The sequence below is a fragment of the Cupriavidus sp. 96C5-1 genome, assembly GCF_057798855.1.
This window is the reverse complement of record NZ_JBYOJU010000037.1, coordinates 1-53,265: the sequence shown is the minus strand read 5'-3', so window position 1 is coordinate 53,265 and position 53,265 is coordinate 1. Positions and strand designations below refer to the sequence as shown.

The 53,265-nt window shown below is 67.5% G+C and carries 56 protein-coding genes, 2 pseudogenes and 1 riboswitch (1 of these 59 only partly in view); of the genes and pseudogenes, 36 read left to right on the top strand and 22 right to left on the bottom strand.

What is annotated here, in order from left to right; genetic code table 11:
* Nucleotides 1-56: the final stretch of a TetR/AcrR family transcriptional regulator gene (locus tag AC3FOF_RS31810; protein WP_488728837.1), read on the top strand. It extends 508 nt beyond the left edge of the window; only the last 56 of its 564 coding nucleotides appear in the window; its start codon lies beyond the left edge, outside the window; it ends in the stop codon at nt 54-56.
* A 231-nt stretch (nt 57-287) separates the two neighbouring features.
* Entirely contained in the window at nt 288-542 is a 255-nt protein-coding gene (locus AC3FOF_RS31805; protein ID WP_488728836.1) for a hypothetical protein, read from the top strand.
* 33 nt (nt 543-575) lie between these two features.
* On the opposite strand, the pseudogene AC3FOF_RS31800 reads toward AC3FOF_RS31805, so the two are convergent.
* Nucleotides 576-885: pseudogene (locus tag AC3FOF_RS31800) on the bottom strand (hypothetical protein); the annotation flags it as partial.
* A 375-nt stretch (nt 886-1,260) separates the two neighbouring features.
* Between AC3FOF_RS31800 and AC3FOF_RS31795 the strand changes: the two are divergent.
* The 8 genes from AC3FOF_RS31795 to AC3FOF_RS31760 all read left to right on the top strand — a co-directional run bounded on the left by AC3FOF_RS31795 (nt 1,261) and on the right by AC3FOF_RS31760 (nt 8,434).
* On the top strand, nt 1,261-1,926 hold the full coding sequence (locus AC3FOF_RS31795; RefSeq protein WP_488728867.1) for a fumarylacetoacetate hydrolase family protein: 666 nt from the start codon (nt 1,261-1,263) through the stop codon (nt 1,924-1,926).
* A complete protein-coding gene (locus AC3FOF_RS31790) occupies nt 1,923-2,687 on the top strand; it encodes a fumarylacetoacetate hydrolase family protein (RefSeq protein ID WP_017226969.1) in 765 nt (254 codons plus the stop codon). The genes AC3FOF_RS31795 and AC3FOF_RS31790 overlap by 4 nt, the downstream gene beginning before the upstream one ends.
* A 44-nt stretch (nt 2,688-2,731) precedes the next feature.
* Nucleotides 2,732-4,192 carry a 5-carboxymethyl-2-hydroxymuconate semialdehyde dehydrogenase gene (gene hpaE / locus AC3FOF_RS31785; protein WP_276266207.1) on the top strand — a complete coding sequence of 487 codons (1,461 nt, stop codon included), beginning with the start codon at nt 2,732-2,734 and terminating at the stop codon, nt 4,190-4,192.
* A gap of 60 nt (nt 4,193-4,252) precedes the next feature.
* Nucleotides 4,253-5,101, top strand: a complete 849-nt coding sequence (gene hpaD / locus AC3FOF_RS31780; protein WP_017226971.1) for a 3,4-dihydroxyphenylacetate 2,3-dioxygenase — start codon at nt 4,253-4,255, stop codon at nt 5,099-5,101.
* Nucleotides 5,102-5,135: 34 nt separating this feature from the next.
* Complete coding sequence (locus AC3FOF_RS31775) at nt 5,136-5,528, top strand: 5-carboxymethyl-2-hydroxymuconate Delta-isomerase (protein ID WP_276266205.1); 393 nt, start codon at nt 5,136-5,138, stop codon at nt 5,526-5,528.
* A 44-nt stretch (nt 5,529-5,572) separates the two neighbouring features.
* Nucleotides 5,573-6,385 carry a 2-oxo-hept-4-ene-1,7-dioate hydratase gene (hpaH, locus tag AC3FOF_RS31770; RefSeq protein ID WP_488728835.1) on the top strand — a complete coding sequence of 271 codons (813 nt, stop codon included), beginning with the start codon at nt 5,573-5,575 and terminating at the stop codon, nt 6,383-6,385.
* A gap of 27 nt (nt 6,386-6,412) precedes the next feature.
* Nucleotides 6,413-7,219 (top strand): 4-hydroxy-2-oxoheptanedioate aldolase, encoded by an 807-nt coding sequence (gene hpaI, locus AC3FOF_RS31765; RefSeq protein WP_488728834.1) that lies wholly within the window; start codon nt 6,413-6,415, stop codon nt 7,217-7,219.
* 207 nt (nt 7,220-7,426) lie between these two features.
* Complete coding sequence (locus AC3FOF_RS31760) at nt 7,427-8,434, top strand: Bug family tripartite tricarboxylate transporter substrate binding protein (RefSeq protein WP_276266202.1); 1,008 nt, start codon at nt 7,427-7,429, stop codon at nt 8,432-8,434.
* Between the two features lie 214 nt (nt 8,435-8,648).
* Here AC3FOF_RS31760 and AC3FOF_RS31755 read toward each other — a convergent pair whose 3' ends face one another.
* Entirely contained in the window at nt 8,649-9,524 is an 876-nt protein-coding gene (locus AC3FOF_RS31755; protein WP_488728833.1) for a DNA-binding transcriptional regulator, read from the bottom strand.
* 123 nt (nt 9,525-9,647) lie between these two features.
* Here AC3FOF_RS31755 and AC3FOF_RS31750 point away from each other — a divergent pair, with 123 nt between their 5' ends.
* From AC3FOF_RS31750 to AC3FOF_RS31730, 5 genes are all read left to right on the top strand, one after another.
* Complete coding sequence (locus AC3FOF_RS31750; RefSeq protein ID WP_488728832.1) at nt 9,648-10,583, top strand: alpha/beta fold hydrolase; 936 nt, start codon at nt 9,648-9,650, stop codon at nt 10,581-10,583.
* A 34-nt stretch (nt 10,584-10,617) separates the two neighbouring features.
* Nucleotides 10,618-12,468 carry a bifunctional 3-(3-hydroxy-phenyl)propionate/3-hydroxycinnamic acid hydroxylase gene (locus tag AC3FOF_RS31745; RefSeq protein WP_276266199.1) on the top strand — a complete coding sequence of 617 codons (1,851 nt, stop codon included), beginning with the start codon at nt 10,618-10,620 and terminating at the stop codon, nt 12,466-12,468.
* 1 nt (nt 12,469) lies between these two features.
* Complete coding sequence (locus tag AC3FOF_RS31740) at nt 12,470-13,420, top strand: 3-carboxyethylcatechol 2,3-dioxygenase (RefSeq protein WP_488728831.1); 951 nt, start codon at nt 12,470-12,472, stop codon at nt 13,418-13,420.
* Between the two features lie 17 nt (nt 13,421-13,437).
* Nucleotides 13,438-14,229, top strand: coding sequence for a 2-keto-4-pentenoate hydratase (gene mhpD, locus AC3FOF_RS31735; protein WP_488728830.1), 792 nt, complete (start codon nt 13,438-13,440; stop codon nt 14,227-14,229).
* Nucleotides 14,230-14,290: 61 nt separating this feature from the next.
* Nucleotides 14,291-15,277 carry a Bug family tripartite tricarboxylate transporter substrate binding protein gene (locus tag AC3FOF_RS31730; protein ID WP_276266196.1) on the top strand — a complete coding sequence of 329 codons (987 nt, stop codon included), beginning with the start codon at nt 14,291-14,293 and terminating at the stop codon, nt 15,275-15,277.
* 85 nt (nt 15,278-15,362) lie between these two features.
* Here the strand turns inward: AC3FOF_RS31730 and AC3FOF_RS31725 are convergent, their stop codons facing one another.
* Nucleotides 15,363-16,010, bottom strand: coding sequence for an AraC family transcriptional regulator (locus tag AC3FOF_RS31725; RefSeq protein ID WP_276266195.1), 648 nt, complete (start codon nt 16,008-16,010; stop codon nt 15,363-15,365).
* Nucleotides 16,011-16,137: 127 nt separating this feature from the next.
* The gene (locus tag AC3FOF_RS31720; RefSeq protein ID WP_488728829.1) at nt 16,138-16,914 is read right to left on the bottom strand and encodes a Crp/Fnr family transcriptional regulator; all 777 of its coding nucleotides are present in this window, start codon (nt 16,912-16,914) and stop codon (nt 16,138-16,140) included.
* Between the two features lie 134 nt (nt 16,915-17,048).
* Between AC3FOF_RS31720 and AC3FOF_RS31715 the strand changes: the two genes are divergently transcribed.
* Entirely contained in the window at nt 17,049-18,686 is a 1,638-nt protein-coding gene (locus tag AC3FOF_RS31715) for an acyl-CoA synthetase (RefSeq protein ID WP_276266194.1), read from the top strand.
* A 63-nt stretch (nt 18,687-18,749) separates the two neighbouring features.
* Here the strand turns inward: AC3FOF_RS31715 and AC3FOF_RS31710 are convergent, their stop codons facing one another.
* The gene (locus tag AC3FOF_RS31710) at nt 18,750-19,136 is read right to left on the bottom strand and encodes a hypothetical protein (RefSeq protein WP_017229265.1); all 387 of its coding nucleotides are present in this window, start codon (nt 19,134-19,136) and stop codon (nt 18,750-18,752) included.
* A gap of 76 nt (nt 19,137-19,212) precedes the next feature.
* Here AC3FOF_RS31710 and AC3FOF_RS31705 point away from each other — a divergent pair, with 76 nt between their 5' ends.
* Entirely contained in the window at nt 19,213-19,572 is a 360-nt protein-coding gene (locus tag AC3FOF_RS31705; RefSeq protein ID WP_488728828.1) for a winged helix-turn-helix transcriptional regulator, read from the top strand.
* Nucleotides 19,573-19,657: 85 nt separating this feature from the next.
* Here the strand turns inward: AC3FOF_RS31705 and AC3FOF_RS31700 are convergent, their stop codons facing one another.
* The 4 genes from AC3FOF_RS31700 to AC3FOF_RS31685 form a co-directional block, all read right to left on the bottom strand.
* Nucleotides 19,658-20,851: a M20 aminoacylase family protein gene (locus tag AC3FOF_RS31700; RefSeq protein ID WP_488728827.1), complete on the bottom strand. Its 1,194-nt coding sequence runs from the start codon at nt 20,849-20,851 to the stop codon at nt 19,658-19,660.
* 62 nt (nt 20,852-20,913) lie between these two features.
* Nucleotides 20,914-22,221 (bottom strand): MFS transporter, encoded by a 1,308-nt coding sequence (locus tag AC3FOF_RS31695; protein ID WP_276268067.1) that lies wholly within the window; start codon nt 22,219-22,221, stop codon nt 20,914-20,916.
* 409 nt (nt 22,222-22,630) lie between these two features.
* Entirely contained in the window at nt 22,631-23,554 is a 924-nt protein-coding gene (locus tag AC3FOF_RS31690; RefSeq protein WP_276268066.1) for a LysR substrate-binding domain-containing protein, read from the bottom strand.
* A 97-nt stretch (nt 23,555-23,651) separates the two neighbouring features.
* Nucleotides 23,652-24,974 carry a D-amino acid dehydrogenase gene (locus tag AC3FOF_RS31685; RefSeq protein WP_035814936.1) on the bottom strand — a complete coding sequence of 441 codons (1,323 nt, stop codon included), beginning with the start codon at nt 24,972-24,974 and terminating at the stop codon, nt 23,652-23,654.
* A 48-nt stretch (nt 24,975-25,022) separates the two neighbouring features.
* Nucleotides 25,023-25,147, bottom strand: a riboswitch (glycine riboswitch).
* A gap of 364 nt (nt 25,148-25,511) precedes the next feature.
* On the opposite strand from AC3FOF_RS31685, the pseudogene hfq reads away from it, so the two are divergent.
* Nucleotides 25,512-25,734, top strand: a pseudogene (gene hfq / locus AC3FOF_RS31680) (RNA chaperone Hfq); the annotation flags it as partial.
* A gap of 284 nt (nt 25,735-26,018) precedes the next feature.
* On the opposite strand, the gene AC3FOF_RS31675 reads toward hfq, so the two are convergent.
* Nucleotides 26,019-26,423, bottom strand: coding sequence for an FKBP-type peptidyl-prolyl cis-trans isomerase (locus AC3FOF_RS31675; RefSeq protein WP_017229261.1), 405 nt, complete (start codon nt 26,421-26,423; stop codon nt 26,019-26,021).
* A gap of 426 nt (nt 26,424-26,849) precedes the next feature.
* On the opposite strand from AC3FOF_RS31675, the gene AC3FOF_RS31670 reads away from it, so the two are divergent.
* Nucleotides 26,850-28,082 (top strand): bifunctional alpha/beta hydrolase/OsmC family protein, encoded by a 1,233-nt coding sequence (locus AC3FOF_RS31670; protein ID WP_488728826.1) that lies wholly within the window; start codon nt 26,850-26,852, stop codon nt 28,080-28,082.
* An 86-nt stretch (nt 28,083-28,168) separates the two neighbouring features.
* Here the strand turns inward: AC3FOF_RS31670 and AC3FOF_RS31665 are convergent, their stop codons facing one another.
* On the bottom strand, nt 28,169-28,570 hold the full coding sequence (locus AC3FOF_RS31665) for an OsmC family protein (RefSeq protein WP_017229259.1): 402 nt from the start codon (nt 28,568-28,570) through the stop codon (nt 28,169-28,171).
* 236 nt (nt 28,571-28,806) lie between these two features.
* Between AC3FOF_RS31665 and AC3FOF_RS31660 the strand changes: the two genes are divergently transcribed.
* The 6 genes from AC3FOF_RS31660 (at nt 28,807) to AC3FOF_RS31635 (ending at nt 33,843) form a co-directional block, all read left to right on the top strand.
* Entirely contained in the window at nt 28,807-29,457 is a 651-nt protein-coding gene (locus tag AC3FOF_RS31660; protein ID WP_035814934.1) for a VTT domain-containing protein, read from the top strand.
* Between the two features lie 374 nt (nt 29,458-29,831).
* Nucleotides 29,832-30,671, top strand: a complete 840-nt coding sequence (phnC, locus tag AC3FOF_RS31655; RefSeq protein WP_017229257.1) for a phosphonate ABC transporter ATP-binding protein — start codon at nt 29,832-29,834, stop codon at nt 30,669-30,671.
* Between the two features lie 77 nt (nt 30,672-30,748).
* Complete coding sequence (phnD, locus tag AC3FOF_RS31650; RefSeq protein WP_017229256.1) at nt 30,749-31,741, top strand: phosphonate ABC transporter substrate-binding protein; 993 nt, start codon at nt 30,749-30,751, stop codon at nt 31,739-31,741.
* A gap of 195 nt (nt 31,742-31,936) precedes the next feature.
* Complete coding sequence (phnE, locus tag AC3FOF_RS31645) at nt 31,937-32,728, top strand: phosphonate ABC transporter, permease protein PhnE (RefSeq protein WP_035814932.1); 792 nt, start codon at nt 31,937-31,939, stop codon at nt 32,726-32,728.
* 34 nt (nt 32,729-32,762) lie between these two features.
* Nucleotides 32,763-33,299, top strand: coding sequence for a phosphonate degradation HD-domain oxygenase (locus AC3FOF_RS31640; RefSeq protein ID WP_017229254.1), 537 nt, complete (start codon nt 32,763-32,765; stop codon nt 33,297-33,299).
* Nucleotides 33,300-33,348: 49 nt separating this feature from the next.
* Nucleotides 33,349-33,843: a GNAT family N-acetyltransferase gene (locus AC3FOF_RS31635; protein ID WP_276267480.1), complete on the top strand. Its 495-nt coding sequence runs from the start codon at nt 33,349-33,351 to the stop codon at nt 33,841-33,843.
* Nucleotides 33,844-33,927: 84 nt separating this feature from the next.
* Here AC3FOF_RS31635 and AC3FOF_RS31630 read toward each other — a convergent pair whose 3' ends face one another.
* The 5 genes from AC3FOF_RS31630 to phnF all read right to left on the bottom strand — a co-directional run bounded on the left by AC3FOF_RS31630 (nt 33,928) and on the right by phnF (nt 38,066).
* A complete protein-coding gene (locus AC3FOF_RS31630) occupies nt 33,928-34,305 on the bottom strand; it encodes a DUF427 domain-containing protein (RefSeq protein WP_488728825.1) in 378 nt (125 codons plus the stop codon).
* A gap of 194 nt (nt 34,306-34,499) precedes the next feature.
* A complete protein-coding gene (gene phnN / locus AC3FOF_RS31625) occupies nt 34,500-35,108 on the bottom strand; it encodes a phosphonate metabolism protein/1,5-bisphosphokinase (PRPP-forming) PhnN (protein ID WP_488728824.1) in 609 nt (202 codons plus the stop codon).
* Entirely contained in the window at nt 35,105-35,860 is a 756-nt protein-coding gene (locus AC3FOF_RS31620) for a DUF1045 domain-containing protein (protein ID WP_276267483.1), read from the bottom strand. Before AC3FOF_RS31620 ends, phnN begins: the two co-directional genes overlap by 4 nt.
* Before the next feature lie 96 nt (nt 35,861-35,956).
* Complete coding sequence (locus AC3FOF_RS31615) at nt 35,957-37,153, bottom strand: alpha-D-ribose 1-methylphosphonate 5-triphosphate diphosphatase (RefSeq protein ID WP_276267477.1); 1,197 nt, start codon at nt 37,151-37,153, stop codon at nt 35,957-35,959.
* Between the two features lie 178 nt (nt 37,154-37,331).
* Complete coding sequence (gene phnF / locus AC3FOF_RS31610) at nt 37,332-38,066, bottom strand: phosphonate metabolism transcriptional regulator PhnF (protein ID WP_017225742.1); 735 nt, start codon at nt 38,064-38,066, stop codon at nt 37,332-37,334.
* A 236-nt stretch (nt 38,067-38,302) separates the two neighbouring features.
* On the opposite strand from phnF, the gene phnG reads away from it, so the two are divergent.
* The 9 genes from phnG to AC3FOF_RS31565 all read left to right on the top strand — a co-directional run bounded on the left by phnG (nt 38,303) and on the right by AC3FOF_RS31565 (nt 46,885).
* Nucleotides 38,303-38,776, top strand: coding sequence for a phosphonate C-P lyase system protein PhnG (gene phnG / locus AC3FOF_RS31605; RefSeq protein WP_035809195.1), 474 nt, complete (start codon nt 38,303-38,305; stop codon nt 38,774-38,776).
* Between the two features lie 79 nt (nt 38,777-38,855).
* Entirely contained in the window at nt 38,856-39,434 is a 579-nt protein-coding gene (gene phnH, locus AC3FOF_RS31600; protein ID WP_488728866.1) for a phosphonate C-P lyase system protein PhnH, read from the top strand.
* A gap of 1 nt (nt 39,435) precedes the next feature.
* Nucleotides 39,436-40,581, top strand: a complete 1,146-nt coding sequence (locus AC3FOF_RS31595) for a carbon-phosphorus lyase complex subunit (RefSeq protein ID WP_488728823.1) — start codon at nt 39,436-39,438, stop codon at nt 40,579-40,581.
* Nucleotides 40,578-41,504 (top strand): alpha-D-ribose 1-methylphosphonate 5-phosphate C-P-lyase PhnJ, encoded by a 927-nt coding sequence (locus tag AC3FOF_RS31590; protein ID WP_017224478.1) that lies wholly within the window; start codon nt 40,578-40,580, stop codon nt 41,502-41,504. The genes AC3FOF_RS31595 and AC3FOF_RS31590 overlap by 4 nt, the downstream gene beginning before the upstream one ends.
* Nucleotides 41,501-42,283 (top strand): phosphonate C-P lyase system protein PhnK, encoded by a 783-nt coding sequence (gene phnK / locus AC3FOF_RS31585; RefSeq protein WP_488728822.1) that lies wholly within the window; start codon nt 41,501-41,503, stop codon nt 42,281-42,283. The genes AC3FOF_RS31590 and phnK overlap by 4 nt, the downstream gene beginning before the upstream one ends.
* A gap of 2 nt (nt 42,284-42,285) precedes the next feature.
* Complete coding sequence (gene phnL, locus AC3FOF_RS31580; protein ID WP_488728821.1) at nt 42,286-43,074, top strand: phosphonate C-P lyase system protein PhnL; 789 nt, start codon at nt 42,286-42,288, stop codon at nt 43,072-43,074.
* A 41-nt stretch (nt 43,075-43,115) separates the two neighbouring features.
* Nucleotides 43,116-44,348, top strand: a complete 1,233-nt coding sequence (locus tag AC3FOF_RS31575; RefSeq protein ID WP_488728820.1) for an alpha-D-ribose 1-methylphosphonate 5-triphosphate diphosphatase — start codon at nt 43,116-43,118, stop codon at nt 44,346-44,348.
* A complete protein-coding gene (locus tag AC3FOF_RS31570; RefSeq protein ID WP_488728819.1) occupies nt 44,345-44,926 on the top strand; it encodes an MOSC domain-containing protein in 582 nt (193 codons plus the stop codon). The genes AC3FOF_RS31575 and AC3FOF_RS31570 overlap by 4 nt, the downstream gene beginning before the upstream one ends.
* Nucleotides 44,927-45,751: 825 nt before the next feature.
* On the top strand, nt 45,752-46,885 hold the full coding sequence (locus tag AC3FOF_RS31565) for an AGE family epimerase/isomerase (protein ID WP_488728818.1): 1,134 nt from the start codon (nt 45,752-45,754) through the stop codon (nt 46,883-46,885).
* Here the strand turns inward: AC3FOF_RS31565 and AC3FOF_RS31560 are convergent.
* Nucleotides 46,882-47,601 (bottom strand): Crp/Fnr family transcriptional regulator, encoded by a 720-nt coding sequence (locus tag AC3FOF_RS31560; protein ID WP_017227011.1) that lies wholly within the window; start codon nt 47,599-47,601, stop codon nt 46,882-46,884. The two genes, AC3FOF_RS31565 and AC3FOF_RS31560, sit on opposite strands and share 4 nt — an antisense overlap.
* 397 nt (nt 47,602-47,998) lie before the next feature.
* On the opposite strand from AC3FOF_RS31560, the gene AC3FOF_RS31555 reads away from it, so the two are divergent.
* On the top strand, nt 47,999-48,397 hold the full coding sequence (locus AC3FOF_RS31555; RefSeq protein WP_035811859.1) for a hypothetical protein: 399 nt from the start codon (nt 47,999-48,001) through the stop codon (nt 48,395-48,397).
* A 27-nt stretch (nt 48,398-48,424) separates the two neighbouring features.
* Here the strand turns inward: AC3FOF_RS31555 and AC3FOF_RS31550 are convergent, their stop codons facing one another.
* A complete protein-coding gene (locus tag AC3FOF_RS31550) occupies nt 48,425-49,285 on the bottom strand; it encodes a LysR family transcriptional regulator (protein ID WP_488728817.1) in 861 nt (286 codons plus the stop codon).
* A gap of 177 nt (nt 49,286-49,462) precedes the next feature.
* Between AC3FOF_RS31550 and mdtD the strand changes: the two genes are divergently transcribed.
* The gene (gene mdtD, locus AC3FOF_RS31545) at nt 49,463-50,857 is read left to right on the top strand and encodes a multidrug transporter subunit MdtD (protein ID WP_488728816.1); all 1,395 of its coding nucleotides are present in this window, start codon (nt 49,463-49,465) and stop codon (nt 50,855-50,857) included.
* Nucleotides 50,858-50,874: 17 nt separating this feature from the next.
* Here the strand turns inward: mdtD and AC3FOF_RS31540 are convergent, their stop codons facing one another.
* From AC3FOF_RS31540 to AC3FOF_RS31525, 4 genes are all read right to left on the bottom strand, one after another.
* Nucleotides 50,875-51,270, bottom strand: coding sequence for a hypothetical protein (locus AC3FOF_RS31540; protein WP_017227007.1), 396 nt, complete (start codon nt 51,268-51,270; stop codon nt 50,875-50,877).
* 96 nt (nt 51,271-51,366) lie between these two features.
* Nucleotides 51,367-52,053, bottom strand: a complete 687-nt coding sequence (locus AC3FOF_RS31535; protein ID WP_488728815.1) for an alpha/beta hydrolase — start codon at nt 52,051-52,053, stop codon at nt 51,367-51,369.
* Between the two features lie 359 nt (nt 52,054-52,412).
* Nucleotides 52,413-52,700 (bottom strand): hypothetical protein, encoded by a 288-nt coding sequence (locus AC3FOF_RS31530; RefSeq protein ID WP_035811853.1) that lies wholly within the window; start codon nt 52,698-52,700, stop codon nt 52,413-52,415.
* A gap of 303 nt (nt 52,701-53,003) precedes the next feature.
* The gene (locus AC3FOF_RS31525) at nt 53,004-53,207 is read right to left on the bottom strand and encodes a hypothetical protein (protein ID WP_488728814.1); all 204 of its coding nucleotides are present in this window, start codon (nt 53,205-53,207) and stop codon (nt 53,004-53,006) included.
* Nucleotides 53,208-53,265 lie beyond the last annotated feature (58 nt).

The window sequence follows — 53,265 nt, the reverse complement described above, 5'->3', positions numbered from 1 at the left end:
CCCCGGTGGATCTGGCGGGGTGCGTCGAGCCGTTGCTGCGGCTGTACGGGGAATAGCGGGCTGTTCCTATAGCGTTTTGCCGGATTGTCCTTGTTCATCGCAAATCCTCCCCCGGCTCACGGCGCGCGCCGGTGTACGGGATCGCCCCTAGTCTGCTTGGACGAGGAAATTCTTCGCGCCAATGGCTACGCTACCTTCAAGTCCATGAGACCGTGCCGGCGCCAGCGCAGCGCCACCCGAGCACGGCGGCGGGAGAAAAAAGGGATACGAGCAGAGAGGAGACAGTCGTGAAGGCTCGATATCGCATCACATGTCTGTTGGGCGCTGGCGCGGTGCTGGCGCTGGGTTTCGCCGCCGGCCTGATGACGGCCTGGCCGCCCGCGCGGGAGGACGGCGCGGGCGAGCGCGCTTCAGCCGCCGCGGCGACCGCGACGGAGATCCGGGCGGCAGTGGACGCCGCGCTGAGCTATTGCGACGATGCCTGCCGGCAGAGCCGGGGCATCGCGGCCGTGACGGCCATGGGTCATCGCCCGCCGCCGTGATGCCCAGGGCGCTCCGGGGCGCCGCCGGCTGCCTCAAGCCACTTCCGCTACCCGGATCTCCGCCAGCAGCTTCTTCAACTCCGGTACGCACGCGATCCGCAGTTGCCGCTCGCCTTCACGCCTCTGGACCAGGTTGAAGTCCCAGGGGCCGTCCTGCACGTCACCGCCCCGACCAGCCGCCCGCCCTGCAGCACCAGCCGTTTGTACATGCCGCGGCGCGGATCGTGCATCACCAGGTCCTCGCTATCCTTGCCGCCAATGAAGTCGCCGGCGCATTAAAGATCCACGCCGGTCACCTTGAGCTGGTCGCGGTGGCCTGCTGCACATAACGGTGATGGCCGGCCTCGACACCGGTGGCCAGCAGCAGGCGGTCATAGCCGACTTCGCGCCCGGATTGCGAGCGCACCACGCGGCGCACGCGGTCGGTTCGCGCCAGACGCTGGTGCGTTGCAGCAGCGTCTGGCGCAACAAAGGACTTGAAACTGTCTCCCGAAGTTATTAACATGTTAAGTACAGGCGGCGACATCGCGCGACCCGCCGCAGCCGATCCGCCAGCCGGGCAAAGCAAGCGCCAGGGGAATAGCGGACGCAACCAGAGAGGAGCTCGATGCGACAAGCCAGAATCGCCGCCGGCGGCCGGCCGGTGCAGGCCATGCGGGTGGACGAAGCCACCTTGCTGCCATGGGACGGGGGGCGGCCCCTGCGCGAAGGCGAATTCATGTGGCAGCCCGCCATCACCGGTACGGTCTATGGCACGCTGCTGAACTTCAAGGGCGCGCTGGCAGCCCTGGGCGACAGCGTCAACGCTGCCCCCTACCAGGCGCCGCCCGCCGGACCCATCCTCTACATCAAGCCCGCCAATACGCTGGCCGCCCACGGCGGCGAGGTGACCCTGGCGCCGGGCCAGGACACCGTGGAGATCGGTGCCGCGCTGGGCATCGTGATCGGCAGGCGCGCCACCCGTATCGATGCGGCGCGGGCGGCGGACTATATCGCCGGCTACACGGTGGTGTCGGACGTGAGCGTGCCGCATGCCAGCTACTACCGCCCGGCGGTGCGCCACAAGTGCCGCGATGGCTATTGCCCGGTTGGCCCGTGGGTCACCGCGCGCGAGCAGGCCGGCAATCCCGACGCGCTCACCATGGTGGTGCGCATCAACGGCGAGGAGCGGCAGCGCAACCACACCGGCAATCTGCTGCGCCCGGTGGCGCAACTGCTGGCGGATGTCACCGCCTTCATGTCGCTGGAAGCCGGCGACGTATTGCTGGCCGGCGTGCCCGAAGGCGCGCCGCTGGCACGCGCCGGAGACAGCGTGGAGATCGAGATCGAAAACGTGGGCCGGCTGCGGCACCGGGTCGTGGCAGCGTTCGGGGAGCCGGCATGAGAACCGCACGCGTAGCCTTTGACGGACTGATCCACGGCGCGCAGCCGGCGGACGAGGGCCTGCTGCGCCTCGACGACGGGCGTGTGGTCAGCGAGAGCGCCGTGATGTGGCTGCCGCCGCTGGCGCCCCGCACCACCTTCGCGCTCGGCTTGAACTACGCCGACCATGCGCGCGAACTGGCCTTCAAGGCGCCCGAGGAACCGCTGGTCTTCCTCAAGGGGCCGGGCACGTTCATCGGCCACCGGGGCCATACGATCCGCCCGGAAGGCGTCAAGTACATGCACTACGAGTGCGAGCTGGCGGTGGTGATCGGCAGCACCGCGCGCGGCGTCAAGGCGGCGCAGGCATACGACTACGTACGCGGCTATACCGTAGCCAACGACTATGCCATCCGCGATTACCTGGAAAACTACTACCGCCCCAACCTGCGGGTGAAGAACCGCGATACCTGCACCCCGCTCGGGCCATGGCTGGTGGACCGCGACGACGTGCCGGATCCCATGGACCTGGCACTGCGCACCACCGTCAACGGCAAGCTGACCCAGCAGGGCAGTACCCGCGACATGATCTTCGGCATCCCCTGGCTGATCGAATACCTCAGCAGCTTCATGACGCTGGAGGCGGGCGATGTGATCCTCACCGGCACGCCGGAAGGGCTGGCGGATACGCAGCCGGGCGACGAGGTGGTCACGGAGATCGAGGGGGTGGGGCGGCTGGTCAATACCATCGCATCGGCCAGCGGATACGGCAGCGTGCGCTGAGATGCGGCGCGCCAGCGCGCCAGAGTGCCAACAAGGAGGAAGACATGATCAAGCATTGGATCGACGGCAAGCAGGTCGACAGCAAGGACACCTTCGTCACCTGGAACCCGGCCACCGGCGAAGAGATCGCCACCGTGGCGGCCGGCGGCGAGGCCGAGGTCAACGCCGCCGTGGCAGCGGCCAAGGCAGCGTTTCCCAAGTGGGCCAATACGCCCGCCAAGGAGCGCGCCCGCATCATGCGGCGCCTGGCGGACCTGATCACCCAGCACGTCCCGCAGCTGGCCGCGCTGGAGACCCAGGACACCGGCCTGCCGATCGCGCAAACCGGCAAGCAGCTGATTCCGCGCGCCGCCGAGAACTTCAATTTCTTTGCCGAAGTGTGCGTGCAGATGAATGGCCGCACCTACCCGGTGGACGACCAGATGCTCAATTACACGCTCTACCAGCCGGTGGGCGTGTGCGCGCTGATCTCGCCGTGGAACGTACCGTTCATGACCGCCACCTGGAAGGTCGCACCCTGCCTGGCGCTGGGCAATACCGCGGTGCTCAAGATGTCGGAGCTGTCGCCGCTGACCGCCGACCAGCTGGGCATGCTGGCGCTGGAAGCCGGCGTGCCGGCGGGCGTGCTCAACGTGGTGCAGGGTTATGGCGCCAGCGCCGGCGATGCGCTGGTGCGCCACCCGGATGTGCGCGCGGTATCGTTCACGGGCGGCACGGCTACGGGCAAGCGCATCATCGAACGCGCCGGCCTGAAGAAGTTCTCGATGGAGCTGGGCGGCAAGTCGCCGGTGCTGGTGTTCGACGACGCCGACCTGGAACGTGCGCTGGACGCCGCCCTGTTCACCATCTTCTCGATCAACGGCGAGCGCTGCACCGCGGGCTCGCGCATCTTCGTGCAGGACACGGTCTACGACGACTTCGCGGGGAAGTTCGCGGAGCGCGCCAGGCACCTGCGCGTGGGCGACCCGACCAGCGAGCAGACCCATGTGGGCGCCATGATCACCCAGCAGCACTGGGAGAAGGTCACGGGCTATATCCACCTGGGCGAGCAGGAGGGCGCGACTATCCTGGCGGGCGGCGCCGAGCGCCCGTCGGACCTGCCGGCGCACCTGCGCAACGGCAATTTCGTGCAGCCCACCGTGCTGGCCAATGTGGAGAACCACATGCGGGTGGCGCAGGAGGAGATCTTCGGGCCGGTGGCCTGCCTGATTCCCTTCAAGGGCGAGGACGACGGCCTGGCCATGGCCAACGACACCGCCTACGGGCTGGCCTCGTATATCTGGACGCAGGACGTGGGCAAGGTGCACCGGCTCGCGCGCGGCATCGAGGCCGGCATGGTTTTCGTCAACAGCCAGAATGTGCGCGACCTGCGCCAGCCTTTTGGCGGTACCAAGGCGTCCGGCACGGGGCGCGAGGGCGGCGAATTCAGTTTCGAGGTGTTTGCCGAGGTGAAGAACGTCTGCATCTCGATGGGCGGGCATCATATTCCGCGCTGGGGTGTTTGAGCGCAGTGAGCGTGCCGGGCGGCCCCATACTGCCGCCACAACAAGACAGGAGACACCGCAATGGGCAAGCTATCACTCGCCGCCAAGATCACGCATGTGCCGTCGATGTACCTCTCGGAACTGCCCGGCAAGCACCAAGGCTGCCGCGAGGCGGCCATTGCCGGCCACCGCGAGATCGGCCGGCGCTGCCGCGAGCTCGGGGTGGACACCATCGTGGTGGCCGATGTGCACTGGCTGGTGAACGCCGGCTACCACGTCAACTGCAACGCGCATTTCGAGGGCATCTACACCAGCAACGAGCTGCCGCACTTCATCAAGGACATGGCCTATGCCTATGACGGCAATCCGGCACTGGGCCGGCTGATCGCCAGCACCGCGAGTGAGCAGGGCGTGATGACGCGCGCCCACGAGATCGCCAGCCTGGAGCTGGAATACGGCACCCTGGTGCCGATGCGCTACATGAACGCCGACCGGCACTTCAAGGTGGTGTCGGTCGCGGCCTGGTGCGCCTGGCACCAGCTGGACGAGAGCCGGCGCTTTGGCGCCGCGCTGCGCGAGGCGATCGAGGCCAGCGATGCCAATGTGGCCTTTCTTGCCAGCGGCTCGCTGTCGCACCGCTTCAACGACAACAACAGCCCCGAGGAAAGCATGCACCAGATCAGCCGCGAGTTCTTCAGGCAGGTGGACCTGCGCGTGGTGGAGCTGTGGAAGCAGGGCGACTGGGCCGCCTTCTGCCGCATGCTGCCGGAGTACAACGAGCACTGCATCGGCGAAGGCGGCATGCACGATACGGCCATGCTGCTCGGGCTGCTGGGCTGGGACAGGTACGACCAGTCCGTCGAGATCGTGACCGACTATTTCACCAGTTCCGGCACCGGCCAGATCAACGCGATCTTTCCGGTGCGGTGATCCGCGCGCCGACCCCTAATTTCCGAGGCTGCCCATGCCCCATATCATCGTCGAATACACCGACAATATCCGCGCCGAGGCGCGCGTGCCGGCCTTGCTGAAGACCATCAACGAGGTGCTGATCGCGCAGGACGGCGTGTTTCCCATCGGCGGCATCCGCTCGCGCGCGCTGGCGCTCACCGACTACCGCATGGCTGACGGCGAGGAGGACTATGCCTTCGTCCACATCACGCTGAAGATCGGCGCGGGACGCGATGAAGCCGTCAAGAAGCGGGCGTGCGATGCGCTCTTCGATGCCATCAAGGCCCACTTCGCCGAGCTGTATGCGCGGCGCTACCTGGCGCTTTCGATGGAGCTTGCCGAGTTCAACGAAGGTGGCAGCTACAAGCACAACAACGTTCACGCCCGCTTCAAGAAGGCCGGCTGAACGGCGCAGATCAACGATATTCCAACGCTACCCACGGAGACCCCATGCTCAGCCCAGAGCTGGTTCGCCAGATTGCCCATCGCCTGCACGACGCCGAACAATCGCGCAAGCAGATCCGCCAGATATCGCTGGACCACCCCGGCATCACCATCGACGACGCCTACGCCATCCAGCGCGAATGGGTCGCGCACAAGCTGGCCGGGGGGCGCACCGTCAAAGGCCACAAGATCGGACTGACCTCGCGCGCGATGCAGATGTCCTCGCAGATCGACGAGCCTGACTACGGCACCCTGCTCGACGATATGTTCTTCCAGGACGGCGCCACCATTCCCGCCGGGCGCTTCATCGTGCCGCGCGTCGAGGTGGAGCTGGCGTTCGTGCTGGGCAAGCCGCTCAAGGGGCCGCATTGCACGCTCTTCGATGTCTATGACGCCACCGCGTACGTGATTCCCGCGCTGGAGATCATCGATGCGCGCAGCCATTCCATCGACCCCGACAGCAAGCGCCCGCGCAAGGTGTTCGACACCATTGCCGACAACGCTGCCAATGCCGGCGTGGTGATGGGCGGCCGCCCGGTGCGGCCGTTCGACGTGGACCTGCGCTGGGTCTCGGCCATCATGTCGCGCAATGGCGTGATCGAGGAAACCGGCGTGGCCGCCGGCGTGCTCAATCATCCGGCCAATGGCGTGGCGTGGCTGGCCAACAAGCTGCATCCCTTCGGCGTGGGCCTGGAAGCCGGCGAGGTGATCCTCGGCGGCTCCTTCACCCGGCCGGTGGCGGCCAATCCGGGTGATACATTCCAGGTGGACTACGGCGCGCTGGGCGCCGTGGCTTGCCATTTCGCCCCTCCCGCATAAACCGGCGCGCAGGTGCCAGGAGCCATCATGGAATTTCCTCTCAACAGCTTCAAGCGCGCGCTGGCCGCGGGCGAGCAGCAGATCGGGCTGTGGCTTGGCCTGGCGAGCCCCTACACCGCCGAGGTACTGGCCGGCGCCGGCTTTGACTGGCTGCTGGTCGACGGCGAGCACGCGCCCAACACCGTGCCGTCCATCCTGGCGCAGTTGCAGGCGATTGCGCCGTACCCGGTGCGGCCGGTGGTGCGCGCGGCCTGGAACGATGCCGTGCAGATCAAGCAGTTGCTCGACATCGGCGTGCAGACCCTGCTGGTGCCGATGGTGCAGGACGCCGCCGAGGCCGCCGCCGCCGTGGCGGCCACGCGCTATCCGCCGCAAGGCGTGCGCGGCGTGGGCAGCGCGATGGCGCGCGCGTCGCGCTGGAACCGCGTCGACGGCTACCTCAGCCGTGCCAATCGCGAGATGTGCGTGCTGGTGCAGGTGGAAACCCGCGCCGGGCTTGCGCATCTGGATGCGATCGCGGCCACCGAAGGCGTGGACGGCGTGTTCATCGGCCCGGCTGACCTCGCCGCCGACATGGGCCACCTCGGCAACCCGGGCCATGCGGACGTGCAGGGCGCCATCGCCGACGCCATCGCGCGCATCCGCCGCGCCGGCAAGGGCGCGGGCATCCTCAGCGCCGATGTGGCGCAGGCCCGGCAGTACATGGCGCTAGGCACGACATTCACCGCGGTTGGCGTGGATGCCACGATGCTCGCGCGTGCGGCGGAAAGCCTTGCCGGGCAGTTCAAGGGGCAATGCGGTGGCGCTACTGGCGGCGGGGACAAGACGTACTAGCCGAAGCATCGGGAGCGCCGGACGAAGCCGGCAGGATGCGCCGAAACCGTCTGCAATGACGACAGCGTTTATTCCCTCAGCCCCGCATGGGGAGAGGGGATTACCCCCGCGCATTGCGTCAAGTAGTTCGGTGTCGGAGGCGGGCCTTACCCAGAAGTCCGAAAACCAAAAGCAAAAAGACAAAAATAGAAAACAAGGAGACACAAGATGCAAGCATCCGCCTGCCCGCAGCGCGCGCGCCCGCTTCCCAACGCCCGCCACGCGTTCCGCGCCGCCGTACTGCTCGCGGTGGCGCTCTGCGCCGGCACCCAGGCCCTCGCCGCCGATCCCGCCGCCCGCTGGGTGGTGCCCTACACCGCGGGCGGCGGCAGCGACCTCGCCACGCGCATCGTCGCGCAGAAGATCGCGCCGGTGCTGCACCAGAACATCGTGGTCGACAACAAGCCCGGCGGCGCCACCATCCTGGCCGCGCAGGACGTCGCCAAGGCCCGCGCCGACGGCGCCACGCTGCTGACGGCCGGGCAGGGCACGCTGGTGCTCAATCCCGCGCTGTACCGCAAGCTGCCTTATGACGCGGGCAAGGATTTCACGCTGGTCACCTCGCTGGTGAAACTGCCGGTGGTGCTGGTGACCAACCCGGCGCTGCCGGTGAAGACGCTGCCGGAGTTCATCGGCTGGCTCAAGGCCGGGCAGGGCAAGGCCACCTATGCTTCGGTGGGCACCGGCAGCCCGCATCACCTGAGTGCCGAACTGCTGCTGGACCGCGTGCAGGCCACCGCGGTGCACGCGCCCTACAAGGGCACGCCGCCGGCGTTGCAGGACGTGGCGGGCGGGCAGGTCGATTTCATGATGGCCGACCTCTCGGCCGCGGTACCGCTGATCCGGGCCGGGCGCCTGCGCGCCATCGCGCTGCCTGCCGAGCAGCGCTCGGCAGTGCTGCCGGATGTCCCGACCTTCGCCGAGGCCGGGCTGAGCGGCTTCACGGCATTTGCCTGGCAGGGCGTCGTGCTGCCGGCGGGCACGCCACCCGCCACGGTCGACAAGCTCAATGCCGCGATTGCCGCGGCGCTGAAGGACCCGGCCGTGGTGAAACAGATGCAGGAACTCGGCCTTGAACCCATGGGCGACACGCGCGCCGGATTCGCGGAGTTCGTCGAGCGCGAGCGCGCCAAGTGGGGCGCGTTGATCCGCGCGCACAAGATCGTGCTGGATTGAAGCCTGAAGCACCCGGTGGCAGTGACCCCGCTCCCCGCATGGCAACGGGGGGCAGACCATCGCCATGCATGAGCAGTGTTGCCATTGCTATGTCCGCGCCTCGGCCCCGCCGTACAGTGCCGCGGCGGCTTCGATGCAGGTGGCATGCAGATCCCTGCCCAGCGCGTGCAAGGTGTCTTCGGACAGTTGAGCGTTGAACGCTGATCACTGAATGCTAGGCGGTCGTCGAGGACATGTCGGGGAACTTGCCCGGGTTCGCGGCCTGTGCCTGTAAGGCTCCCCGCACTGGCGCGGGCGACACCATGCCTTCCTGCACGCGATCCGCAATGTCCTGCAGCGGTTCGACGAACCGCTTGATCGCTTCTTCCTCGCTCAACGCGCGCGCGAGATACACCACGTTCAGGCTACCGCGTACGCGGTCCTGGTGCCGGATCGGTACCGCGACGGCGCCGATCTTGCGCTGCTCGAGCCAGTCGCCGCGATTCGAGCCGAAGCCGTCCGCACGCACGCGTTCCACGAGCTTGCGGACATAGGCCGCGTTGTTGGCCAGCGCCGCTTGCTCCTCGCCTGCCGCACCCGAGCGCAGCAGGTTGAGCACGTCCTCCCGCTCGGCGTCGCCGCAGTAGGCGAAATAAGCCCGCCCGGCCGCCGTCGACAACATCGGCAGGCGCCGGCCCACCATCGCCCGGTGGAAGGACAGCGGGCTGAAGCGATGCGTGGTTTCGCGGATGATCATGGCGTCGCCATCCGGCGTGGTCAGGTCGGAGGGCCACAGCACGCGTTGCAGCAGCTCCCCCATCAGCGGCGCGGCGATGGTGGAGATCCATTCGTCGTCATTGAAGCCTTCGCTCAACGCCCTGACCTGCAGCGTCAGGCGATAGCTGTCGTCCGAGTCGCTGCGGCGCACGAAGCCTTCGGCGATCAGGGTCTCCAGCAAGCGCCGGACCGTGGTGCGGTGCAACCCGGTCAGCCCACTCAGTTGCAATGCCGTCCCGCGCCCGCTTTCCATCCGGTTCAGGGCCTTCAGCACGTCCAGCCCACGGGTCAGCCCGCGCACGCTGGCATAGGGGGAAGTTCGTCCCGTAGGCATAAAAAATCCTTTTAAATCAACGTTGTGCACTCCTTGCACATTCTGGTCGTTTTTTTGTCTGGATGCAACCGGGTCTCTACACTGCGCTGTACTACTTAGACATTGACGAACGAAGGAGACACGATGTCGACCGCTGCCACCAGCCTCAAGCCAGCCCAGTCCAGCCCACCCAGCCAGCCGTTCCAGAGCATCTGGGGCGAGTTGCGCGGCGTTTCCTTCAGCCAGGGCTGGATCGACGCCAAAGGCATCCGCACCCGTTACCTGCACGCCGGCAGCAGCGACAAGCCGGCGCTGATCCTCCTGCACGGCGTCGGTGGCCACGCCGAAGCCTATGTGCGCAACCTGCAGTCGCATGCCGCGCATTTCGACGTGTGGGCCATCGACATGATCGGTCACGGCTGGACCGACAAGCCGGCCGGTGGCCGGGAGATCCCGGATTATGTCGATCACGTGATCCGCGTGATGGACGCCCTTGGCATCGAGCGCGCTTCGTTCAGCGGTGAATCCCTGGGCGGCTGGGTTGCCTCGCGCCTTGCCATCGACCATCCCGAACGGGTGGAGCGGCTGGTACTGAACACGGCTGGCGGCTCGCAAGCGGACCCGGTGGTGATGGAGCGGCTCAAGACGCTGTCCATGCGTGCGGTCGAAGAACCGGGCTGGAGCTTCATCAAGGCACGCGTGGAATGGCTGATGGCGGACAAGAGCAAGGCCTTCGACGACCTGATCGCCACGCGGCAGGCCATCTACGCGCAGCCGGGCATGGTCGGCGCCCAGCGCGGCAACATGGTGCTGCAGGACATGGAAACGCGCCAGCGCAACATCCTTCGTGCCGAGCATTACGGCCGTATCAAGGCCCCGACGCTGGTGCTGTGGACCTCGGACGACCCGACCGCCGATGTCTCCGAGGGCCGCCGCATCGCCACCATGATTCCCGGCGCGTTGTTCACGGTGATGGAGGGCTGCGGCCACTGGCCGCAGTTCGAGGATGCCGCCACCTTCAACCGCATCCATCTGAATTTCCTGCTCGGCAACGCCGTGCCGGAAGCGGCCACGGTCTAAGCCGGGCGAACCAGCGCATAGCAGGAGAGGAGACATGAACAACGCCATCGCGATGGCGGGCGGAGACGCTCGTGCGCAGGATCTGGATACCGACGTCGCCATCATCGGCGCCGGCCCGGTGGGCCTGATGATCGCCAATATCCTGGGCTTGCAGGGCGTGCGCGTCGTGCTGGTCGAGAAGCTGGACCAGATCATCGACTACCCGCGCGCCATCGGGCTCGACGACGAGGCCTTGCGCGTGTTCCAGTCGGTCGGCCTGGCGGATGCGCTGCTGCCGCATACCACGCCGCACCACTGGATGCGTTTCGTCACGCATACCGGCCGCTGCTTCGCATCGATCGAGCCACGTACCGACGAGTTCGGCTGGTCCCGCCGCAATGCGTTCATCCAGCCGCTGGCGGACCGGATCCTGTATGGGGGCCTGCAGCGCTTCCCGCATGTGAAGGTGCTGCTGGGCCATGGCGTGTCCGGGTTTACGCAGGACGAGCAGGGCGTGACCATCCGCGCGGAGGATGCGCACGGACGGGTCACGTCGGTCCGGGCCGCCTACATGGCCGGCTGCGACGGCGGCAACAGCATCGTGCGCCGCACGCTGGATGTCCCCTTTGAAGGGCGCACCAAGCCCAACCAGTGGATCGTGGTCGACGTGCGCAACGACCCGATCGGCACGCCGCATATCTATATGCATTGCGACCCGACCCGGCCCTATGTCTCGGCCGCGCTGCCGCACGGGATCCGCCGCTTCGAGTTCATGGTCATGCCGGGCGAGACGGAAGAAGCGCTGTCCCGCCCGGAAAACCTCGCCGCGCTGATCCGCAAGGTGGTGGCGGAGCCGGACAAGGTCGACTACATCCGCAAGCGCGTCTATACGCACAATGCCCGGCTAGCGGGAACGTTCCGCGTCAACCGCGTGCTGCTGGCGGGCGACGCCGCGCACATCATGCCGGTCTGGCAGGGGCAGGGCTACAACAGCGGCATCCGCGACGCGAGCAACCTGGGCTGGAAGCTGGCGCTGGTGGTGAAGGGCGTCGCGCAGGACCGGCTGCTCGACACCTATGGCATGGAACGCCGTGCCCACGCTCGCTCCATGATCCATCTGTCGGAGGTGGCGGGCGATATCTTCGCGCCCGCCAGCCGCTTCGGCGCCTCGCTGCGCGACGGCCTGACCCGCTTGCTCAATGTGTTCCCACCGGTCAAGCAGTACTTCGTGGAGATGCGCTTCAAGCCCATGCCGCGCTACGAATCGGGCGTGGTGCTGCTGCCCGCGCGCCGGGGCGATGACCGCTTCCTCGCGCGCCTGCTGGAGCGCTCTGGCAACTCGCCGCTGGGGCGCATGCTGGGGCTGATGAGCGAAAAGCGGGATTCGCTGGTGGGGCGGCTTGTGCACGGACGCGATCCGGCCGGCAGCTCGCCGGTTGGCCGCATGTTCATCCAGCCGATGGTGCGGACCGAAAGCGGCCATACGGTGCGCCTCGACGATGTGATCGGCAATCGTTTCGCCGTGGTTGCCTGGGGGGCGGACCCGACTTTCGGCCTGACGCCGCAAGCACGGGCCGTCTGGGAAAAGCTGGGCGCCTGCTTCGTGATGGCCAAGCCCGATACGCAGCTTGCCTATCGCGACGACGTGCCGGATGGCGTGATCGCCATCGGCGATGCCGCCGGTCGTCTCAAGGAATGGTTCGGCAAGGTGCCGGATTCCGTGGTGTTGCTGCGTCCCGACCGCTTTATTGCCGGGATGTGCTCGCCGCAGCAGGTGTCCGGGACTATCCAGGCGCTGGCCGGGAAGCTTGCCCTGGCCGATGCCTTGCCGGCCGACGCCGCGACGACTGCCTTGCCCGTACCGCCGCTGCCCGACCGTTCGGTCGCCTTTGCCAGGGGAGCCTGAGATGACGATGCATCTCGAATGCCTGTCCCATACGCCGCTGCACGGGTATTACGATCCGGCGCCGGACATCGTGGCGGAGGTGGAGCGCGTGCAAGCCGTAGCGCGTGCCCGTGTGCGGGCCTTCGCGCCGGAACTGGTGGTGGTGTTCGCGCCCGACCACTTCAATGGCTTCTTCTACGACGTGATGCCGCAGTTCTGCATTGGCGTGGCGGCCAGCGCCATCGGCGATTTCAATAGCCTCGCCGGCCCGCTGGATGTGCCTCGGGACACCGCGCTGGCCATGGCGCAAGCCGTGCTGGCCAGCGACGTGGACATTGCCGTGTCCTACCGCATGCAGGTGGACCACGGTTGCGCGCAGGCGCTGGAAGTGCTGCTTGGCGGACTCGCCCCGTGCCCGGTGATCCCCGTCTTCATCAACTCGGTGGCGCCGCCCATGGCCACCTGTCGCCGCGCGCGGCTGCTGGGCAACGCCATCGGCGGCTTCCTGCAGGGCCTCGGCAAGCGCGTGCTGGTGGTGGGTTCCGGCGGCATTTCCCATGAGCCGCCCGTGCCGGAAATCGCCTCGGCCAACGACGAGGTGGCGGAGCGCCTGATCGCCGGGCGCAACCCGCCGGCGGCGGCGCGTGCCGCCCGCCAGGCGCGTACGGTGGCGGCCGCGCAAGCGTTCGCCGCAGGCGATGGTTCACTACATCCGCTCAACCCGGAGTGGGACCGCGCCTTCCTGGCGCGACTCGCCAGCGGCGATCTGGACGCCGTGGATGCCATGCGCAACGACGACATCACGCGCGACGCCGGCAAGTCGGCGCACGAGATCCGAACCTGGATCGCCGCGTTCGGCGCGCTTGCCGCCGCCGGGCCTTACCAGGCGTCGATCGAGTACTACCGGCCCATCGAAGAATGGATTGCCGGCTTCGGCGTGATGCAGGCACAGCCTGCCACCCCGCGCGCGTAACCCAACCAGGAACAACCATGTCCAAGCAGGAAACCACGCTCGCGCTCGCCAGGCGGCTGCGCGAGGCAGAGCAGGCGCATACCCCGATCGAACCGCTGCGCGGCGAGATCCCGTCTGGCGACGCGGCGATGGCTTATGCCATCCAGCGCGCCAATGTCGATGCATGGCGCGCGCAGGGCCGCCGCGTGGTGGGCCGCAAGATCGGCCTGACCTCGCCCGCGGTGCAGCGCCAGCTTGGAGTGGACCAGCCCGACTTCGGCACGTTGTTCGCGGACATGGTCTTCGGCGACGACGAGCCGATTCCAGCCGCCCGCACCATGCAGCCGAAAGCGGAAGCCGAGGTTGCGCTGGTGCTCAGCCGCGACGTCTGTGCAAAGGACGCCACGCTGGTCGATCTGATCAATGCCGTCGCCTATGTGCTCCCCGCCATCGAAGTGGTCGGCAGCCGCATCCGCAACTGGGATATCTCGTATGTCGATACCGTGGCCGACAACGCCTCCAGCGGTCTGGTGGTGCTGGGCGCGGTACCCGTGCCGCTGGCCGGCCTGGACCTGAAGACCGTGAAGATGGAGATGCTGTGCGACGAGGAGCGCGTTTCCACGGGTTCGGGCGCGGATTGCCTCGGCCATCCGCTCAATGCGGCGGTCTGGCTGGCGCGCAAGCTCGCCTCGCTGGGGGATCCCTTGCGCGCCGGCGACCTGATCCTGACCGGTGCGCTGGGTCCGATGGTCCCGGCGGCGCCAGGCCAGTGTTTCGAGGCGAGCATCAGCGGCGTTGGCAGCGTGCGGGCAAGGTTCGCGCAGGGCTGATGCCGCCTTCCAGCCACACCACGCAGCACCAGTCTTATTACAAATACATGGAGGAGACAAGATGAAATACGCAAAACCCAATCTGGCGGGCCCGCTGCTCATGGCCGCGGGCTTGCTCGGCACGGCCGGTGCCCCCGCGTTCGCCGACACGTTTCCCAGCCGGCCGCTGACCATCGTGGTGCCGTTCCCCGCGGGCGGCGTTACCGACAGGATTGCACGCCAGATCGGGCAGCAGATGCAGGCCGGTCTCGGCAAGCCGGTCGTGATCGAGAACCGGCCCGGCGGGGGCGGCCAGATTGCGGCGCAGTCGGTCAAGCGTGCCGACGCGGACGGCCACACGCTGTTCGTGGCCGCCACCGAGATGTTCGCGATCAACCCGGGCTTGTACCGCAACTTCTCCTACGACCCGCTGAAGGATTTCAAGCCGGTGACAGCGTTGGCCTCGTCGCCGCTGGTGCTGGTGGTGCCGCAGGGCAGCCCGGTCGGTTCGGTCAAGGATCTCGTGGCGCTGTCCAGAACCCGGCCGAACGGCGTCAATTACGCATCGCAGGGCGTCGGCTCGATCGGGCACCTGCTCGGGGGGCTGTTTGCCGACAAGTCCGGCGGCCATATGACGCATGTGGCCTACAAGGGCTCGGCGCCGGCGTTGCAGGATGTGATGGCCGGGCAGGTCGACATGATGTTCGACCCTGTGATCACCACCTCGCCGTTGATCAAGGGGGGCAAGGTCAAGCCGCTCGCCATCGCGGCGCCGCGCCGGTCGCCGTCGCTGCCGGACGTGCGCACGCTCTCCGAACTCGGTATCGGCGGGCTGGATGCCGGTGTCTGGTTCGGCATGGTGGTCAAGGCCGGCACGCCCGACGCCATCGTCGCGCGTCTCAACGAGGAAACGGTCAAGGCGCTCAAGGCGCCCGAGGTGGCCCGGCAGTTTGCCGACCAGGGGCTCGAAGCCATGCCGATGACGCCGCAGCAGTTCGGCGCCTTCCTGAACAGCGAGAGCACGCGCTGGGCGCCATTGGTGAAGGCCAGCGGCGCCAGCATCGATTGATGGCGGGGGCCGGACCGTAACCACCAAGGTCAGGGCAGAGCTGCTTGCCGCAGATTCGGCTGCCGCGACCCTGCGGGCGCAGCGTCTAGGCTGCCAGGTGAAGCCGCGGAACCCCAACCGAAGCGGCTTTGCGTTCGCCGCTGCCTTCCAGCAGGCTGACCACCGCCGGGCCGAGCGTGTTGGCGCAGGCGTTTGCAAGTGCGGCAGCGCGGGCCAGCCCGACTTGCGTCGCCAGCCATTCGGGCCGCACGCGGCCGCTGTTGGCCAGCAGGTAGATCGCGTGCGCCACGCGCTGCTCGCGCACCAGTGCGCGCAGCGCTTCGCCTTCCGCGAACAACCGCACGCGCACCAGGCGCTGGCTGACCTGCCAGCGATCCGCCACCAATGCCGCGTTCCAGGCGACCCGGGGCAACTCGAAGATGTCGCTGGCCAGCGCGCGCGACCAGTGCTTTTGCGTGTGGAGCGGGCAGCCCGGCACGGCCGCCAGCGACATGCGCGGGCACGCGTCGTCGGGCACGGCACGCAGCGAGATGGCGGCCCTGTTGCCCGGCGCCGGCAGCAGGTCGCAATCGAAGTACGCAAAGGCCGGCACTACGAACGGATTCCCCGGCAGCACCTCGCGCCGCGCGTTGGCATCGCGCAGGCGAGCGGCTCCGCGCAGTGCGTCGACGCGCACGGCGAAGGGAAAGCGCAGGTGGGAGAGTCGCAGATCGGTGCTGGTGACGAGGGCCATGCGAGGATCAGGAGAGGCCGGCTGGCGCGTTACGCGTGGCGCGCCAGGCTGAAATCGCATTGTACGGTCTTGGCGGGCCGGCGATTGTCACCATAGAGACAGGATGGGCAAAGCGCAAGCCCGCGGGCTACAGCTCGGACAAGCCGAAGTGGCGCAAGCGTTCGAGGTTGGTAACGCGGATGCTCTGGTAAGACAGGTCGACCATGCCTTCGGCCGCCAGCCGCCGCAGCGCCTGGTTGACCCGCTGGCGCGAGAGTCCGGTCAGCAGGCCGATCTCTTCCTGGGACAGTTCCAGGACCTCGCCGGTGCGGGGGTAGAGCGCCGCATGGAACAGTTGGGCGATGGCCTGCGCCACGCGTGCGTCGACGCTCAGCAGGCGCTCGTTTTGCACGGTGGCGATGAATTGCCCCATGCGCTCGTTGAGCTGGCGCACCACGAAGCTGGAAAACGGCAGGCTCTCAGCCAGCAAGGTATGGAAAACGGTGTCCGGGATCAATGCCACACGGGAATCGCGAATGGCGATCACGTCATATCTCCGCGCTTCTCGCTTTATCACGCTGCCTTCTCCGCACCATCCGCCTGCCGGCACGCCGGAAAAAGTGCAGCCGCGGCCATCCGGCGTGTAGACGGCGAGCTTGATCAGGCCGCGCTCCACCCCGATCCAGTAGCGCGACGGCTCGCCGCGGCGTGCCACGAAGGCGCCCGCGCCAAAATCCTGCACCACCAGTTGCCGCGCCGCCATGGCCTGGTGCGCCGGGGCCAGGGCGGAGAACCATTCATGCTGCGCCAGCAGCGCCGCATGATCCCCGCGGCCGCCGGGTTCCTTGCGGGCCGTGTATGGTTTATCAGGTGTATCGGGCGTATCGGGTACGCCGGGTGGCGCTGAAGCGGGCAGGCTGGACATGTTCTGGGCTTGGCCCGGCGTGGGCACTGTCATCCGGACGACAAAGCGTTGGGCTGTGGGATGATAGCCTTGCGCAGCCAAAAGTAACAGCGACCGGGACCTGCGGCTTCCCGGCGCATGCGGAGACCAAAGCAATGCCAAGCGATTTCGATACCGGCCTGGGCAAGAACCCGGCCAATCATGTTCCCCTCACACCGATCGACTACCTGGCGCGCGCCGCCGAGGTCTATGGCGATCGCCTGGCCATCGTGCATGGCCCGGTACGCCAGAACTGGCGCGAAACCTATGTCCGCGCGCGGCGCCTGGCCAGCGCGCTGCAGCGCGCCGGCGTGGGCAAGGGCGATACCGTCGCGGCCTTGCTGCCCAACACGCCGGCCATGGTAGAGGCGCACTTCGGGGTGCCCATGGCGGGTGCGGTGCTCAATGCCCTGAACATCCGCCTCGATGCCTCCAATCTCATCTTCATGCTGCGCCATGGCGAAGCCAGGGTGCTGCTGGCCGATACGGAGTTCGCCGGCCTGGCGCGGCAGATCGCCAACGAGATCCCGGAGCTGAAGGTGGTGGCCGTGGTGGATGCGCTGGGCCCGCAAGACGTGCAGCCCTTCGCCGAGACGGACTACGAGAGCCTGCTGGCCTCCGGCGACCCGGAATTCGCCTGGCAGCCGCCCGCGGATGAATGGGATGCCATCGCGCTCAACTACACCTCGGGCACCACCGGCGATCCGAAGGGCGTGGTCTACCATCACCGCGGCGCGGCCATCAATGCCATCTCCAATATCCTGGAGTGGGATTTGCCCAAGCATGCGGTCTACCTGTGGACGCTGCCGATGTTCCACTGCAACGGCTGGTGCTTCCCGTGGACCGTTGCCGCGCGAGCCGGCGTCAATGTCTGCCTGCGCAAGTTCGAGCCCAAGCTGGCCTTTGACCTGATGCGCGATGAGGGCGTGACCCACTACTGCGCCGCGCCGATCGTGCATACCGCGCTGGTCAACGCGCCGCCAGCCTGGCGCGAGGGCCTGCGCGGCCCCGTGCGCGGCATGGTGGCGGGCGCGCCGCCGCCGGCCGCGGTGCTGGCGCAGATGGAACAGATGGGCTTCGAACTGACCCATGTCTATGGCCTGACCGAGACCTACGGCCCGGCCGCGGTGTGCGCCGAGCAGGACGACTGGGCTACGCTGTCGCAAGAGGAGCGCGCTACCAAGAAGGCACGGCAGGGCGTGCGCTACCATCTGCAGACCGAAGTGGCGGTGCTCGACCCCGACACCATGCAGCCGGTGGCCGCCGACGGCGAGGAGATCGGCGAGATCATGTTCCGCGGCAATATCTGCATGAAGGGCTATCTCAAGAACGAGAAGGCCACCCGCGAGGCCTTCGCCGGCGGCTGGTTCCATACCGGCGACCTGGGCGTCTGCATGCCGGACGGCTACGTCAAGATCAAGGACCGCAGCAAGGACATCATCATTTCCGGCGGCGAGAATATCTCCAGCGTGGAAGTGGAGGACGCGCTCTATCGCCATCCCGCCGTGCTGGCGGTGGCCGTGGTGGCCCAGCCGGATGCCAAATGGGGCGAGACGCCGTGCGCCTTCGTTGAGCTGAAGGACGGCGCCAGCGCCACCGCGGAAGAGCTGATCGCACATTGCCGCACCCTGCTGGCAGGCTTCAAGGTACCCAAGGCCGTGTACTTCGGGCCATTGCCCAAGACCTCGACCGGCAAGATCCAGAAGTTCGAGCTGCGCCGCAAGGTCAAGTCGGATTCGGCGATCGACGTGTAAGGCCGGATGCCGGGGCCCGCGCGGGCAGCCTTGTGCAGGCTGCCCGCGAGGCCCGGCTCGGATTCAGGGCAGGGCAGGCAGTCCGGCGCCCACCGCATGGTCGATCACATAGCGCCAGCTGCCATCGGCCTGCCTGCGCGCCACCTCGCACGAACTGCCGCAGGCAACCGAAGTCCCGGCCGTATCGAGCAGGCGCCAGTCCGCCCGCAGCAGTGCGATATCGCCATGCTCGATGCAGAAGTGGTTGCGCGACACCATGGTGCCCGGCAGCAGCAGGAGCTGCTCCAGCGCCGCGGCGATCCGCGCCTCGTCGCCCAGGACGGTGCCGGTGCCGTCGGTGCAGAGCTTCGCGCCTGGCTCATAGAGGCAGAGCAGATTCCGCAGGTCCCGGCTGTTGAACGCCCGCGCGAACGTTTCGTTCATCCCCTTGGGGTGCATCACTTTGTACATTGGCGTTATCCTTCCCGTCGAAAAGCCGCGACAGTAGCGCGGCGGTGCAGTACCTACCAAACGGGAAGGAGCGGATGTGGCAGGGGAAGGCAATGCAGCCTGGATCGAAGCGGAACAGCCATGCCCGCGCCGGCCTGTCCAGTGCCCGGTCGAGGACTGGCTGGCGTTTCTCGGACACCGCTGGAATGCCCTGGTGCTCTGGCACCTGTCGGCCGGGGAGAAGCGTTTTGGCGAGTTGGAGCAATGCCTGCCGGGGATTGCGTCCAAGGTGCTGAGCGAGCGTCTGGACGGGCTGCTGCTGCGCGGCCTGATCGTCAGGCTGGCAACCGCAACGTTTCCGCGTGGCACCGTCTACCAGCTATCCCCGAAGGGCGCGCGCCTGATCGGCGTGCTGGACCGGCTGGAAGTCTGGGCCAGGGAGGACGCTTGCGACTGAGGCTGCGAGAGCGAGGCAATCAGGCCCGGGCAGGTTCGCCCCAGGGTCTTCTGGGCGGCGCGCTGGGCACCGCCCGTGGCGCGCCTCAGGCGCCGCTGCGCAGGTAGCCTTCCGCCAGCGCGACCCAGCATGCCGCGCCAAGCGGAATCAACTGGTCGTTGAAGTCGTAGCCGTCATTGTGGATCGAGCAGCCGACCCACTCGCCGGTGCCATTGCCCAGCGCGAAGTAGCAGCCTGGCACCTTCTCCAGCATCCAGGCGAAGTCCTCGCTGCCCATCTGCATCGACGGCGGCACCTGGATCACCTTGTCGCTGCCCAGCACGCTGGCCACGGCCTGCCGGGCGACGGCGGCCTCTTCCACGGTATTGCAGATCGCGGGCGCCAGGCGCTCATAATCGATGTCCACCGCCACGCCATAGGAGGCGGCCTGGTGCGTCACCACCTCGCGGATGCGGCTTTCCAGCAGGTCGCGTACTTCCGGCACGGTGGCGCGCACGGTCAGCTTCAGCGTCGCGGTCTCGGGGATGATGTTGTAGGTGCTGCCGGCCTGCATCTGGCCCACGCTGATCACGCCGGCATCGACCGGCGCCACGTTGCGCGCCACGATGGCCTGCAGCGCCATCACGGTAGCCGCCAGGGCCAGCGTCGGATCGGCGGCGCGGTGGGGCATGGCCCCATGGCCGCCCTTGCCGCGGAAGGTGATGGCGGCGCGGTCCGACGAGCCGCCCATCGGGCCGCTCTGCACCACCGCCATGCCTACCGGGAGGCCCGGCGCATTGTGGAAGGCGTAGATCGCATCGCAGGGAAAGCGTTCGAACAGGCCGTCGTTCATCATGCCGAGCGCGCCGGTCATGCCTTCCTCGTCCGGCTGGAAGATCAGGTTGAGCGTGCCGTCGAAGTTGCGGGTCGCCGCCAGGTATTCGGCCGCGGCCAGCAGCGTGGCGGTGTGGCCATCGTGCCCGCAGGCGTGCATGCGGCCGGCCACCTGGCTGGCGTAGGGCAGGCCGGTGCGCTCCTGCAGCGGCAGCGCGTCCATGTCGGCACGGATGCCGATGCGCCGGGTGCCGTTGCCGAGCTTCAGTTGCGCCACCACGCCGTGGCCGCCCACGCCGGTGTGCACGTCGTAGCCCCACTCGCGCAGCAGCGCGGCAGCCATGTCGGCCGTGCGCGGCACGTCGGCGCCAAGCTCGGGATGGGCGTGGATGCGGTGGCGCAGCTCGGCGAAGCGCGCGGCGGATTCGATCAGTGCGGACGGGACATTGCCCGGGTTCTGGGTCATGACGGTACGATCCTCGATGGTGCGGTTGGATGTCGGACAGGGAAACCGTGTCTTGCCGCGCTTCAGTCGCGGCCAGGGTGGCTGGGGAACAGCGCCAGCGCGCACAGGCTGATGCACGCCGAGGCGAGCAGGTACCAGGCCGGCGCCATATTGCTGCCGGTGGCACCGATCAGCCAGGTGACGATCAGCGGGGCGAAGCCGCCGAACACCGTCACGCCCAGGCTGTACATCACCGACATGCCGGTCGCGCGATGGTGGCGCGGGAAGGCTTCCATCATCAGGGCGGCGCCCGCGCCGCTGCCGACCGACATCAGGGCCACGGCGGCGCCGATCAGCGCCACGGTGAGCGGCAGGCCAGGGCCCGACGAGAGCAGCAGGAAGTTCGGGTACACCAGCGCCGTCGATGCCAGCCCGCCGGCAAACAGCAAGGGCTTGCGGCGCGGCAGGCGGTCGGCCAGCCTGCCGAACAGAGGGGCTGCCACCAGCATGGCGAGACCAGCCATGCACGCCGCCAGGAAGGCGGTGACCGGCGGCATGTGCAGCGCGCTCACCAGATAGGTGGGCATGTAGAACACCATGATGTACATCGACGAGGTGCTGCCGGTCATCAGCAGCATGCCCAGCAGCAGCGTGCGGCCGTGCTCGCGGAACACCGCGCCGATGCCGGCGTGCTGCCCGCCGCCTTCATGGGTTTCCTGCAGATGGCGGCGGATATACATGCCGACCGGCGCGATCAGCAGGCCCAGCAGGAACGGCAGGCGCCAGCCCCAGTCGTGCATGGCTTCGGGGCTGAGCAGGGCCGATACGGCAGCGCCGGTGAGCGCCCCGAGCAGCGCGGCGCCGCCTTGCGTGGCGGCCTGCCAGCTCACCAGGAAGCAGCGGTTGCGCTTCGTCGCGGATTCCAGCAGCAGGGCCGATGCGGCGCCGATTTCGCCGCCCGCCGACAAGCCTTGCAGCAGCCGGCCGAGCACCACCAGCACGGTAGCGGCCACGCCGATGCTGGCGTGGGAGGGCGTGAAGGCGATCAGTGCCGTGCCGGCGCTCATCAGCAGGATGGTGAGCGTGAGCGCCGCCTTGCGTCCGCGCCGGTCGGCCAGGTTGCCGATCAGCACCGCGCCGAGCGGGCGCATCACGAAGCCGGCGCCAAAGGTGGCAAAGGACAGCAGCAGCGACGCGAGCGGGCTGCTGGACGGAAAGAACAGCCTGCCGATGGTGGCGGCGAAGAAGCTGTACACGGTGAAGTCGTATACCTCCAGCCCATTGCCGATCGCGGCGGCGATGACGGCGCGGCGCGAGTGCGGCCGGTCGACTGCGATAGCGGCGGGCGCGTTGCCGGCGTGGCTGGATAGCGCGGTGGGCGCGGTGGTCATGCTTTGCTCCTCGGGTGGGCCAGATAGGGAACGGGTGCGGCGCGGCCCCGTTTCTCTTGGTGTTGGGGCATGGTAAGAGCCGTGCCCCGGATACGCACTTCGCTTTTTTTCATGGGTATGCGCATCGGGAATGGCGGGCGATACCCGCCACCGTGCCCGTCCATGCGGCCTGGGTGGCAGACTGGCACCCGGCTGGCGGCGTGGCCGGCATGTGTGCTGTCGACGACCCGGCTCGTGCGCGGCCAAACAGAGGGAAGGGGGCGTCAGGGTGAGGCGTGGCGGTGGTCCGCAGTTGGCCCAGGCGGCAGGGCAGGCGCCCTGCCGGCGTCGGTTGACCGCTTTCCGCCAGCTTCCCTTGGGTGTAACTATTTGATTTTTATTGGGTTTGGCGGCGCCGGAATGGCGCCGTTTATGGCGCGGCGCCTTCGTGCAAAGCCGGATAGTGGCTGGCAAGCGCCTGCAGCAGGGCGTCATGCAGGCGTGCCGCGGCCCACGTCAGCACGTGCCGGTCGCGCGTGACCAGCGAGACGATGCGGTCGGGCACGGGTTCGGCCACGTCGATGAAATCCATGGTTTCGGTGATGATCCTGCTGGCTCGCGATTCGCTGGATAGCAGTACCAGGGTATCCACCTGCCAGCAGAGTTCCAGCGCCAGTCCCATCGACGAGCATTCGATCACGCGCGTGGGCGAGTCCAGGCCGTTGCCCGCGAACAGTTGATGGAAGGGCGAAGCCGTATCGGAGAGCGGGTCAGCCGCCAGCCAGTCGGCCTGCTGCAGCGCGCGCACCGAGCGCGCCGCGCGCAGAGGGTGCCCACGCCGCGCCGCGATGATGGTGGGCAGGCGGCAGACCTGGGTGCAGTCCAGCCCGCGGTCCGCCGGCAGCAGTTGCGAGGTCACGGCAAAATCCATGGTGCCTTCGCGCAGGTGTTCCAGCAACTGCGTCGGCCGCATTTCCTGCACGCGCAGGCGGGCATTGGGAAACTCGCGGCGGAAGGTGCTCAGGCAGGCCGCCATCGGCCGCATCATCGCGGTGACCGGCGTCACGCCCACCGTGATCTCGCTCGCCACGGTGCCTTTCATGTCCTCCAGGTCGTCGCGCGCGCGGCGCACGTTCTCGCTGATCAGCCGCGCGTGGGTGACCAGGCGCTGGCCGTAGGGGGTCAGGCGGATTCCTGTGCTCGAACGCACGAACAGCGCCGCGCCTACGCTGCTCTCCAGTTCCTTGATGGCTTTGCTCAGCGCCGGCTGCGTCAGGTGGAGGATGCGCGAGGCTTCCTGGATGCTGCCGGATTCGGCAACGGCGGCCAGGGCGCGCAGCTGGTTGAGCTTCATGGGGGCCTGCAAAAGTCGTGGTCGGAGATGGTAACGGCAAAACGCCCGGCCCAAGGGGCCGGGCGCCTGGCGCTGCCGTGCGCGGCGGATGGCGGCCTTAGTGTGTCGTGACGCTGGCCGGGCTTGCCGCCAGCGTTGCCCGACGGTGTGTTGCAGGCGTCGGCAGCGCGCCGCTGAAGGCGAAATCCACCTCCGGCACATGCCCGCTGATGATGTCCGCGATGGCGCGGCCCGAGCCGCAGCCGTGCGTCCAGCCCAGCGTGCCGTGGCCAGTGTTCAGGTAAAGGCCGTCGATGGCGCAGCCGCCGATATACGGCACGTTGCCCGGCGTGGCGGGGCGCAGGCCGGTCCAGAACCTGGCCAGTTCAGGCCGGCTCATGCCCGGGAACACGTCCAGCGTGCGCTTGACGATGGCTTCGCAGCGCACCGGGTTCAGGTCCATCGCATAGCCGTTGAGTTCGGCGGTGCCCGCTATGCGCAGGCGGTCGCCGAAACGCGAGAACACCAGTTTGTATTCGTCGTCGGTCAGGCTCACGCTTGGCGCGCGCTCGCCGTCGAGCACAGGCAGCGTCGCCGAGTAGCCCTTGGCCGGATAGATGTCCAGCTTCACCCCCAGCGGGCGCGCCAGCATCGGGCTGAAGCTGCCCAGCGCCAGCACATAGGCATCGGCGCTTTCGATCTGGTAGCCGCCGGTCTCGTCGGCGATTTCCACGCCGCGCATGCTGCCGCCTTCGGCATGCAGGCGCTGCACCCGCACGCCATAGCGCAAGCGTACGCCAAGCGCCTCGCACCGGGCTGCCAGTTCGGTGGTGAAGCGGTGTACGTCGCCGGACTCATCCTCGCTGGTATAGGTGGCACCAGCCAGGCGCGGCGCGATATTGGCCAGCGCCGGCTCCAGCCGCACGACTTCCTCCGGGCTGATCACGCGCCGCTCGCAGCCCAGTTCGCGCATGATGCGCGCCGGCTCGATGGCGGCGTCGAATTCCTTCTGGCTGGTGTAGAAATGCAGGATGCCGCGGGTCAGGTGGTCGTACTCGATGCCGGTTTCCGCGCGCAGCGCCTGCAGGCTGGCGCGGCTGTAGGTGCCCAGGTTGAGCAACTGGATCATATTGTGGGTGGAGCGTTTCGCCGAGCACTCGCGCAGGAACTTCAGGCCCCATGACCATTGGGCCGGATCGGCGCGCAGGCGGAACAGCAGCGGGGCATCTTCGCGCCCCAGCCAGCGCAGCATCTTCAGCGGCGCGGCCGGGTTGGCCCACGGCTCTGCATGGCTGACCGAGATCTGGCCGCCATTGCCAAAGCTGGTCTCCCGGGCGGCGCCCGCATTGCGCTCCAGCACCACCACCTCATGCCCGGCACGGGCCAGGTACCACGCCGAGGCGATGCCGATCACGCCGGCCCCCATTACGATGACTTTCATTCTTCAGGCTCCGGATAGCAAAAAGGGGCAGGCAGGCCATCCGGCCTGTCTGCCCCCACTGTCCTTTTGCCTGAGAGATTCGCCGCACCCGCCACGGGTACCGGCTTGCCCCTTCGGCGGCCGCATGCCGTTCACCTTGGTGATCCGGTCCGGCGCTCTCCAGTTTTATCGGTCTCCAGTCTTTTGCACCTGAGCGTTTCAGGGGTACGCCTTCGGTAGAGGGGCCCGCCTAGATATGACGGGGGCGCCTCGTTCTCCTGGATGGCGCACATTAACATGGGGCAGGCGTGACCGCAATGGGGGCCGGCCCTGCCTCGCGCCGGGCAGTTGGCCGGCCGAACGGAAGCGGCTTGACCACTATCAAGCCGTGCTGCATCCCGGCATGCGATAGAATGGCCGGCATCCACTACCGCGATGCGCCATGCTACGGAGCGCGCAGCATGGGCGCGCTACACCAATGTGCGGGCACCGATGTTGTGCATCGCTACACCTCATACCCAGCGGCCACGCCCCGCATGTTCCAATTTCCGATATCCAATGCAGCTCGAAGACTCCAATCCGCAGAATGGCTTTCTGAACACACTGCGCAAAGAGCGAAAGCGTGTTCAGGTCTATCTGGTCAACGGTATCAGGCTGATCGGCTCCATCGAGTCGTTCGACCCGTTCGTAGTGATGCTTAGCACGCCTGGCGGCATGCAGGCGATCTACAAGCAAGCGATATCCACTATCCAGCTGGACACGGGGACGCGGCCCGCTGCCTCCGCCGCGCGCCCGGCCCGCACGAACAACACCGACGGCGAGACCAAAACGCCTCTGGTGGTGACGCGAAAACGCCGTCCGCTGGCGCTTGGCGGCGGCAACGAGTAGCTCCCGCCGTTCTCGCCACGTTCGCCGGCAGCCGCGCCGGGCTGCCGTTTTGCCCAGGTCGGGCGAAATCGTGGCCTTTCTTCACGGCGCTGGTCCGTGCGCGGACCAGCGCCGGCCTCAACCGCCATGCCCCGGCCGGGCGGCCGGGGACGCGACATGGCGATGGATCCGCCCTGGTCAGTTGCCGATACCGAGCAGCTCGACTTCGAAGTTCAGCGTGGCGTTGGGCGGAATCGTGCCCGGCACGCCGCGCGAGCCATAGGCGGTCGGTCCCGGGCAGACCAGCTTGGCCTTGCCGCCAACCTGCATCTTCTGCACGCCTTCGGTCCAGCACGGGATCACGCGGTTCAGGGGGAAGGAAATGGGCTGGCCGCGCTTGTAGGAGCTGTCGAACTCGGTGCCGTCGGTCAGCGTGCCGCGATAGTGCACCTTGACCACATCCGAGGCCTTGGGCGTCGCACCCGTACCCTTGACGATGTGCTGGATGGACATGCCGGAGGGCAGGGTTTCGACCGCGGGGGCGGCTGCATGGGCGAGGGAGGCCATTCCAACGGCGGCGAGTAGCAGGGCAATCTTCTTCATGAGTCTGTTGTCTGTTGGTGTTGACTGGTTGGGAGGCGAGCGGCTGGACAGGCCGGAAAGGTAGCATCTTAAACCGGATGCGGATCTCCCCTGGGCCTGCGCTGACCGGAGCGCTGCGCCATGCCGGGCGCCGGACGTCTTTCCGGTCTCAGCCAGCCTGATTTGTGCCATGGCGCCCTGTAAATTACGCCATGCGGACTGGACACGCTGCTGATGCCTGGCACGGACTTCCCATACCATGCCGGCAGTTCTGCCCCGGCAAGGCGAAGCGACAATGACGCCAGCTATCTCCACCAGGGAGGCAAAAGGCTTCAGCCCGTACCTGCTGCGCGCCATGTTGCCGCGCATGCGCAGCCAGTAGCACCCGGCCGCAAACTTGGCTACAGTGGGAACCTCATTCAGCTTGCGTCATGCATGAGGATATCCATGGAAGCCCAGCGCCTGCAGTTCCCGGGAAGTGACGGTCAGCTACTCTCCGCGCGGCTGGATTTACCGGCCGGGCCGGTACGCACCTTCGCCTTGTTCGCCCATTGCTTCACCTGCGGCAAGGATGTGCTGGCAGCGACGCGGATCGCGCAGGCGCTGACGGCACACGGCATTGCCGTCCTGCGCTTCGATTTCACCGGCCTTGGCGGCAGCGGCGGCGACTTCGCCAATACCAATTTTTCCTCCAACGTGGCTGACCTGCTGGCGGCGGCGGACTATCTGCGGCAGCATCACCGGGCGCCCGCCTTGCTGATCGGCCATAGCCTAGGCGGCGCAGCCGTGCTGAGCGCCGCGCAGGGCATACCGGAGGCCAAGGCCGTGGTCGCCATCGCCGCGCCGAGCGATCCCGGCCATGTGGTCGGCCTGTTCGGCGACCAGGCTGCCCGCATCGAATCGGAAGGCGAGGCGGAGGTCAGCCTTGCCGGCCGTCCGTTCCGGATCAAGCAGCAGTTCATCGAGGATGTGGCTGAGCAGAAGCTGCTCGATAGCGTGGCGAAGCTGCGCAAGGCGCTGCTGGTCATGCATGCGCCGCAGGACGATACCGTCGGCATCGACAATGCCACCCAGATCTTCATTGCCGCCAAGCACCCGAAGAGCTTTGTCTCGCTGGACCGCGCCGACCACCTGCTCACACGCAAGGAGGACGCTGTCTATGTGGCCAACACCATCGCCGCATGGAGCCAGCGCTATCTCGGCATCGATACGCTCGAGGTGCCGGCCGCGGTGGCCGAGGAAGGGCTGGTGCGCGTGGAGGAGAACCACGCCGGCAAGTACCAGCAGCGCATCACCGCGGGGCCGCACCGGCTGCTGGCCGACGAGCCGGTTTCCTTCGGCGGCCTGAATGGCGGCCCGGCGCCCTACGATTTTCTGCTGGCCGCGCTGGGCGCCTGTACCGCCATGACCATGCGCATGTACGCCGAGCGCAAGGGCCTGCCACTGGAGCATGTGGCAGTGGCATTGCGCCACGAAAAAATCCACGCGGCCGACTGCGCGGAATGCGCCACGACCGAAGGCAAGATCGACTGGATCGAGCGGGAGATCACCATGCAGGGTCCGCTGGACGAGGCTCAGCGTGCTTCCTTGCTGGAGATTGCCGACAAATGCCCGGTGCACCGTACCCTGCATTCCGAAGTGGTGGTGCGCACCCATCTGGCGGCGACGGCCCCAGCATAGGCGGCCGGCGGCAAGGGACCCAGCCGCAGGAGCAGAGCCGTGGCTGCTCCTGCGGCTGTCGGCGCGCGCCGCTGTCCGCCGTGGCCTCAGACCAGGGTCGTCTCGATCCGCGATGCCGCCTTCAGGAACAGCGTCACCGGCGTGCGCTCGCAGATTTCCGCCAGCCGCTTGCGTTCGGCTTCACCCAGCCCGGCCGCGCTCACCCTGACTTCGCGCCGGATGAAACGCGCCTCGTCCTTGCCCTGGAAGACAGCCGTCACCTCGATCTCCGCCGCCGGCCACTGCTTGCGCTCCATGTACATCTTCAGGGTGATGGCTGTGCACGAGACCAGCCCGGACAGCACGAAGCCGAAGGGCGGCGGGCCCTGGTCGGTCCCCCCCAGCCCGGCGGATTCGTCGCCGACGAGCGGATGGGTGCCGGCCTGGAGATGCACCAGGTAGTTCGGATCGGCCTGGCCGATTCTGGCGGTGGCTTGGGAGCTTGACATGGCAATTCAATTCCATGGGTTGGTCGATGGGACCGATGGATGGGATGTTACGCAGGAGCGTGCAAGTGGGGAAGGCCCGCGTGGCTCTGTTTGCTACGTACCTCCTGCACGCGCAGCGCAACCAGGCTCACTTTGGCGTGCCGGTGGGCATTCGGCGGGATCCATCGCAAGCTCGATGCCGCCGCATCGGGCGGCGTCTACACTGTAGGTACCGGTCGGCAAACTCGGGAGGGCGCATGGATTCAACGCAGGTCTTGCCGTTATTGCTGCATTTCGACCAGCACCTCGGCAGCGCCATCTCGGCGTACGGGACCCTGGTCTACGGCATCCTGTTCGCTGTCGTGTTCTGCGAGATCGGGCTGTTGCCGCTGTTTTTCCTGCCCGGCGACCCGCTGCTGTTCATCTGCGGCGCGTTCTGCGCCTCGGGAGCGCTGAAGCTCTGGATATTGATGCCGGTGCTGCTGGTTGCCGCGGTGGCAGGCAGCCTGCTGAACTACGCGATCGGCAAAGCCATCGGCACGCGCGTGTTGGCCGGCGACTACCGCTGGATCCATCGCGATGCCTTGCGCAAGACGCATGATTTCTACCAGCGCCATGGCGGGCTGACCCTGCTGTTGTCTCCCTTCGTGTCCGTGGTGCGTACCTTCGCGCCGTTCGTCGCGGGTGTTTCCGCCATGCCGGCAGCACGCTTCGCGCTGGCAGCGAGTGCCGGCGCGGCTCTCTGGGTGATCTCGCTGCTGGTGGGTGGCTACCTCTTTGGCAATGTGCCGCTGGTGCGCGACCATATGAGCGCCCTGGTGCTGCTCGGTCTTGCGCTTGGTCTCGGCTCGCTGCTGGTGGCAAGCGCCTGGCGCGCGGTACGGGCCAGGCAGGGCGCGCGCGGCTGATTCCGGCGCGCCTGGCACTTGGGGTGGCGCGCGTGCGCGGTGCCGGCTTGCCTGCCGGTGCCACCGGCGGGGCAGCAGGGCTGTATTCCGCCGTCGCCGCTTCGCAAGCGCGGGATGAGGGGGATGCTTCAGGGGCAGGTCGAGTCATGATCCTTTTCCTCAGGCAGATGCGAGCCGCCCTGAGGGCCGCGATGCCTTGCGTGGAAAGCGCTGGCCGTCCTGCATGGGCTCACGTACCTCCTTCCTTACGGATGTCGACCCGGAGCCTCTTGCCCTCAGGCAGTGATCCGGCGTGTGCAATAGCTGTGCAGCCTTCATCGTTCTGTCATCAGCGCCACCCAGAATGCGCTCACTGTTGATGCAAGGAGAGTGGGATGACGCATGCGATCGAAGTGCGCGGCCTGACCAAGTCGTTCCAGGCGGGACGCCGTGCGCTGGATAACGTCGGCCTTGCCGTCGCTCCCGGTGAAATGGTTGCCCTGCTGGGCGCCTCGGGCTCAGGCAAGTCCACGTTGCTGCGGCATATGGCGGGTTTTATCGCGGCCGATGCGGCGGGCGCCGGCGAAGTGCTGGTCAATGGCCGCACCATCCAGCAAGGTGGCCGGCTGGCGAACGATGTGCGCCGAGCCCGGGGCGAGATTGGTTTCGTGTTCCAGCAGTTCAACCTGGTCGGGCGCCTCCCGGTCATCACCAATGTGTTGACGGGCATGCTGCCGCGCATACCACTGTGGCGCAGCCTGATCCGCTACTTCAGGAATGAGGAGATCGACGCCGGCCTCGATGCGCTTGCCCAGGTTGGTATAGACGACTATGCGTTTCGGCGGGCATCGACCTTGTCGGGCGGCCAGCAGCAGCGCGCGGCAATCGCCCGCACGCTGGTGCAGAACGCTCGGGTGATCCTGGCCGACGAGCCCATTGCATCGCTCGACCCGGAGTCGGCGCGGCGCGTGATGGAGCTGCTGGCGCAGATCAACCGCAGCCGCAAGGTGGCGGTGGTGGTGTCCCTGCACCAGGTCGACGTCGCGATGCGCTACTGCACGCGCGTGGTCGCGCTGCGCCAGGGCAAGGTGGTCTACGACGGCCCCTGCGCGGCGCTCACGCCGGCCATGCTGCGTGACCTGTACGGCACGGAAGCCGCCGAACTGCTGCCCGATGGGGCGGGGTTCGACGTCCCCGCGCCAGCCGTGATCGCCGGCAGTCTGGCGGCGGCCTGATTTTCACCAGGATTCCACTGTTTTTTTGCAAGTCTTTCCGTAAGCACCCCCATATGGTTTTTCCACGGAGTTCCCTCATGCTGCGCAGAACCCTTGTTGCCCTGATCGTCACGAGCGCCGCCGGCGCGCTCTGCTTGCCCGCTTTTGCCCAGGAGAGCAAGACGCTGAGCATGGGCTTTATCTCGACGGAGACCTCGTCCAATCTGAAGTCCGCATGGCAGCCTGTGGTCGACGACCTGGGCAAGCAGCTGGGCGTCACGGTCAAGCCGTTCTTCGCCTCCGACTACGCCGGCATCATCGAAGCCATGCGCTTCAACAAGGTGCAGGTCGCCTGGTTCGGCAACAAATCGGCTATCGAAGCGGTGGACCGCGCCAATGGCGAAGTCTTTGCCTCGGTGATCGACAAGGACGGCAATCCGGGGTATTGGTCGCTGCTGATCGTCAATAAGGACAGCAAGCTGAAGACGCTGGACGACGTGCTCAAGCAAGGCAAGACGCTGAGCTATGGCGCGGGCGATCCGAACTCGACCTCCGGTACCGCCGTGCCGGGCCACTACCTCTGGGGTGCCCACAATATCGATCCGAAGGCTTTCTTCAAGACGGTACGCGTGAGCAACCACGAGACCAACCTGCTGTCGGTGCTGAACAATCAGGTGGATGTGGCGGTCAACAACACCGAAAACATGGAGCGCTACCGCATCAATACGGGCAAGAACGCCTATGACCAGATACGGGTGCTGTGGAAGTCGCCGTTGATCCCGGCGGACCCGCTGGTCTACCGCAAAGACCTGCCGGCCGACGTCAAGGCCAAGGTCAAGGCCTTCTTCGTCAGCTACGGCAAGGGTGCCGACGCCGCGCGCGAGAAGGAGAACCTGGCCAAGCTGACCTATCAGGGCTTCCGTCCGTCCACCGACGCGCAACTGGTGCCGATCCGCCAGATCGAGCTGGCCAAGGAAAAAAGCAAGATCGAGACCGACACCACGCTGGCGGCCGCCGACAAGGAAAAACGCCTGGCCGATGTCAGCCGCAGGCTGGCCGAACTGGACAAGATCGCGGCTGGCGCGCAGTAAGCCCATCGCGCCTGCGCCAGGCGATTGCCAGGCGCAACCCCGGTGCGCGGCCCGTCCCGATGCCGGGGCGGGCCATCGCCGCGTCCGGGTGTACTCATGGCCTGCCCCGGTTCGCCGCCGTCCGATTCCGCGGCATTGCCGTTTTCATTGCTGTTTGAGCTTCCTGCCTTCATGCATTCTCGCGTCACCCCCGCCATGACCCCAGCCATTCCGCCTCGTGCCGCCCGCCCGCCGCGTGCCAGCCTGCCAGTCCTGTTCGTCTGGGCGGTAGTGCTCGCCTTGCTGGCGTTGTCATGGAAGGGGGCCGACATGCGTCCGCTCGCCCTGTGGACCGATTCCGGCAATATGGCGAGATTCGCCGCGGACTTCTTTCCGCCCAGCTTCCGCGACTGGCGCATCTATGTGGACGAGATGCTGGTGACGGTGCAGATCGCCATCTGGGGCACGTTTATTTCCGTGGTGCTGGCGGTGCCGCTGGGCCTCGCATGCTCGTCCAATATGGTGCCGGGCTGGGTCTACCAGCCGATGCGGCGCGTGATGGACGCCTGCCGCGCCATCAACGAGATGGTCTTCGCCATGCTGTTTATCGTGGCAGTGGGGCTGGGGCCTTTTGCCGGCGTGCTGGCGCTCGCCGTGCATACCACCGGCGTGCTTGCCAAGCTGTTTTCCGAGGCGGTCGAAGCGATCGACCCGCGCCCGGTGGAAGGCGTGCGCGCCACCGGCGCCGGCGCCCTCGAGGAGATCGTCTACGGCGTGATCCCGCAGGTGCTGCCGCTGTGGATCTCCTACGCGCTGTACCGCTTCGAGTCCAATGTGCGTTCCGCTTCGGTGCTGGGCATCGTTGGCGCGGGCGGCATCGGTACCGTACTGTGGGAAATCATCCGCAGCTTCCAGTATGCCGAGACCTGTGCGGTCATGATCATCGTCATCGCCTTTGTCACGCTGATCGACCTGCTGTCGTCGCAGATCCGCAAGGCGCTGATCTGACGCGCCGGCCACCAGATACTCCACGCCAATCATCATGACGATTCTCCGGCGCATCGAAATTCTTTTTTCCGGCCATGGCACCGCCTTCTACGGCGGCGAGGCCATCACCCAGACCGAGCACGCGCTGCAGTGCGCGCAACTGGCCGAACAGGCCGGCGATCCCGAATCCCTGGTGGTGGCCAGCCTGCTGCACGATCTCGGCCACCTTGTGATGGCAGAGGACAGCAGCACCGACATGCGGCACCAGGAAGTGGGGGCGGACCTGCTGGCCGTCGGGTTCGGGCCCGATGTGACCGAGCCGGTGCGCCTGCACGTAGCGGCCAAGCGCTACCTGTGCGCCACGGACCCGGCCTACCACGCCACGCTGTCCCCGGCTTCGCAGCACAGCCTGGTCCTGCAGGGCGGCCCCTGCGATGCCGCCCAGGCCGAAGCCTTCATCGCCCGCGCCCATGGCCCGGCCGCGGTGCGGCTGCGGCGCTACGACGACCTCGCCAAGGTGGTTGGCCTTGCCACGCCGCCGCTGGCGCATTACCTTCCCATGGTGGCGCGCTGCATCCGGCGCGCCTCCTGAGACGTGGCCAAGATCCCCCATTGAAGTGGAAACCAGGACCGGATCCTGCATGGACAAGCCAATTGAAAGCGCCGCCGGCGGCCTGACGCTGCATGAGGTCCGGGGCAGCGACGGCGAGCTCCTGCAGGTGGCCGGCTTGCTGTCCGAGATGGACGGCGAGCCGCCGCTCTCCTTGCCACGCATGCGCACGCTGTTCGCGCAGCTCCAGGCGATGCCGCATTATCGCTGCTACCTGATGCGCGGCGCCGCCGGCGAGCCGCTCGGCACGTTCTGCCTGCTGGTATTCCCGGTGCTGGCGCACGAGGGGCGCAACGAGGCCATCGTCGAGAGCGTGGTGGTAACGCACGCGGCGCGGGGCAGCGGGGTGGGCTCCGCCATGATGCAAGCCGCCATGCGCCTGGCACGGGAAGCCGGCGCCGACAAGCTGGCGCTTTCGTCCAACGCCAAGCGGCTGCAGGCGCACCAGTTCTATCGCAGGCTTGGTTTTACCGAGCATGGGGTCAGCTTCAGCATTGCGTTGCTGGAGGCCCCTGAGCGTGCATGAATCCCTGCTGGGAATTTTCATCCGTGCGTCGATAGCCACCGCGACCGGCAAAGCCGCGCGGGACCGGATGCATCGCAAGCCAGGTCAGCTGCCAACGTCGATGGCGTCGACGCGATCGGGATAGAAGGCCAGGTGACCGGCGATGGCGGCGACGGCTTGGTAAGGCGCCTCGTAGGTCCATACGGCGTTGCGGCCACGCTCGCCCGCGGCGGGGATGCTGTAATACGCGCAATCGCCTTTGTACGGGCAATAGGTCTTGTGTCCGGTGCGCTCCAGCATCGCCATGTCGACATCTTCGCGCGGGATGTACTGGACCGCCGGGTAGGACGCTTCGCGCAGTGTCAGGGCCGCCCGCGTGTCGGCGACGATCCGCCCGCCGATGGTGACCACGACGCGGCCGCCCTGCGGCCCGATGTCGATCGGATGGTCGGGGCCGGGTACTTTGACTGTTTTGGCTTGCATGGTGACACCGTTTCTTCCTTGCGCCGGACCGGGCCATTCCGGTTGAGCCAACCAGGCCGCGCCTGCAAGAGATGAAGAAATCGCCACGGAGGCGACGGGGGCCGGGGAGAGAGGGAGACCGGCTACATCGGGAACCATAGCAGGGGACTGCGCCGGAAAAAAGCGCCGCGGTGGAATACTGCGCTCAGCATTGGCTAACAATGCGGCAGGGCCTGGTGCGTCAGGCGCAGCAATGCGTTGGCCGCATCTTCCAGCGCGCCGCTATTGTCGATCACCGACAGGCGGCAGCCTGCCGGCACCGCGAACGGTTCGCCGGCGCGCTGCAGGCGCCGGACGATGGCCTGTTCGTCTTCGCGGCCGCGCAGGCGCAGCCGCTGCCCGAGTACCTGGGGGCGCACGCTGACCTGCACCGCGTGCAGGGAGGGATAGCGGGCGTGGGCGCGGGCGAGGTGTTCGCGTGATCCGTTGACCACCACGCAGCAGCCTTGCGCGAGCCAGTCGTCGAGTTCAGTGCCGATGCCGTAGTGCAAGCCGTGGCTGCGCCAGTGCAGTGCGAAGCCGCCCTGCGCGGCGCGGTGTTCGAACTCGGCGGGGGTGATGGCCACACTGGCCTCGTCGGCGCTGCTGGGGCGCGTGATGTAGCGTTGCGCCACCAGCACACGGTCATTGCCGCCAAGCCGGTCGCGCAGCACGCGCAGCAGCGAATCCTTGCCGCTGCCGGACGGGCCCATCAGGTAGATCAGGCCGTTGCCAGCCGCCGGAGCGCTGGCTCCCCTGGCAGCCGCGGCTGCCGCCGATGTCATGCCGCGCTCTCCAGCATGGCTGCCCCGACGCCATCGGCAGTGCTGCCGTCGAAGCCGTAGTGGCGCGCCGTCACGAACGGCGCGTCCGGCGCCGGCTGCACGAACAGGCTGACATCGCGCACCTGCATCGGCGTGTGCAGCAGGGTGCCGCTGGCGGTTTGCAGCATGGCGACGGCATCGGCCTGCGCGGCCTGGTCCAGCAGGCCGGTCAGGGTGATGTGGAAGATAAAGGTCTCGAAGGCATACGGGTAGCCCCAGGCGTCCAGCATGCGCCGTGCCGCTTCACCCAGCTGGCCTGGTTTGCGGCGCGCCAGTTCCGCGCTGGTGGGCGGCGCGCGGAAGGCATCGAGCTCCCGTACCGCCGCGTCCGCCAGCGCGTGCATGCGCGCATTGGCGCCGGCGTCGCTGCCGAGGCACCAGGCCAGGAAGCCGCGCAGGTTGCGCAGCGCCAGTGGTGCGGCGAAGGGCTGGCGATCCCGTGCGAAGGCGCGCATCGCGGCGTCGAGTTCGGCCGGGGTGCGGCCCTCGGCAAGGCGGAACGGGGCCTTGAGGGTGGCATGCAGGCCGTAGTGGGCCGGCGCCTCGGTCCAGCGCGCGATGCGGCCGTCGCCGGGAGCCGTGCGCGCGAGCACTGCGCCCGTGTCGGCGCAGCGGCCCAGCCAGCGTGCGCCGAACTCGCGGAAGGGCGCGGCGGGGTTGAGGTAGATGGCGTAGCGGTAGGCACGGCGCAAAGGGCTCGGCTGCGACTCCATCGGCGCATCGGATAGCGGGCCGGGCAGCGAATCCGGTATGGCGTTCGGCATCGGGCTTGGCATTGGGCTCTGGCGTGATCGGGGATCGGAGAAGGGTCAGGCGGCGCGCAGCTCGCCGCCGGACAGCACCAGCGGGAAGGGGCGCGTGGCATGCCGCAGCACGCCGCCGACGATGGCGGCGCAGACCTGCGGCAGGGCGGGATCGCGGTCGTCGACGATGATGGCGTCGGCACGCAGGCCCGGGCTCAGCGCGCCCCGGTCGCTCATGCCGGCGGCGCGCGCCGGGTTGCGCGAGACCAGATCCCAGGCCGCGGGCAGCGGCAGCACGCCAAGCCGGGCTACCTGGAACGCCGCCTGCAGCGGCGCGGGATAGTAATAGTCGGAGGCCAGCACATCACACAGCCCGGCGGCGATCATTTCGGTGGCGTCGGGTGCGCCGGTGTGGCTGCCGCCGCGGATCACGTTGGGCGCGCCGAATACGGCGTGATTGCGCAGGGCGCGCGCAGCGCGGGCCACGTCGACGGTCAGCGGGAATTCAGCCACCGTGCAGCCATGCTGGTGATAGCGCTGGCGCGTGGCGGCATCGCCATCGTCGTGGGAGGCTACCTGCAGGCCGGCGGCGCGGGCTGCGGCGATCAGCCGGGCCACGGCCGCGGGCACCTCGCCAGCCTGCGTGGCGGCCTGCTCCAGCCGCTGCCGGAAGGTGGCCGTATCGCATTCGGCGCGTTCGGCGTACTGCGCCAGCTTGCGTGCGTCGTGCAGGCGGGTGGCCATCAGTGGCAGGTGGTCGTTGATGGCAAGGAAGCGTACCTTGCCGGCGTTGATCCATGCCAGCGCGGTCTCCAGCCCTGCCAGGTGATGCGCCTCGAAACGCAGGTGCACGTAGTGTCGCGCGCCCAGCGTGCCGCGCATGCGCTCGATGCCGTCGAACATGCGCTGTGCGTAGGCCTCGCCGCGCAGCCCGCCTTCCCACGACAGCGTCACGCCATGAAATTCCGTGGTGATGCCGTGCGCGAGCAACTGGCGGTCGACATCGAACAGCGCGCTGGTGTAAGGGAAACTCACGCCCGGGCGCGGCATGACCGCGCGTTCGAAGGCGTCGCCGTGGATGTCGACGATGCCGGGCAGCACCAGCAGGTCGCCTGCATCGAGCGCAGGACCGGACGCGGCGGCCGGCCCGGCCAGGCAGCCGTCGCGGAACGCGAAGGCGGCCGGCGCAATGCCGCCGGTGGTAAGAACGCGGCGGCCGCTCAGGCCGGCGAGGATGGGGTGGAATGTGTGATTGGAATCCATGCTGGCGACCTTAGCGCGGGCAGATGACAAGCGGATGTCTAGACCAATTGGGTGGTTGGGGTGTTGCCGGATACTGCGTTCTTTATTGCGTTCTCTACTGCGTTCTTGATTACGTGCGAAGGCGAAACTGTAGTGTGTATCCGATGCAGCGCATCGGGCTCGGCATATTACGTTGCCGTCATTCCTGGTCGGTCACGGTCAACTGCACCCAGTCGCCGGCAAACCGTACCACGCTGTATTGCAGCGGCGTGCCGTCCGGATCCACATTGAGTGCTTCCACCTGCAGGATCGGCCGCGTCTTGGGCTGGTTGAGCTGGCGTGCCACCGGTGCGGTCGGCATGGCGGCGGTGATGCGCGACCATTTGCGGGTGTAGTCGGCGATGCCGAAATGGGCGAATGCCTTGGAAATCGACAGGCGCTCCCGCAACTGCGCGTCCATGTCGGGAAAGCGGGTGGCGTCGAAATAATGCTCCGCCACGTCGATGGTGCGGGCTTCGGCCTTGCCCAGCATCTGCACGCGCAGGATCGGCGCGCTGCGCGCCAGGCCCAGGTGTTTGGCGATCTCGGGCGCGCGCAGGGTTTGCGACTCGAGCACCTCGATATGGCCGCGCATGCCCTGGCTGGCCAGGTTCTGGGAAAAACGGGTACGCCGCCCGATGGCGTAGTCGATGGCGTGCTCCTGCACGAAGGTGCCGCGTCCTTGCTCGATACGCACCAGCCCGTTCTGCTCCAGTTCGCCCATGGCGCGGCGGATGGTGTGCCGGTTGACGGCGAACCGGCTGGCCAGCTCGGGCTCGGGCGGCAGCCGCTCGCCCGGGACATAGAGCTTGTTGCGGATGTCGAGCGCCAGGGCTTCGCCGATCTGGCGCCATACTGCGACTCCCGAACCCCGTTCGACTTCCTGTTCCACCATCGCGTCCTGCCTTTTCGTCATCCTGCGTTAATGATTGATGTGCTTCAATGCACGTTTGGATGCGATTGTGCCTCATCCGCGCCGCATCGTGGGTGGGGCAGGACACCCTTGGCGGGCGTCATCAAAGCTTCATCTGCCTGTGTTCTAGTTCGGCCATGGATGGTATTCTACATCTAAACGTATAGACGTATAGGGGATGTAAAATGGATCGAACCGATGCCGATACCGGTGCCGGCATGCAGGACGGCACGGCCGACCGTCATCAGGCAGCGCAGGCAGCCCGCGCCGCCTGGCTGCGCGTGCTGGTACTGGCTGCCCCGGCAGCCCTGGAACAGGCCGTCGGCCGGCTTGGCGCCTTGCCGGCCTATCGCCTGCTGCGCAAGCCGGAATCTGGCATGGCCATGGTGCGTGGACGGGCGGGCGGCACGGGCGCGCAGTTCAACCTCGGCGAGGTCAGCGTGACGCGCTGTGCCGTGACGCTGGACGCCGGCGTGGTCGGCGTCGGCTATGTGCAAGGCCGCGCGCATCGCCAGGCGGAGCAGATCGCCCTGCTGGATGCGCTGCTGCAACTCCCCGAATGGCATCAACGCGTGCACACCGAAGTGGTCGCGCCGCTGGCGCAAGCCCGCGCGGCGAGTGCCAGGCAAGAGGCCGCGGTGGCGGCGCAGACGAAAGTTGAATTTTTTACCATGGTGCGTGGAGAGGACTGAGATGCCAGCCCAATCGATCGCCGCCCCGGCGGCTGGATTCGACAAGACGCCCTCGGGCCATCACGGTGGCGCTGCGCCGATGCTGCTGCCTGGTTTCGAGGATCCCGTGCATGCCGCCCAGCGGACCTTCCGCGCGGCGCTGGACGCCATCTCCCATCCGGGCAGCATTGGCGTGCTGGCAGAAGCCTGCGGCGTGCCGGACGGCTTGTCGCCGGCGCTGAGCGCGCTGCTGCTGACGCTGGTCGATGGCGATACGCCGCTGTGGCTGCCGCCGCAAACGCCCGACGGCGTGCGTGCTTTCCTGCGCTTTCATTGCGGCTGCCCGCTGGTCGCCGAAGTGGGGCAGGCGGCATTCGTGGCAGTGCCGGCCGGCCATGCCGTGCCCGAACTGGCGGCTTGCGCGCAGGGCGATCCGGCCTATCCCGACCGTTCCGCCACGTTGCTGCTCGAAGTGGTATCGCTGACGGGTGGCCCGGCCGTCACGCTGCGCGGCCCCGGCATCGAGAGCCGCGCCACGCTGGCCGTGCAGGGCCTGCCTGCCGGCTTCTGGCCCCAGTGGCATGCCAACCATGCGCGTTTCCCGCTCGGCGTGGACGTGCTGCTGACCAGTGGCGATAGCCTGTGCGCGCTGCCACGCACCACGCAAGTGGAGGATTGATATGTACGTTGCTGTCAAAGGTGGCGAACGCGCCATCCTCAATTCGTACCGCATGCTCGACGACTACCGCCGCGGCGACCGCGCCGTGCCGGAGTTGACGCTGGCGCAGGTGCGCGAGCAGATGCCGCTGGCGGTGTCGCGCGTGATGGCCGAGGGCTCGCTGTACGACCCGCACCTGGCCGCGCTGGCCATCAAGCAGGCGGCCGGCGACCTGATCGAAGCCGTGTTCCTGCTGCGTGCCTATCGCACCACGCTGCCGCGCTTTGGCTATTCTGTCGCGCTCGATACGGGTGCCATGCGGCTGCAGCGCCGGATCTCGTCCACCTTCAAGGATGTGCCGGGCGGGCAGGTGCTGGGCCCCACCTACGATTACACCCAGCGCCTGCTCGATTTCACGCTGGAGGCCGAGCGCGAGAGCGAGCCCCTGGCGCCGGCGGCGGCCACGCTGGATACACGTATGCCCCGCGTGACCGACTTGCTGCGCCAGGAGTCCCTGATCGAGCCCGAGACCGTGCCCGCGCACGATCCGGCGCCGCCCGACCTGACGCGCGAGCCGCTGGCATTGCCGGCCGGCCGGCCGGCGCGGCTGCAGAACCTGGCGCGCGCCGACGAGGGCTTCCTGCTGTCGATGGGGTATTCGACCCAGCGCGGCTATGGCAACTCGCACCCGTTCGCGGCGGAGATCCGCTATGGCGAGGTGGAAGTCGAGCTGTTCGTCGAGGAGCTGGGCTTTGCCGTGACCATCGGGGAGATCGAGGTCACCGAATGCCAGATGGTGAGCCAGTTTGCCGGCAACGCGCAGGAAGGACCGAGCTTTACGCGCGGCTACGGCCTGGTGTTCGGCTATGGCGAGCGCAAGGCCATGTCGATGGCGCTGGCCGACCGTGCCATGCGCGCCGCCGAACTGGGCGAAGCCGCCGACGCCCCGGCCAACGACGTGGAGTTCATGCTTTACCACAGCGACAATGTGGAGGCCTCCGGCTTCGTGCAACACCTGAAGCTGCCGCACTACGTGGATTTCCAGACCAATCTCGAACTGCTGCGCCGGCTGCGCGCCGAGCGCGAACCAGGCGAGCCCGCCCGGGCGCCTGCGGCGCCGGCGGACAGCATCGCCGCGCCCCAGGCGCAGGAGGCCATCGCATCATGAATGAAGGCAATGCCAACGTGCGCGACGAACACTACAACTTCGGCTATCTGGACGAGTCCACCAAGCGCATGCTGCGCCGCGCGCTGCTCAAGGCGGTGGCGATTCCCGGCTACCAGGTGCCCTTCGGCAGCCGGGAAATGCCGCTGCCCTATGGCTGGGGCACCGGGGGCATCCAGGTGACCGCCTCCATCATCGGCAGCGACGACGTGCTCAAGGTGATCGACCAGGGCTCGGACGACACCACCAATGCCATCAATATCCGGCGCTTCTTTGGCCGCGTCACGGGCGTGCGGACCACCGAGCGCACCGCCGCCGCCACCATCGTGCAGACCCGCCACCGGATCCCGGAAACGCCGCTGGCGCCAGGGCAGATCATGGTGTTCCAGGTACCCATCCCGGAGCCGCTGCGCTGGCTGGAGCCGAGCGAGACCGAGACCCGCACCATGCACGCGCTGGCGGAATACGGCGCGATGCATGTCAAGCTGTACGAGGACATCGCCCGCCATGGACGGATCGCCACCACCTACGATTACCCGGTCATGGTCAACCAGCGCTACATGATGCGGCCGTCTCCCATCCCCAAGTTCGATAACCCCAAGCTGGACCACAGCCCGGCGCTGATGCTGTTCGGCGCGGGGCGCGAAAAGCGCGTCTACGCCGTGCCGCCCTATACCAGCGTCAAGAGCCTGGATTTCGACGATCATCCGTTTGCCGTCGAGACGTGGTCGGGCTGCTGCGAGCTGTGCGGCGCCACCGACAGCTATCTGGACGAGATCATCACCGACGACGCGGGCGGGCGCATGTTCGTCTGCTCGGACACCGAGTACTGCGCCACCCGGCAGGAGCAGGGCATGCGCGGCCCGAACGAAGCGAACCAGGGCGGCGGCAGCGCGCTCGCCAGTGCAGGGAAGGAGGCAGCATGAGCCGCAACGACGAGCCGCTGTTGTGCGTGCGCGGCCTGACCCGCACCTGGGATGGCGTACACGGCTGCCACGATGTCAGCTTCGACCTCTTTGCCGGCGAAGTGCTGTGCGTGGTGGGAGAGTCCGGATCCGGCAAGAGCACCTTGCTGCAGGCGGTGTCCTGGCAGGCCGCGCCCGAGTCCGGCAGCGTCCGCTACGACACCCGCGAGCACGGCCTGGTGGACCTTGCCTCGCTGTCCGACGCCAGGCTGCGCCTGCTGGCGCGGACCGACTGGGGCTTCGTGCGCCAGAACGCGCGCGACGGCCTGCGCATGCGCGTCAGTGCCGGCGCCAATATCGCCGAGCGCCTGATGGCGGTGGGCGGGCGCCACTATGGAGAACTGCGCGCCGTGGCCGGGGCATGGATGGAGAAAATGGAACTCGACCTGGCGCGCCTCGACGACGCGCCCACGAGCTTCTCGGGCGGCATGCAGCAGCGCCTGCAGATCGCCCGCAACCTGGTGACGCATCCACGCCTGGTGTTCATGGACGAGCCCACCGCCTCGCTCGACGTCTCGGTGCAGGCCCGCCTGCTGGACCTGTTGCGGCGGCTGGTGGCGGACCTGGGCCTGGCCGCCATCATCGTGACCCACGACCTTGCCGTGGCGCGCCTGCTGGCGCACCGCACCCTGGTGATGCAAGGCGGGCGGGTGGTGGAAAGCGGCCTGACCGACCAGATTCTTGACGACCCGCAACATCCATACACCCAGTTGCTGGTGTCTTCCATCCTGCAGAGCTGAACATGACGCAAGATCTCACCGGTATCCAAGATACCCAGGACACCCGGGACTTCCAGTCCGATCCCCGCCGGATCCAGGTGCGCGGCCTGGGCAAGACCTTCATCCTGCATAACCAGGGCGGCACGCGCCTGCCGGTGCTGCGGGCCATCGATTTCGATGCTTCCGCCGGCGAATGCCTGGTGCTTGCGGGCAGTTCCGGCGCGGGCAAGAGCACGCTGCTGCGCTGCCTCTATGGCAACTACCTGGCCACCGAAGGCAGCATCCGCATCCGCGACGACAAGGGCTGGGTGGGCCTGACCCGCGCGCCGGAGCAGCGCATCCTGCAATTGCGGCGCGAGGTGATCGGCTATGTCAGCCAGTTCCTGCACGTGATCCCGCGTGTGAGCACGCTCGATGTGGTGGCCGAGCCGTTGCAGCAGCGTGGCGCCGGCGCCGGCGAGGCGCGCGAGCGCGCCGCGGTGCTGCTGGCGCGGCTGCAGGTGCCGGGCCGGCTGTGGAACCTGCCGCCGGCGACTTTCTCGGGCGGCGAGCAGCAACGCGTCAATATTGCGCGCGGACTGATCGGTGGCCACCCGGTGCTGCTGCTCGACGAGCCTACTGCATCGCTCGATGCGGACAACCGTGCCGTGGTGGTCGGACTGATTCGCGAGGCGCTGGCCGAGGGCCGTTGCCTGGTCGGCATCTTTCATGACGAAGCGGTGCGCGAAGCCGTGGCCACCAGGCTGCTGCCCCTGCATCCACCGGCGGCGGATGCCGCTTGCGCCGCCAGGCTCGCCGCGGTCGCGGGCTGAGCTTCCTTCATTCCTGTCGCTAACCGTACCCGGAACCGACCATGCTTCCTGCCTACCTGACCCATGCGCGGATCGTCCTGCCCGACGGCGTCTTGCCTGATAGCGCCTTGCTGATCGAGGACGGCCGCATCGCGGCCATCGAGCCCGCCGCTGCCGCCGTGCCGCGCGCTGCCCAGGTGATCGACCTGCGCGGCCAGACCTTGCTGCCGGGTCTGATCGACCTGCATTGCGATGCCATCGAGAAAGAAGCCGAGCCGCGCTCGCGGGTGATGTTCCCGCTCGACTTCGCCGTGGCGCAGGTCGACCGCCGCAACGCCGCGGCCGGCATTACCACCCCTTACCATGCGGTATCGTTCGCCGGCCACGAGTTTGGCGTGCGCAACTACGACACAGCCGGCGACCTCGTGCGCACCGTTACCGCCTTCCGCGACCACAGCCTGGTGGACAACCGCATCCATTGCCGTTTCGAGGTCACCGATGCCAGTGCGCTGCCGGTGCTGGAGCGCTTGATGGCGGCCGGCCTGGTGGACCTGGTTTCCGTGATGGATCATTCGCCCGGCCAGGGCCAGTTCAAGACGCTCGATGCGTACCTGGCCTATATGATGGGAAATCACGCCATGACCCGCGACGAGGCCAAGGCCGCCGCGGATAGGAAACTGTTGGATAAGGAGGGCGCGCCGCAACGGGTGGAGCACTTGCTTGCCCTGGCCGCACGGCTTGGCATCCCGGCCGCCAGCCATGACGACGATTCGCCCCGGCGCATCGCCGCCATGCACGCGCTGGGCGTGCGCATGAGCGAGTTCCCGATCAACCTGGAAACCGCGCGGGCCGCTGCCGCGAAGGCATTGCCGACCATCCTCGGCGCGCCCAACGTGCTGCGCGGCGAGAGCCAGAGCGGCTCCATGCGCGCCATCGACGCCATCCGCGCTGGCGTGGCGGACTGCCTCTGCTCGGACTACCAGCCCGCCACGCTGATCGCCGCGGCGTTTGCCGCCGAGCGCCTGGCCGGCCTGAGCCTGCCGCGGGCGGCCGCGCTGGTCAGCGCCAACCCGGCGGCGGCCTGCGGGCTGTCGGATCGTGGCCGCATAGCGGCGGGGCTGCGCGCCGACCTGGTTGCGGTCGCCATGGTGGCTGGCCAGCCCTTGGTGACGCATACCTGGTCGGCGGGCCGGCTGGTGTTTGCCGCACGCTATCCGGTGGGCGCCGTGGGCTCGGACAGCGCGGACCTAGAGCGGATGCCGGCGCCTGGGCGGGAAGGCCGCGAAGCCGCATGAGCATGGACGCCGACCCCATATCGGGCGCGTCGCCGCCCCCGGGCCGCGTGGTCGCGGTGAGCCTGAGTGCCACGCACTCGTTCAGCAAGCCCAACGTGCCTGTCATCCGCCTGCTTGCCGGGCTCGGCGTGGCGGGCGATGCCCATCTCGGCGAGACTGTCCGCCACCGCTCGCGCGTGGCGGTGGACCCGAGCCAGCCGAACCTGCGGCAGGTTCACCTGATCGCGGTCGAACTGCTCGGCATGCTGCAGGCTGCCGCGCATGCGGTAGCGCCCGGCGCGCTGGGGGAGAACGTCACCACGCAGGGTATCGACCTGCTGGCGCTGCCGGCGGGCAGCCGCTTGCAACTGGGCGAGACCGCGGTGGTCGAGGTGACCGGGCTGCGCAATCCCTGCGCGCAGATCGAGCACTTCCAGCCGGGGCTGCTCGCGCAGGTCCTCGGGCGGGATGGCGAAGGCAGGCTGGTGCGCAAGGCCGGCATCATGGGCGTCGTTCTGGCTGGCGGCCCGGTGAGGGCGGGGGATGCGATCAGCGTGACGCTGCCACCGCTGCCGCACAGGAAACTGGAGCGGGTTTGAGCGGGCAGGCGCGGCGCGCCTGCGGCTAACGGTGGGCCGGGCGGGACTCGGTGCGAAGGGGGGCGTGCCAGTCCCCGGGAATGTCAGGGACGACCTCGCACTCGCCGCGTACGATCAGTTCCACCGTCGCGCATACGCCTCTCACGCCGCGCGGGCCGACGCAGACCAGGCTGCGGGGGTGCTCCGAATGATTGGGAATGGCGTACACACGCATCCCCTCCTGATACAGGGGATGGGCAGGCAGTCTGGCGTTCAGTATCTCGACAAAACGCAAGGGGCTCACAATCGGCTTTTCCATCGCGCTCTCCCATGGAGCGTGGGGGCGGTTACCGGCAAGGTCCGGATGGCCCGTTGGTGCTTGCTTGGCGGCCGGATAGTAAAAGAGATGCCGGCCAGATCATCAGCGCAAAACCAGGAATGTGGCCCGGGAGCCGCGGCGGGGATGGAATGCGGCTCGATAGCCGCTCAGAGCGGGGTTCGATGCCAGGGGACCACAGGATAAGGTTAGGTGATCTGGCGGCGGGTGCAAGCTGGCTCGCCATATGAAACGCGTTGCGCGACGAAGCCGGTACTTCCGCAACTTAGGCGGCCCACCGCGCTGTCCACCGCGCGCGCCGGCATGGCCACGGCTTCACTCGTTCTCTGTGGCGCAATGGGCGCAACAGGCATGATTGGCGGCGCCGGACGAGTGCGGTGGCCGATGCCGGGCGGCGCGGCTGAGGTATATTCCACGGTTTACCGTATCGGGTACCCCGCCGCAGGTGCGCCGCGCCTGCCAGGCCCGGCTCCCCGCGCCAACGCGCCCACTACCGAATTGCCGACCGCATGAACGTCACGCCAAGCCCTGCCACCGAGATTGCCGGCTCCATCGCGGCATTGCGCACGCATTACGATGCCGTCATCCTTCCGCTCTGGACCGGTCCGGGCTGGAACGCCGCGATGCGGCTGCCCTACGAGGCCTTGTCCGGCATCGATAACGGGCCATTGCCCGTGAAGCGCTATCGCGCCATGGCGTGCGCGCGCCAGCTCTATATTTTCTCGCAGTGCGAAGGCAGCGGCGCGGCGGCCCATGCCGCGCAGCTGTTCGAGTCGCTGCGCACGCGCTTCGCCGACCTTGCGCACGGCGGCTTTGTCTACAGCATCGACGCGCAGGGACAGCCGCTCGATACCGCCAAGGACCTGTACACGCATGCCTTCGTAGTGTTCGCCTGTGCGGCGTACCTAAAGCGCTCGGGCCTGCCGCAGGCGCGCGCCTTGCTGGACGGCACGACGCGGTTGATCGAGCAGCGCTTCGCTGCAGCTAGCGGCGGGCTCTACCATGCCGCGCTGGCGCAAGACTTCAGTGCAGGCGATGGTGCGCCGCTGCAGAACCCGATCATGCACCTGACCGAAGCCTACCTTGCGGCCTACGAGGTCACACGGGAACATGCCTACGCCAAACGGCTGGAGGGCATCGCGTCCGCTGTACTGGCGGGTTTCGTCGATCCGGCTACCGGCTGTATCGCCGAGTTGCCCCTGGGCTGCGACGGCAACCGCATCGAACCCGGGCATCAGTTCGAATGGTTCTCGCTGCTGTCCACGGCCCCGGCATTGTTCGACGGCTCGCCGCTGGCGCAGGCGCTGGCGCGCGCATTCGAATTCGCCTTGCGGCACGGGGTCGATACCGCCACCATGGGCGTTGCCGCGGCATTGAACCTCGATGGCTCGCCGCGCGATCCGGCGCAGCGGATCTGGGCGCAGACCGAATTCGCGCGGGCCCTTGCGGTGCGCGGCGATGGCTTTGCGCTGGCGCACCTGCAGGCCTGGCTGCGTGCGTTCCCCGCACGTTTTCTTCATGCGCGCGGCTGGCATGAATGCTTGTCGCCGGCCGGTGCCGTTGCGCGCGGCGAACTGCCGTCGACCACCCCGTACCACCTTGCAACCGCTTACCAGGCGCTGGCCGAAGCCACGGCAGATTAATCCGCCGCGGGGATGAGCAGGCGGTCGAACTCGTTGCGGACGATGCGGTAGGACTCGCCGGAAAAGCCCTCCAGCCCGGCCCGGTCGATCACGGTGATATGTCCGCGGCTGTGCCGGATGAGGTGAAGCTCTTCCAGCCTGCCCACGGCCTCGGTGACACCCTCGCGGCGCACCCCGAGCATGTCGGCAATGGTTTGCTGGGTGACATCGAGTTCATTGCAGGGCGAGCGGTCCAGCGCCAGCAGCAGCCAGCGGCACAGCTGCGTGGTCAGGGAATGATGGCGAATGCAGACCGCGGTCTGGGACACCTGCGTGAGCAGCGCCTGCATATAGAGCAGAGCCATGCGCTGCAAGGTGGGCAACTCGGGGTAGAGCGTGCGCAGATCGCCCGCGGCGATGCGAAAGCCGTACCCGCTCCGGCGCACCTCGATGCGATTCGGCATGGTTTCGCCGCCGGTCAGCGCGGGCAGGCCCACCAGCCCCTCGTTGCCGACCGAGGCCAGCTCCACGGTGGCGCCGCTTTCCTGCAGCGACATCATCGAGATCACCGCCGTGCTCGGGAAATACAGGTGCCGGATGCGCTGGCCGGAATCGCTCAGCAGCTGTCCCGCGCGCAGGTTCACGCTGTTCACATGCGGAGTCAGCAGGCGGCGCTCCCGCGCCGGCAAGGCGCCCAGCAGATGATTGCCGGACAGATCCTGTTCGATATCGATCATCCCCGTGTTTCCCCGAAGCTAGAGGTTGCGGCAACCGATCCGGCTGTTCGGCTTTTCTCTGTGCGCTGTGCCACGCAGCCGGGCTTGCCCCGTAACCGTATTTAGCGGCATGCGTGCGTTTGCCGACAGTGGCCGGAGGTTGGAGATCGTCACCGTATTGGGCGGATATGCTTTCGGCTGGACTCATACTTTTGATGGGGGAAGGCTTAGGCACTTTGTGAGCGGCCGACCGCCGGCGGCCGTCCGACGCAAACGGCACTTTCCCGGGTGGGACCAGGGTGTGTCCGGCGCCGGAAGCGGTGGTCGGATGCGCCGGGTGCAAAAAGCGTGAAAAAAACCTGTAAGTTCCCGCGGCCGCTGGCGACGAATGGGCTCATTCACCCAGTTGGAGATTGCCATGTACCCGAAGCTCGCCCAATCGCTGTTTGCCGCCGCCGCCATTGCCGCTGCCGTGTTTTCCCCGAGCGGCGCCCATGCCGCCGGCCCGACCGCCGGAGACACCGCCATACCTTACGCGCAGGCCACGCAGAATCCCGTGCGCGACGTGTTCGCCGCGGGCGCGCGTGCCGGGAAGTTCGATGCCTTCACCGATGGCGCGCGCATTGCCGGTCTGGATCGCACCGGCGTTTCCGCCGATCCGGCGCGCAGCATCGATCCGTTCGTGGACGGCGCCCGCGTGCGCCTGCCCGACCCCTATACCGATGGCGCACAGAAGCTGGCCGGCATGGATACCCGTGGCGTTTCCGCTCCGCCGGCCCACAGCTTCAACCCGTACCAGGACGGTGCCAATGCTTGAGCGGGATAGGCGGCGCGCGCGGGCCGGCTACTCGTCCAGCCAGGACCCGCGCAGATCGCTCTTTTGCAACAGTTGCAGCAACGTTTCGGCGGGCCGGCTCAGGCGGCCCGCGCGCAGCGAGATGAACTCGACTTCCGGTAGCGCCGGCAGGCTGGCGCTATTGGCCGGCGGCGCGAGGCCGCGCCCGGAAAGGTATTGCGCGCGCACGGTAATGCCCAGGCCGCCGCGCGCCGCGGCGATGCAGCCGGAATGACTGCTGCTGGTGCAGACGATCTGCCAGCGCATGCCGGCCTTGGCGAGCGTATCCAGCACGATGGCCCGCGTGACGCTGGGCTCGGGCACCAGGATCAGCGGCAGGGGCTGCCTGAGATCGGCCACCGTGCCGGGCCGCGCGAGCCACTCCAGCTTGCCCCTGAACAGGGGAGAGCCGCGCCGGTCGCCTTCGCGGCGCTTGCCGATCATCAGGTCCAGGGCACCGGCATCCATCAGCTCGTAGAGCTTGCCGGTCATGCCGATGGTGATTTCCAGTTCCACGTCCGGATGCGAGTTGCGGAACGCGGCCAGTACATTGGGTAGCGGACCCAGCGCCAGGTCGTCCGATGTGCCCAGCCGCACGCGGCCCTGCAGGCGCGGCGCATGGAACTGGGATTCCGCGCGGGCGATGGCTTCCAGGATCAGCCGCGCGTGCGCCAGCAGGGCCTCGCCGTCGGCCGTCATGGTCAGCGTATGGGTATCGCGCACAAACAGCCGGCGGCCCACGTGCTGTTCCAGGCGCCGGATATGGTCGCTGACACTGGACTGGGACAGGCCAAGCTGGCGCCCCGCGTCGGTGAAGCTGTGGGCGGCGGCAACGGTGGCGAAGGTCTTGATCCAGACGGGGTTGAGCATGCCGCATTGTCATCGGATTATCCGATCACAGTCAATATACCCAGCAGGGTTCCCGATTGGCGCGGCAGTCATTAACATCGAAAGCATTGCGGTATCGCGTCTTGCCGGATCCCGCCCCCGCGATTCGCTCCGGCTACCGCGCCGGCTACCGCCGGTCTTTGCCTCGAGATGTGCCAGATGACAAGCCAATCCTCACACAAAGCCATGCTGTGGATCGTCGCAGCGGGCTTTTTCATGCAAACGCTGGACACCACCATCGTCAACACCGCGTTGCCCGCGATGGCGCGCAGCCTCAACGAAACGCCCCTCGACATGAAACCGGTGGTGGTGGCCTACACGCTGACCATGGCCATGCTCACGCCGGCTTCAGGCTGGCTGGCGGATCGCTTCGGTACCCGTCGGGTCTACTTCGCCGCCATCCTGGTGTTCGTGCTGGGCTCGCTGTTTTGTGCTGGCGCGCAAAGCCTCGACCAACTCGTGATCGCGCGCGTGATCCAGGGCGTCGGCGGTTCGATGCTGCTGCCCATCGGGCGGCTGGCGGTGCTGCGCAGCGTCTCCGGCGAGCAATACATCGCGGCGCTTGCCTTTGTCTCTGTGGCGGGGCAGGTCGGCCCCATCTTCGGTCCGGTGCTGGGGGGCTGGATCGTGCAGACCGTGGCCTGGCACTGGATCTTCCTGATCAACGTGCCGGTGGGCGCGATCGGGCTGCTGGCCGTGTTGCGCTACCTGCCCGACAATACCGTTGGCCGCGCGCCGCCGTTCGACTTCATCGGCTGCGGTCTGCTGTCGCTCTGCATGGTGGCGTTCTCGCTGGCGCTGGACACGCCGCACGAAGCCAGCCACGCGGCATGGAGCGGCAGCCTGTTCGCGCTGAGCCTGCTGTCCGCGCTGCTCTATATCCCGCACGCGCGGCGCCGGCGGGAACCGCTGTTCAGGCTGGCGCTGTTCCGCGAGCCCAATTTCAGCATCGGCCTGGCGGGCAACCTGGTCTGTCGCATCGGTTCCGGCGCGGTGCCGTTCCTGATGCCCTTGCTGATGCAATTGCAGCTCGGCTATACGCCGCTGCATTCCGGCCTGATGCTGCTGCCGGCCGCGCTGGCCGGCGTGGTGGCCAAGCGCTGGATCGTACCGCTGGTCAAGCGCTATGGCTACGACAACTTCCTGCTGGTCAACACCGTCCTGGTAGGCGGCTCGATCGCATCGTTCGCGGCGATCTCCCCGGGCTGGCCGCTGGCTTTGTCGATCGCGCAGCTGGCCTTGTTCGGCGCCACCAACTCCATGCAGTTCGCGGCCATGAACAGCGTGACGCTGAAAGGCCTGAGCGTGGAAGATGCCGGCAGCGGCAACAGCTTGTTCTCGATGGTGCAGATGCTGGCGATCGGCCTCGGGGTGACCATCGGCGGCGGTCTGGTCAGCCTGTTCACCGCGCAGCTCGGCGTTGCCGGCACGGCTTACCGGCTGGCGTTCTTCAGCGTCGGTACGATTACGCTGCTATCGGCCGTGGTGTTCCGCCGGCTGGATGTCGAGCAGCTCGACAAGGGCCGCAGCGTGGCCGGCGTGGCCAGCCGCTGAGCCTGCGGCCGGGGGCTTTACTCCGTCACGCCGTTTTCGCGCAGCAGCCGTTCGCACTCGTCGAGCAGGTCATGCGCAAAGGCCGACTGGTAGTTGGGGTCGAGCGCTTCCATCATTTCGTGGGCGGTGTACAGGCCCGCCTCGCGCGACAGCGTGCCGGCGAGCTGGCGGGCAAACTCGTCGCTCAACCGGGACAGCAGGCGCCGCTCGGCCAGCGCAAGCTGCAGCCTGGAGCGCGACAGCCATAGCCCCGCCAGCGTGGCGCCCTGGGCATCGGTCATCCACTGGCGGTGCTCGTAGTACGCCGACAAGCGCTCTGCGGCAAGGGCGAACAGCAGCGCCTTGCGGGTATCGAAGTTGATCCTGGGGATGGGTGCGGCCGGGGCCGATGTGTCGGGAGGCGAGGTTTTCATGATGGCTTGCAACAAATGCGGAGGGCGCGAGCCTAACATGCCAAGGCTCGGCCAGGCCTGAGATGGCCGTGAATGGCCATCGCAGGCCCCCTGGCATCAGGACGGGACTGCCGCCGCGAAGCGCGCTTTCAGCCATGCGCCGATTGCCGCGATCTCTTCCATGCAGACCGAATGCGGCATGCGATAGGTATGCCAATCGACCTTGCAGCCGTGCTGCAGCAGGGTGTCGCGGGCCAGCATGCCCAACTGTACGGGTACCACGTCGTCCTCGCTTCCGTGCGCGGCGAAGATCGGCGTGGCGCGGTTGGCTTCGCTGAGCTCGGCGGCCAGCAAGGCCGGCGCGGGGATATAGGTGGAGAGGGCGACGATGCCGCCCAGGGGTTCCGGATGCGTGAGGCCAGTGGTATAGGCTATGGCGCCGCCCTGCGAGAAGCCGGCCAGCACCACGCGATGGCTGGGCACGCCGCGCTGGTTCTCGCGGGCGATCAGTGCCCGGACCGCATCGCGCGAGACGCGGATGCCGGCTTCGTCGGCGTGCCGGCGGGCGTCGTCCAGCGATTGGATGTCATACCATGCCGGCATCACGTAGCCACCGTTGCAGGTGACGGGAATGGCCGGCGCATGGGGAAACACGAAGCGCACGCCTGGCGAAGGCGCCAGGCCGAGTTCCGGCACCACGGGTACGAAATCGCTGCCATCCGCGCCCAGCCCGTGCATCCAGATGACCGACCACGTCGGCGATGGCGCGCTTTCGATTTCGATGGCGGGCAGCAGTTCTTTCATGTCGGTTTCCTGTTGGGCCCCTGGCCGGGCGGGCGGCATCGCGAGTCCGGGCGCCAGAGCGCGGCGGATGCGATGTTCCGGATGGCGGCGCGGCCGGTGCGGGACAGTGGTCGGGTATGGGTTCGAGAGATAGGGGGCGCGGCGTTGCCACGCAAGACGGCCAGTATCGCACAGCACCAGCGCGACGCCGCCACGCGCGCCCATGCGGGACGCTTGCCAAGGGCAGGGCGCGACCAGGCAAGGCAGTGCGCGAGCGCATGCCGCATGCCGCCGGGCGCGCGGCAATGCCGCGGCAGCGTCGCCGTCCGGGACGCAGGCGCACGGGCGCCTTGCCGGCGTGCCGGCAAGGTCGATACGGTTCAGGCTGCGGAAGGTACGACGGGTACTGTGATAAGTCCCGGCGACGAGCGCGGCGCCTGCGCGGGTTCCGCGCTGGCCGGGGCCCGCCGCTTGTCCACCACTTGCTCGACGCCAGTGGCGGACACGTCTTCGAGGAACGCTACCAGATCGCGGTAATAGTCGACCTGCATCTGTGCTTCAAGCAGGCGGCGCTCGGCCTGGAACAGCGTGAGCCGCATCTGCTGCAATTCCCTTTCTGCGATTTTCTCGGGGGTTGGTGGACTGAACATGTTTGCAAGCAAACGCATGGCATACCTCCCGCTGTCGACGGCTTCGAATTGAAACTCTGCCACGTCTCAATCATAGTAAAGAAATGCACATTTCTTGCTGTGTCGCATGCTGTCCACAGGGTTGATTGCCGGCACGCGGCGGGAGTAGTAGATTTGTCGTCTGGCTTGTTGGTGGCCTTTTGGTCTTGTTGCATGTTGCCCGGTGCTCCTTAAAGGTGGAGTGGTGTCGGGCTCTTGGGCTTGGGTGGGTTGAGACAAGTCTGCAGGGCCTAAAGGCGAAGTGGTGTCGGGCCCTCGGGCACATGTAGGTGTCACTTTTCTTTACTCGTAAAGAAAAGTAACCAAAAGAAAGCGATCCTTGCAGGAGGCTGGCTTATCGGGCTTGGTTGCATTGCGGATTCGTGGTGGGCGCGGCGGTTCTAATAAACTGCTGGCGCTACCGGCACGAACGGCATTGCCGCTGCGAATGACGGTGGTTTCATTGTATGACCCCTGAATGACGAACTCGCTTGCCCATTCAGGCATCTGCCGTTACCAGTTTATATGGCCACTCGATCATGAGCGGCATTGGATTCGTCGTGGG

What these genes read in the sequence shown, in the direction of transcription:
- AC3FOF_RS31795 (WP_488728867.1), top strand. Translation starts at nt 1,261, where the DNA reads ATGTGGCAGCCCGCCATCACCGGTACGGTCTATGGCACGCTGCTGAAC.
- AC3FOF_RS31790 (WP_017226969.1), top strand. Translation starts at nt 1,923, where the DNA reads ATGAGAACCGCACGCGTAGCCTTTGACGGACTGATCCACGGCGCGCAG.
- hpaE (WP_276266207.1), top strand. Translation starts at nt 2,732, where the DNA reads ATGATCAAGCATTGGATCGACGGCAAGCAGGTCGACAGCAAGGACACC.
- hpaD (WP_017226971.1), top strand. Translation starts at nt 4,253, where the DNA reads ATGGGCAAGCTATCACTCGCCGCCAAGATCACGCATGTGCCGTCGATG.
- AC3FOF_RS31775 (WP_276266205.1), top strand. Translation starts at nt 5,136, where the DNA reads ATGCCCCATATCATCGTCGAATACACCGACAATATCCGCGCCGAGGCG.
- hpaH (WP_488728835.1), top strand. Translation starts at nt 5,573, where the DNA reads ATGCTCAGCCCAGAGCTGGTTCGCCAGATTGCCCATCGCCTGCACGAC.
- hpaI (WP_488728834.1), top strand. Translation starts at nt 6,413, where the DNA reads ATGGAATTTCCTCTCAACAGCTTCAAGCGCGCGCTGGCCGCGGGCGAG.
- AC3FOF_RS31760 (WP_276266202.1), top strand. Translation starts at nt 7,427, where the DNA reads ATGCAAGCATCCGCCTGCCCGCAGCGCGCGCGCCCGCTTCCCAACGCC.
- AC3FOF_RS31755 (WP_488728833.1), bottom strand. Translation starts at nt 9,524, where the DNA reads ATGCCTACGGGACGAACTTCCCCCTATGCCAGCGTGCGCGGGCTGACC.
- AC3FOF_RS31750 (WP_488728832.1), top strand. Translation starts at nt 9,648, where the DNA reads ATGTCGACCGCTGCCACCAGCCTCAAGCCAGCCCAGTCCAGCCCACCC.
- AC3FOF_RS31745 (WP_276266199.1), top strand. Translation starts at nt 10,618, where the DNA reads ATGAACAACGCCATCGCGATGGCGGGCGGAGACGCTCGTGCGCAGGAT.
- AC3FOF_RS31740 (WP_488728831.1), top strand. Translation starts at nt 12,470, where the DNA reads ATGACGATGCATCTCGAATGCCTGTCCCATACGCCGCTGCACGGGTAT.
- mhpD (WP_488728830.1), top strand. Translation starts at nt 13,438, where the DNA reads ATGTCCAAGCAGGAAACCACGCTCGCGCTCGCCAGGCGGCTGCGCGAG.
- AC3FOF_RS31730 (WP_276266196.1), top strand. Translation starts at nt 14,291, where the DNA reads ATGAAATACGCAAAACCCAATCTGGCGGGCCCGCTGCTCATGGCCGCG.
- AC3FOF_RS31725 (WP_276266195.1), bottom strand. Translation starts at nt 16,010, where the DNA reads ATGGCCCTCGTCACCAGCACCGATCTGCGACTCTCCCACCTGCGCTTT.
- AC3FOF_RS31720 (WP_488728829.1), bottom strand. Translation starts at nt 16,914, where the DNA reads ATGTCCAGCCTGCCCGCTTCAGCGCCACCCGGCGTACCCGATACGCCC.
- AC3FOF_RS31715 (WP_276266194.1), top strand. Translation starts at nt 17,049, where the DNA reads ATGCCAAGCGATTTCGATACCGGCCTGGGCAAGAACCCGGCCAATCAT.
- AC3FOF_RS31710 (WP_017229265.1), bottom strand. Translation starts at nt 19,136, where the DNA reads ATGTACAAAGTGATGCACCCCAAGGGGATGAACGAAACGTTCGCGCGG.
- AC3FOF_RS31700 (WP_488728827.1), bottom strand. Translation starts at nt 20,851, where the DNA reads ATGACCCAGAACCCGGGCAATGTCCCGTCCGCACTGATCGAATCCGCC.
- AC3FOF_RS31695 (WP_276268067.1), bottom strand. Translation starts at nt 22,221, where the DNA reads ATGACCACCGCGCCCACCGCGCTATCCAGCCACGCCGGCAACGCGCCC.
- AC3FOF_RS31690 (WP_276268066.1), bottom strand. Translation starts at nt 23,554, where the DNA reads ATGAAGCTCAACCAGCTGCGCGCCCTGGCCGCCGTTGCCGAATCCGGC.
- AC3FOF_RS31685 (WP_035814936.1), bottom strand. Translation starts at nt 24,974, where the DNA reads ATGAAAGTCATCGTAATGGGGGCCGGCGTGATCGGCATCGCCTCGGCG.
- AC3FOF_RS31675 (WP_017229261.1), bottom strand. Translation starts at nt 26,423, where the DNA reads ATGAAGAAGATTGCCCTGCTACTCGCCGCCGTTGGAATGGCCTCCCTC.
- AC3FOF_RS31670 (WP_488728826.1), top strand. Translation starts at nt 26,850, where the DNA reads ATGGAAGCCCAGCGCCTGCAGTTCCCGGGAAGTGACGGTCAGCTACTC.
- AC3FOF_RS31665 (WP_017229259.1), bottom strand. Translation starts at nt 28,570, where the DNA reads ATGTCAAGCTCCCAAGCCACCGCCAGAATCGGCCAGGCCGATCCGAAC.
- AC3FOF_RS31660 (WP_035814934.1), top strand. Translation starts at nt 28,807, where the DNA reads ATGGATTCAACGCAGGTCTTGCCGTTATTGCTGCATTTCGACCAGCAC.
- phnC (WP_017229257.1), top strand. Translation starts at nt 29,832, where the DNA reads ATGACGCATGCGATCGAAGTGCGCGGCCTGACCAAGTCGTTCCAGGCG.
- phnD (WP_017229256.1), top strand. Translation starts at nt 30,749, where the DNA reads ATGCTGCGCAGAACCCTTGTTGCCCTGATCGTCACGAGCGCCGCCGGC.
- phnE (WP_035814932.1), top strand. Translation starts at nt 31,937, where the DNA reads ATGACCCCAGCCATTCCGCCTCGTGCCGCCCGCCCGCCGCGTGCCAGC.
- AC3FOF_RS31640 (WP_017229254.1), top strand. Translation starts at nt 32,763, where the DNA reads ATGACGATTCTCCGGCGCATCGAAATTCTTTTTTCCGGCCATGGCACC.
- AC3FOF_RS31635 (WP_276267480.1), top strand. Translation starts at nt 33,349, where the DNA reads ATGGACAAGCCAATTGAAAGCGCCGCCGGCGGCCTGACGCTGCATGAG.
- AC3FOF_RS31630 (WP_488728825.1), bottom strand. Translation starts at nt 34,305, where the DNA reads ATGCAAGCCAAAACAGTCAAAGTACCCGGCCCCGACCATCCGATCGAC.
- phnN (WP_488728824.1), bottom strand. Translation starts at nt 35,108, where the DNA reads ATGACATCGGCGGCAGCCGCGGCTGCCAGGGGAGCCAGCGCTCCGGCG.
- AC3FOF_RS31620 (WP_276267483.1), bottom strand. Translation starts at nt 35,860, where the DNA reads ATGGAGTCGCAGCCGAGCCCTTTGCGCCGTGCCTACCGCTACGCCATC.
- AC3FOF_RS31615 (WP_276267477.1), bottom strand. Translation starts at nt 37,153, where the DNA reads ATGGATTCCAATCACACATTCCACCCCATCCTCGCCGGCCTGAGCGGC.
- phnF (WP_017225742.1), bottom strand. Translation starts at nt 38,066, where the DNA reads ATGGTGGAACAGGAAGTCGAACGGGGTTCGGGAGTCGCAGTATGGCGC.
- phnG (WP_035809195.1), top strand. Translation starts at nt 38,303, where the DNA reads ATGCAGGACGGCACGGCCGACCGTCATCAGGCAGCGCAGGCAGCCCGC.
- phnH (WP_488728866.1), top strand. Translation starts at nt 38,856, where the DNA reads ATGCTGCTGCCTGGTTTCGAGGATCCCGTGCATGCCGCCCAGCGGACC.
- AC3FOF_RS31595 (WP_488728823.1), top strand. Translation starts at nt 39,436, where the DNA reads ATGTACGTTGCTGTCAAAGGTGGCGAACGCGCCATCCTCAATTCGTAC.
- AC3FOF_RS31590 (WP_017224478.1), top strand. Translation starts at nt 40,578, where the DNA reads ATGAATGAAGGCAATGCCAACGTGCGCGACGAACACTACAACTTCGGC.
- phnK (WP_488728822.1), top strand. Translation starts at nt 41,501, where the DNA reads ATGAGCCGCAACGACGAGCCGCTGTTGTGCGTGCGCGGCCTGACCCGC.
- phnL (WP_488728821.1), top strand. Translation starts at nt 42,286, where the DNA reads ATGACGCAAGATCTCACCGGTATCCAAGATACCCAGGACACCCGGGAC.
- AC3FOF_RS31575 (WP_488728820.1), top strand. Translation starts at nt 43,116, where the DNA reads ATGCTTCCTGCCTACCTGACCCATGCGCGGATCGTCCTGCCCGACGGC.
- AC3FOF_RS31570 (WP_488728819.1), top strand. Translation starts at nt 44,345, where the DNA reads ATGAGCATGGACGCCGACCCCATATCGGGCGCGTCGCCGCCCCCGGGC.
- AC3FOF_RS31565 (WP_488728818.1), top strand. Translation starts at nt 45,752, where the DNA reads ATGAACGTCACGCCAAGCCCTGCCACCGAGATTGCCGGCTCCATCGCG.
- AC3FOF_RS31560 (WP_017227011.1), bottom strand. Translation starts at nt 47,601, where the DNA reads ATGATCGATATCGAACAGGATCTGTCCGGCAATCATCTGCTGGGCGCC.
- AC3FOF_RS31555 (WP_035811859.1), top strand. Translation starts at nt 47,999, where the DNA reads ATGTACCCGAAGCTCGCCCAATCGCTGTTTGCCGCCGCCGCCATTGCC.
- AC3FOF_RS31550 (WP_488728817.1), bottom strand. Translation starts at nt 49,285, where the DNA reads ATGCTCAACCCCGTCTGGATCAAGACCTTCGCCACCGTTGCCGCCGCC.
- mdtD (WP_488728816.1), top strand. Translation starts at nt 49,463, where the DNA reads ATGACAAGCCAATCCTCACACAAAGCCATGCTGTGGATCGTCGCAGCG.
- AC3FOF_RS31540 (WP_017227007.1), bottom strand. Translation starts at nt 51,270, where the DNA reads ATGAAAACCTCGCCTCCCGACACATCGGCCCCGGCCGCACCCATCCCC.
- AC3FOF_RS31535 (WP_488728815.1), bottom strand. Translation starts at nt 52,053, where the DNA reads ATGAAAGAACTGCTGCCCGCCATCGAAATCGAAAGCGCGCCATCGCCG.
- AC3FOF_RS31530 (WP_035811853.1), bottom strand. Translation starts at nt 52,700, where the DNA reads ATGCGTTTGCTTGCAAACATGTTCAGTCCACCAACCCCCGAGAAAATC.
- AC3FOF_RS31525 (WP_488728814.1), bottom strand. Translation starts at nt 53,207, where the DNA reads ATGCCTGAATGGGCAAGCGAGTTCGTCATTCAGGGGTCATACAATGAA.